37 protein-coding genes (1 of these 37 running past the window's edge) are annotated in these 57,671 nt (G+C 62.4%); 24 read left to right on the top strand and 13 right to left on the bottom strand.

The window, feature by feature from the left end:
- Positions 1 to 55 precede the first annotated feature (55 nt).
- Positions 56 to 1,129, top strand: coding sequence for a tartrate dehydrogenase (locus tag FH061_RS05495; RefSeq protein WP_151633760.1), 1,074 nt, complete (start codon positions 56 to 58; stop codon positions 1,127 to 1,129).
- Positions 1,130 to 1,184: 55 nt separating this feature from the next.
- Here the strand turns inward: FH061_RS05495 and FH061_RS05490 are convergent, their stop codons facing one another.
- A complete protein-coding gene (locus FH061_RS05490) occupies positions 1,185 to 2,606 on the bottom strand; it encodes a hypothetical protein (RefSeq protein ID WP_151633758.1) in 1,422 nt (473 codons plus the stop codon).
- An 809-nt stretch (positions 2,607 to 3,415) separates the two neighbouring features.
- On the opposite strand from FH061_RS05490, the gene glgX reads away from it, so the two are divergent.
- Positions 3,416 to 5,650 (top strand): glycogen debranching protein GlgX, encoded by a 2,235-nt coding sequence (glgX, locus tag FH061_RS05485; protein ID WP_151633756.1) that lies wholly within the window; start codon positions 3,416 to 3,418, stop codon positions 5,648 to 5,650.
- An 88-nt stretch (positions 5,651 to 5,738) separates the two neighbouring features.
- Here the strand turns inward: glgX and FH061_RS05480 are convergent, their stop codons facing one another.
- From FH061_RS05480 to FH061_RS05465, 4 genes are all read right to left on the bottom strand, one after another.
- Complete coding sequence (locus FH061_RS05480; protein ID WP_151633754.1) at positions 5,739 to 6,086, bottom strand: hypothetical protein; 348 nt, start codon at positions 6,084 to 6,086, stop codon at positions 5,739 to 5,741.
- A gap of 42 nt (positions 6,087 to 6,128) precedes the next feature.
- Positions 6,129 to 7,337, bottom strand: coding sequence for a tetratricopeptide repeat protein (locus tag FH061_RS05475; protein WP_192804925.1), 1,209 nt, complete (start codon positions 7,335 to 7,337; stop codon positions 6,129 to 6,131).
- A gap of 128 nt (positions 7,338 to 7,465) precedes the next feature.
- On the bottom strand, positions 7,466 to 10,315 hold the full coding sequence (locus FH061_RS05470; RefSeq protein WP_192804924.1) for a sensor domain-containing protein: 2,850 nt from the start codon (positions 10,313 to 10,315) through the stop codon (positions 7,466 to 7,468).
- A gap of 344 nt (positions 10,316 to 10,659) precedes the next feature.
- Complete coding sequence (locus tag FH061_RS05465; RefSeq protein ID WP_151633748.1) at positions 10,660 to 11,598, bottom strand: 2-hydroxyacid dehydrogenase; 939 nt, start codon at positions 11,596 to 11,598, stop codon at positions 10,660 to 10,662.
- Between the two features lie 272 nt (positions 11,599 to 11,870).
- Here FH061_RS05465 and FH061_RS05460 point away from each other — a divergent pair, with 272 nt between their 5' ends.
- The 7 genes from FH061_RS05460 to FH061_RS05430 all read left to right on the top strand — a co-directional run bounded on the left by FH061_RS05460 (position 11,871) and on the right by FH061_RS05430 (position 20,180).
- The gene (locus tag FH061_RS05460) at positions 11,871 to 12,389 is read left to right on the top strand and encodes an acyl-CoA thioesterase (RefSeq protein ID WP_151633746.1); all 519 of its coding nucleotides are present in this window, start codon (positions 11,871 to 11,873) and stop codon (positions 12,387 to 12,389) included.
- 7 nt (positions 12,390 to 12,396) lie between these two features.
- Positions 12,397 to 13,851, top strand: a complete 1,455-nt coding sequence (locus FH061_RS05455; protein ID WP_151633744.1) for a hypothetical protein — start codon at positions 12,397 to 12,399, stop codon at positions 13,849 to 13,851.
- A 1,065-nt stretch (positions 13,852 to 14,916) separates the two neighbouring features.
- Positions 14,917 to 15,561, top strand: coding sequence for a hypothetical protein (locus FH061_RS05450; protein ID WP_151633742.1), 645 nt, complete (start codon positions 14,917 to 14,919; stop codon positions 15,559 to 15,561).
- 124 nt (positions 15,562 to 15,685) lie between these two features.
- Positions 15,686 to 16,723 (top strand): ATP-binding protein, encoded by a 1,038-nt coding sequence (locus tag FH061_RS05445; RefSeq protein WP_225984494.1) that lies wholly within the window; start codon positions 15,686 to 15,688, stop codon positions 16,721 to 16,723.
- Entirely contained in the window at positions 16,720 to 17,226 is a 507-nt protein-coding gene (locus FH061_RS05440; RefSeq protein WP_151633740.1) for a siphovirus Gp157 family protein, read from the top strand. Before FH061_RS05445 ends, FH061_RS05440 begins: the two co-directional genes overlap by 4 nt.
- A gap of 62 nt (positions 17,227 to 17,288) precedes the next feature.
- Entirely contained in the window at positions 17,289 to 17,771 is a 483-nt protein-coding gene (gene ssb, locus FH061_RS05435) for a single-stranded DNA-binding protein (protein ID WP_318840956.1), read from the top strand.
- A 129-nt stretch (positions 17,772 to 17,900) separates the two neighbouring features.
- On the top strand, positions 17,901 to 20,180 hold the full coding sequence (locus tag FH061_RS05430; RefSeq protein ID WP_192804923.1) for an AAA family ATPase: 2,280 nt from the start codon (positions 17,901 to 17,903) through the stop codon (positions 20,178 to 20,180).
- Between the two features lie 165 nt (positions 20,181 to 20,345).
- Here FH061_RS05430 and FH061_RS05425 read toward each other — a convergent pair whose 3' ends face one another.
- Positions 20,346 to 24,074 (bottom strand): tetratricopeptide repeat protein, encoded by a 3,729-nt coding sequence (locus tag FH061_RS05425; protein WP_151633734.1) that lies wholly within the window; start codon positions 24,072 to 24,074, stop codon positions 20,346 to 20,348.
- A 431-nt stretch (positions 24,075 to 24,505) separates the two neighbouring features.
- Positions 24,506 to 26,881, bottom strand: coding sequence for a cytochrome P450/oxidoreductase (locus FH061_RS05420; protein ID WP_151633732.1), 2,376 nt, complete (start codon positions 26,879 to 26,881; stop codon positions 24,506 to 24,508).
- Between the two features lie 350 nt (positions 26,882 to 27,231).
- Here FH061_RS05420 and FH061_RS05415 point away from each other — a divergent pair, with 350 nt between their 5' ends.
- Positions 27,232 to 29,868, top strand: a complete 2,637-nt coding sequence (locus FH061_RS05415; RefSeq protein WP_192804922.1) for a sensor domain-containing protein — start codon at positions 27,232 to 27,234, stop codon at positions 29,866 to 29,868.
- Between the two features lie 129 nt (positions 29,869 to 29,997).
- On the opposite strand, the gene FH061_RS30310 is transcribed toward FH061_RS05415, so the two are convergent.
- From FH061_RS30310 to FH061_RS05395, 3 genes are all read right to left on the bottom strand, one after another.
- On the bottom strand, positions 29,998 to 30,618 hold the full coding sequence (locus FH061_RS30310) for a hypothetical protein (protein WP_225984493.1): 621 nt from the start codon (positions 30,616 to 30,618) through the stop codon (positions 29,998 to 30,000).
- 127 nt (positions 30,619 to 30,745) lie between these two features.
- Positions 30,746 to 31,924, bottom strand: a complete 1,179-nt coding sequence (locus FH061_RS05400) for a YsnF/AvaK domain-containing protein (protein ID WP_151633726.1) — start codon at positions 31,922 to 31,924, stop codon at positions 30,746 to 30,748.
- A gap of 234 nt (positions 31,925 to 32,158) precedes the next feature.
- Positions 32,159 to 32,989 carry an IclR family transcriptional regulator gene (locus FH061_RS05395; protein WP_151633724.1) on the bottom strand — a complete coding sequence of 277 codons (831 nt, stop codon included), beginning with the start codon at positions 32,987 to 32,989 and terminating at the stop codon, positions 32,159 to 32,161.
- A gap of 235 nt (positions 32,990 to 33,224) precedes the next feature.
- Between FH061_RS05395 and FH061_RS05390 the strand changes: the two genes are divergently transcribed.
- The 11 genes from FH061_RS05390 (at position 33,225) to FH061_RS05340 (ending at position 45,077) form a co-directional block, all read left to right on the top strand.
- Positions 33,225 to 34,196 carry a Bug family tripartite tricarboxylate transporter substrate binding protein gene (locus FH061_RS05390; RefSeq protein ID WP_151633722.1) on the top strand — a complete coding sequence of 324 codons (972 nt, stop codon included), beginning with the start codon at positions 33,225 to 33,227 and terminating at the stop codon, positions 34,194 to 34,196.
- A 261-nt stretch (positions 34,197 to 34,457) separates the two neighbouring features.
- The gene (locus FH061_RS05385) at positions 34,458 to 35,657 is read left to right on the top strand and encodes an NnrS family protein (RefSeq protein ID WP_151633720.1); all 1,200 of its coding nucleotides are present in this window, start codon (positions 34,458 to 34,460) and stop codon (positions 35,655 to 35,657) included.
- 179 nt (positions 35,658 to 35,836) lie between these two features.
- A complete protein-coding gene (locus FH061_RS05380; RefSeq protein ID WP_151633718.1) occupies positions 35,837 to 36,289 on the top strand; it encodes an RrF2 family transcriptional regulator in 453 nt (150 codons plus the stop codon).
- A gap of 293 nt (positions 36,290 to 36,582) precedes the next feature.
- A complete protein-coding gene (locus FH061_RS05375) occupies positions 36,583 to 38,199 on the top strand; it encodes an AMP-binding protein (RefSeq protein WP_151633716.1) in 1,617 nt (538 codons plus the stop codon).
- A 127-nt stretch (positions 38,200 to 38,326) separates the two neighbouring features.
- Positions 38,327 to 40,756: a bifunctional salicylyl-CoA 5-hydroxylase/oxidoreductase gene (locus FH061_RS05370; protein WP_151633714.1), complete on the top strand. Its 2,430-nt coding sequence runs from the start codon at positions 38,327 to 38,329 to the stop codon at positions 40,754 to 40,756.
- A complete protein-coding gene (locus tag FH061_RS05365; RefSeq protein ID WP_225984492.1) occupies positions 40,753 to 41,544 on the top strand; it encodes an SDR family NAD(P)-dependent oxidoreductase in 792 nt (263 codons plus the stop codon). The genes FH061_RS05370 and FH061_RS05365 overlap by 4 nt, the downstream gene beginning before the upstream one ends.
- Positions 41,545 to 41,554: 10 nt before the next feature.
- Positions 41,555 to 42,139: a MarR family winged helix-turn-helix transcriptional regulator gene (locus tag FH061_RS05360; protein ID WP_151633712.1), complete on the top strand. Its 585-nt coding sequence runs from the start codon at positions 41,555 to 41,557 to the stop codon at positions 42,137 to 42,139.
- Positions 42,140 to 42,151: 12 nt separating this feature from the next.
- Complete coding sequence (locus FH061_RS05355; protein WP_151633710.1) at positions 42,152 to 43,006, top strand: enoyl-CoA hydratase family protein; 855 nt, start codon at positions 42,152 to 42,154, stop codon at positions 43,004 to 43,006.
- 30 nt (positions 43,007 to 43,036) lie between these two features.
- Complete coding sequence (locus FH061_RS05350; RefSeq protein ID WP_151633708.1) at positions 43,037 to 44,218, top strand: acyl-CoA dehydrogenase family protein; 1,182 nt, start codon at positions 43,037 to 43,039, stop codon at positions 44,216 to 44,218.
- Positions 44,215 to 44,688 (top strand): acyl-CoA thioesterase, encoded by a 474-nt coding sequence (locus FH061_RS05345; protein ID WP_151633706.1) that lies wholly within the window; start codon positions 44,215 to 44,217, stop codon positions 44,686 to 44,688. The genes FH061_RS05350 and FH061_RS05345 overlap by 4 nt, the downstream gene beginning before the upstream one ends.
- The gene (locus FH061_RS05340) at positions 44,685 to 45,077 is read left to right on the top strand and encodes a RidA family protein (RefSeq protein WP_151633704.1); all 393 of its coding nucleotides are present in this window, start codon (positions 44,685 to 44,687) and stop codon (positions 45,075 to 45,077) included. Before FH061_RS05345 ends, FH061_RS05340 begins: the two co-directional genes overlap by 4 nt.
- 62 nt (positions 45,078 to 45,139) lie before the next feature.
- On the opposite strand, the gene FH061_RS05335 is transcribed toward FH061_RS05340, so the two are convergent.
- The 3 genes from FH061_RS05335 to FH061_RS05325 form a co-directional block, all read right to left on the bottom strand.
- Positions 45,140 to 46,261, bottom strand: a complete 1,122-nt coding sequence (locus tag FH061_RS05335; protein ID WP_151633702.1) for a saccharopine dehydrogenase family protein — start codon at positions 46,259 to 46,261, stop codon at positions 45,140 to 45,142.
- Between the two features lie 59 nt (positions 46,262 to 46,320).
- Entirely contained in the window at positions 46,321 to 47,382 is a 1,062-nt protein-coding gene (locus FH061_RS05330; RefSeq protein ID WP_151633700.1) for a zinc-binding dehydrogenase, read from the bottom strand.
- 417 nt (positions 47,383 to 47,799) lie between these two features.
- A complete protein-coding gene (locus FH061_RS05325; protein ID WP_151633698.1) occupies positions 47,800 to 55,074 on the bottom strand; it encodes a hypothetical protein in 7,275 nt (2,424 codons plus the stop codon).
- A gap of 534 nt (positions 55,075 to 55,608) precedes the next feature.
- Here FH061_RS05325 and FH061_RS05320 point away from each other — a divergent pair.
- The 3 genes in view from FH061_RS05320 to FH061_RS05310 are tightly spaced (at most 59 nt apart) and all read left to right on the top strand, a layout consistent with a single transcriptional unit that may run on beyond the window.
- Positions 55,609 to 56,922 carry a hypothetical protein gene (locus tag FH061_RS05320; protein WP_151633696.1) on the top strand — a complete coding sequence of 438 codons (1,314 nt, stop codon included), beginning with the start codon at positions 55,609 to 55,611 and terminating at the stop codon, positions 56,920 to 56,922.
- 59 nt (positions 56,923 to 56,981) lie between these two features.
- A complete protein-coding gene (locus FH061_RS05315) occupies positions 56,982 to 57,323 on the top strand; it encodes a hypothetical protein (protein ID WP_151633694.1) in 342 nt (113 codons plus the stop codon).
- On the top strand, positions 57,320 to 57,671 hold the 5' portion of the coding sequence (locus tag FH061_RS05310; RefSeq protein ID WP_151633692.1) for a hypothetical protein. The gene runs 95 nt beyond the window's last position; only the first 352 of its 447 coding nucleotides appear in the window; the start codon lies at positions 57,320 to 57,322; the stop codon falls past the right edge of the window. Before FH061_RS05315 ends, FH061_RS05310 begins: the two co-directional genes overlap by 4 nt.

The raw sequence follows: 57,671 nt of genomic DNA, 5'->3' as shown, positions 1-57,671 counted from the left end.
AGAGGCAGTTGCTTTCCAGCCATCGCCTATCTTCCCCAGTCCAAGGTGATCTTTCATGACAACACATCGCATCGCGGTCATTGCCGGCGACGGCATCGGCAAGGAAACCGTACCGGAAGGCCTGCGCGTACTCGACGCCGCGGCCCGCAAGTTCGGCATCGATTTCCAGTGGGACCATTTCGACTTCGCCTCCTGCGACTATTACCGGCAGCACGGGCAAATGATGCCCGACAACTGGAAGGACCAGATCGGCGGCCATGACGCCATCTTCTTCGGCGCCGTCGGCTGGCCCGACACCGTGCCCGACCATGTCTCGCTGTGGGGTTCGCTCCTGAAGTTGCGGCGCGAATTCGACCAGTACGTCAACCTGCGCCCGGTCCGGCTCATGCCCGGCATTCCCACTCCGCTGGCCAACCGCAAGCCCGGCGACATCGACTTCTATGTGGTGCGCGAAAACACCGAGGGGGAATACTCCTCGGTCGGCGGCAAGATGTATGAAGGCACCGAGCGCGAAGTGGTGTTCCAGGAAAGCGTGTTCTCCAGGAAGGGCGTGGACCGCATCCTCAAATTCGCCTTCGAGCTGGCGCAGAAGCGGCCGAAGAAGCACCTGACCTCGGCCACCAAGTCCAACGGCATTTCCATCACCATGCCGTACTGGGACGAGCGCGTCGTCGAGATGGCCAGGCAGTATCCGGAGATCCGCTGGGACAAGTACCACATCGATATCCTGACCGCGCATTTCGTGCAGAATCCGGACCGCTTCGACGTGGTGGTGGCGTCCAACCTGTTCGGCGACATCCTGTCCGATCTCGGTCCGGCCTGCACCGGCACGATCGCCATCGCGCCGTCGGCCAACATCAATCCCGAGCGCGCCTTTCCGTCCTTGTTCGAACCGGTGCACGGATCGGCGCCGGATATCGCGGGCAAGGGTCTTGCCAATCCGATCGGGCAGATCTGGTGCGGCGCGATGATGCTGGAGCACCTGGGCCATGCGCAAGCCGGCGCGGCGGTGCTGCGCGCGATTGAAAAGGTGCTGGAAGCCGGGCCGGCGAATGCGCCGTTCACGCGCGATATCGGCGGCAAGGCAGGCACGCAGGACCTGGGACGGGCGATTGCCGAAGCGATCTGATACCTTGCTGCCGGAATGAGCTTGCCCGCGATGCCTGCCGCGGACTCCTCTCACCTCAGGCGATCTGCAGAAAAACCGCGAGCAGGAAAAAGTACCCGAGCGCATACGGCGCGTTCCACGCGCACAGGCGGAAGGCGGAAACGCCCGAGATGGTCTGCGCCAGGCCCAGCGTGCCGCTGAACGGACCCAGCATGAAGGTCAGCACCGAGCCGCCGATCAGGGCGAGCGCCAGTTGCGCGGAGCTCAGGCCGAGAAGCTCCGGACGCAGCGAATCGGCCAGCAGCGCAATGGCGACCAGCGGATGCAGCCCGAGAAAGGACGCCGCCAGCGTCATCGCCGGGATCATCAATGCCAGCGCCTGCGCCCCGACGGCATCGCTCAATTGCATGAACAGCTGGTTTATGGTGGCATCCGCAGAAGACAGTCTGATGGCCGCAGCGAAGAAACCGGCGGCGAGGAATACCGCGAACTGGTCGGCCATGCGCGGAATGCGTCCCAGCGCAGCCTGCCCGCCCTCGATAATGAAGCGCCGGCCCTGCCCGATCGCCGCGCACCACAGGAAGGCGCCGGGCACGGCGACCAGCGTGACGACCGTGACCAGGCCGACGCGCAGCCTGGTTTCGATCAGCACGAAGGCGGCTACCAGAAGGCCGATCCCCAGCAGCATGGCGCCCAGCCCGCGCCAGGGCGAAGGGTCCTGGGGAGCATCGGAGGCGGGTGCCGATGCTTGTGTCCGGGGGACCGGCTTGCGTCCCTCCAGCAGGTGGAAGACCAGCCAGTTGATCAGCAGGCAGCCCATGCTCAGGGCGAACAGGCGGGGGAAGAGTGCTGCCCAGTCCAGGCGCAAGGTGTGCAGGACCACGCCGACCACGCCGGATACCGGCGTCCAGAACAGCGGCAGCACATAACCGGAAATCGAGGCGCCGGTCATGAAACGCATCCGGTTGCCGAGCGGATAGCGCTCCACCACCGGCTGCAGGCAGGCCATCATGATGGGAACGGCGGCAAGGCTCACCACCGACCCGCACAGGTAGGCCATCAGGGTGGTCAGGCAATTGAGCCCGACCAGTCCGCTTACTCGCCGCTGCAGCAGCGCCTGTATCGCCTGGCTGTAGCCGCCGAGGCGGATCGGTTCGGCCAGGACGGGCAGGGCGGCGAACAGGGCCAGCAGATAAGCCATGTCGCCGAAGGCGCGCAGCCAGTCGCCCAGGTCCAGCCCAGCCTGCCACAGCAGCAGACTGCCGCCGCCGACGAAACCGAGCGCGATGCCGCGCGCAAGCCTCGCCGCATGCGGCAGGGAGAGAGCGATGGCGATGAGGGAAAGCAGAGACAGCGGCGGGCGAAAGGCCGCATTGCCGGTGACATTGAGCAGCAGCACGCAGGCAATGACACCGAGATAGACGACGGTATGCAGGACATGGCTGCCTCGGCCGGTCGTATGGATAGCGGATGATGACGCCGGAGGCGGAGAGTTCATGGACAGGGCAGCATGGAGTGCGATCTGAAGACAGCGCACAGTATAGGCCCGATCCGGAAGACGAAAAAAAGCCCGAAAAAAAGCCCGCAGACCTGTCGGCTTGCGGGCTGAATCCAATTCAAGGAGAGTTGGAGGAGACGGAAAGCATGTTACCTGCACGGCGGTACGGCGTCCGCTTTTGATTCATGATATTGAGATATAGGCATGCCGCATATCAGCCAGCCGATGGTCGAACGGGGGCCGGCCTGTTGCGGAAGTGACTCGTCAAATGTTGAAGTGTTGAGGCGCTGCGGGAAGCGAAGCGTTTATAGCCGGCCTTCGCGTACAGTAATCCCGGCCGTCCTTGCAGCGCTTCAGACAAGCAATGGAGGCCGGCGACGGTGGGAAACTGTTTCCTCAACAGATCGACTCCTGATCATGTGCAAGCACCGGAACGATTCAAACCTTGCAACATCTATGCTGTAGTTTGCTTTCGACATATCGCATAGTTCAATGAACGTCTTTCCATCGAGAACACCTTATTCCCGCTTTCATGCTACCCGGCATTGCGTTGCCTGCCAGAATCCGTTTTTTTCGTCCCCTTCCAAGGCTCGTCTGGCCTCCCCGGCGGCATTGACTTATTCCATCCATATTGGAGCGGATTGCGGATGGATGGCCGGTCGCCTCGGCTTGTCTCGTGCGCATGGCAGCGTTCTTCGTCGCTGGTGTAGCCCGCCACACGGCGCTTCTCCCGCCTTGCCCTGCATCCCAAGACAAGCCGATTCTTCCCTACGCTCACCTGCAATCCACTCTAATAACAAGGAGGAGCAATGACGTTCGTCAGCTCCGGCACTACCCCCGAGATCATGAAGCCTTCCGTCATCCGCGAAGGCAGGCCGTTTCCGCTTGGCGCCACCTGGGATGGCCTGGGTGTGAACTTTGCGATCTTTTCCGCCCATGCCACCAAGGTCGAGCTGTGCCTGTTCGATATCGATGGCCGGCAGGAAATCGAGCGCATCGAGCTGCCCGAGTACACCGATGAAGTCTGGCATGGTTACCTGCCGAACGCCCGGCCCGGCACGGTCTACGGCTACCGGGTGCATGGCCCGTATGAACCCGACGCGGGCCATCGCTTCAATCCGCACAAGCTGCTCATCGATCCCTATGCCAGGCAGCTGGTCGGCGAGCTGCGCTGGGGACCGGAAGTGTTCGGCTACCAGCTCGACTCGCCCGACAAGGACTTGTCCTTCAATGACAGCAACAGCGCGCACCTGGTGCCGAAATGCCGCGTGATCGATCCGGCCTTCACCTGGGGACCGGAACGCCGCCCGCAGGTGCCCTGGGAAAACACCGTCTTCTACGAGATGCACGTGAAGGGCTTCACCGCGCTCAACGAAAGGATTCCGCCGGAGGAGCGCGGCACGTTCGCCGGCCTCGCCAACGCCGAGGTGGCCGCCTATCTGCGAGCCCTCGGCGTTACCGCCGTCGAGCTGCTGCCCGTGCATGCCTTCCTGCATGACAGCTACCTGACCGAGAAGGGCCTGCGCAACTACTGGGGCTACAACTCGATTGCCTTCTTCGCGCCGCAGGCCGCCTATCTGCAGACGCCGTTCACCAACGAGTTCAAGGAAATGGTGAACCAGTTCCATGCGGCCGGCATCGAGGTGGTGCTCGACGTGGTCTACAACCATACGGCCGAGGGCAACGAGCTCGGCCCGACGCTGTCGCTCAAGGGCATCGACAATGCCAGCTACTATCGGCTGATGCCGGACAACAGGCGCTTCTACATCAACGACACCGGCACCGGCAATACCGTCAACCTGTCGCACCAGCGGGTGCTGCAGATGGTGACCGACTCGCTGCGCTACTGGGTGCAGGAAATGCGGGTGGACGGCTTCCGCTTCGACCTTGCCACCATTCTCGCGCGCGAGCCCTACGGCTTCGACGAGGGCGGCGGCTTCCTCGACGCCTGCCGCCAGGACCCGGTGCTCTCCAGCGTGAAGCTGATCGCCGAGCCCTGGGACATCGGCCCCGGCGGCTACCAGGTCGGCCAGTTCCCGCCGGGATGGGCGGAGTGGAACGACAAGTTCCGCGATACCGTGCGAGGCTTCTGGAAAGGCGACGAAGGCCAGTTGTCGGATTTCGCCTCGCGCATTTCCGGGTCCGGCGATCTGTTCAACAAGCGCGGACGCCGTTCATGGGCCAGCGTCAATTTCATCTGCGCGCATGACGGCTTTACGCTCAACGACCTGGTGTCGTACAACGACAAGCACAATGAAGCCAACGGCGAGGAAAACCGCGACGGCCATTCCAACAACCATTCCTGGAATCATGGCGTGGAAGGCCCGACCGACGATCCGGAAATCCGCGCGCTGCGCGAACGCCAGAAGCGCAACCTGATGGCCACGCTGATCCTGTCGCGCGGCACGCCGATGATCCTGGCCGGCGATGAATTCGGCAATTCCCAGCGCGGCAACAACAACGCCTATGCGCAGGACAATGAAATCACCTGGCTGGAATGGGCGAAGATCGGCGCCGAAGACCGCACCATGCTGTCCTTCACCCGCAAGCTGCTGGAAATCCGCAAGAGCTTCCCCATCCTCAATCGCGGCCGTTTCCTGACCGGCAATTACAACGAGGAGCTCAATGTCAAGGATGTGGCATGGCTCACGCCCGACGGCAGCGAAATGGCGGAACAGCACTGGCAGGACCCGAACGCGAAATGCTTCGGCATGCTGCTCGACGGCCGCGCCCAGGCCACCGGCATCAAGAAGCAGGGCTCGGATGCGACGCTGCTGATCGTCTTCAATGCCCACCATGACGTGGTGAACTTCACGCTGCCCGCCGTTCCCGAGGGCAGGGATTGGGTGAACCTGATCGATACCAACGAACCGGATCGCATCGAGCATCCCTCCTTCGACTTCGGCCATGTGTACGAGGTGACCGGGCGCTCGCTGCTGGTCTTCGCGCTGATCGGCGAGGACAAGCAATTGTGGCGGCTGCGGAATGCGGGTTCGATGCGGGATATCGATAACTGGGTGGGGCCGGCCGCGTCCGAGGCTTGAGGTTTTACCGGCAGTGCGGGTAGGAGTTGCCAGCGGCGAGGTAGAGGGAGCAGGGGTTTCGCAAGGCAAGCCTTGCGCCTGCGACCTGCTAATCCTCTTTCGCCCCATCTCGCGGTCCCGGATCCGCCAGCTTGCCAAGCAGGTCCGACAGTTGCCCGCTCATCGTCGTCAGCACGCCGGTCAGGTAGGCGAGCTGCATTTCAAGCTGCTCGACTCTCTGTTCGAGGCTGGGCGGGTTCTCGTGCGCCGCAAGGGAGTCGTCGGGCATGTCGGGAGTCGGAACGCCTTCCTTGCGCTGTTCCAGGATGCGCTCGAGAATCTTCAGCGCGGTTTCATAATCGCCCTTCGTCTGGTCCAGCAAATAGCTGCAGTGCGCCAGCGGCTCGCCGGTCATCTGATGCAGCCTCAGCGCCATCTGCGCGTTTCTTTCCTGCATGGCATTCCCCATGAATAAGTCGTTGAAAGACAGGAATGCAGCCTATGCGAGATAGACGTACAGCCCTTCCACCGGCCGCCCCTGGTCGTGGCGTATCGGCGCGCGCGCAATGTCGTCCACGCGAAAGCCCGATGCCTGCGCCAGCCGGCGAACGTACTGCTCCGAATGCGCATAGCGCAGGCTGGGCAGGAGCTGCAGTTCCTGCCCGGCCCCCGCACCCTCGGGCGCTTCCACGGTAAACAGGAAGCGGCCGGAAGGCGACAGCAGCCGGCGCACGTTCCTGAACACGTCGGCCAGATCGCCGACATAGATGAAGACATCCGCGGCCACCACCAGGTCGGCCGGCTCGGTCGCCGCCGCCAGATAGGCGGCGATGTCGGCATGCGCCAGTTCACGGTAGATGCCGAGCCTGCGCGCCTGTTCCAGCATGGCTTGGGAAATATCCACGCCATCGACCACTGCCGCCAGCGGCCGGAGAAGCGGCGCGCACAAACCGGTGCCGCAGCCCAGATCGAGTGCCCGCGAGAATTTTCCCTGCGCATTGGCGAGAGGGCGCAGCAGGCGTTCATAGCCCTGGTAGCGCAATTGCCCGACGACATGCCGCTGGAAATCCGCCGCATAGTCGTCGAACAATCCTTCGACATAGCGGCGCGGCGGCGCGGGCGGGACGGCCGGCGCCGCGTTTCCGCGCACCGAGGCCAGGTAATAGCCGTTGAGTTCGGCATCGCCGCCGAAGGCGAGCGCTTTCTCGAAGCAGGCGGCGGCTTCATCGAGCCGGTTGAGTTCGCGCAGCAGGCTGCCGCGCGCACTCCAGGCCTCCGCATATTCGGGGGCTGCCGCCAGGCATTGATCGAAGGCATGCAGGGCTTCCTGCACGCGCGCCTGGCGCAGCAGGCATTGGGCCCTGCGCAATTGCAGGGTGGCCTGGCCCGGCGCAAGGCGGATGGCCTGCTCCAGCACATCCGTCGCTTCCGGCCAGCGGCCGAGGGCTTCCAGTGACAGGCCGAGGCTGGCCCAGGCATCGGCATAGGCCGGATCGGCTCCGGTGGCCAGTTCCAGCAGCGGCACCGCCTCCGCATGGCGGCGCAAATGGAACAGCGTGATGCCGAGGTTGCCGGCCACCGAAGGGCGTCCCGGCGCGAAGGACAGGGATGCCTCGAATGCGGCGCGGGCCTGCTCCAGCCGGCCGGCTTCGAAGTGTTCGACACCCTGAAAGAACAGCGTGCGGGCCTGTTCCAGTGCGGAATCCATGGAATTGTTCTCCTGCCGGCAAGGCATGACGCGGCCGGTCTGGTGATGGGTTGATGACAATGACGACGACTATGCTCGACATCACCCGGCATTGTAGCCTGCCCCGCTCTCTACCTCGCCTGCTTCGCTTACCTCGCCTGCCTCGCCGCGGCGGGCAGGCGCGCCAGGTAGGCTTCGAAGGCTTCCAGCGTCAGCGGCCGTGCCAGGAAGTAACCCTGCGCTTCATCGCAGGAGGCATTGCGCAGGAACTGCAGGGTCTCGGCAGTCTCGACGCCTTCGGCCACCACCGCCATCTTCAGCGCATGCGCCATGTCGACGAAGGCCTTGATGAATTCGGGACTGTTTTCAACCTCGTCCTGATGCATCACGAAGGAGCGGTCGAGCTTGAGCACGTCCAGCGGAAAGCGCCGCAGATAGGCCAGGCCGGAATAGCCGGTGCCGAAGTCGTCGACCGCCAGCTGTATGCCCAGGGCCTTGAGCTGCTTGAGCATGCTGGCCGAATGCGCGATGTCGTCGATGAGCGCGCTTTCCGTCAGTTCCAGTTCCAGCAGCTGCGGCGGGATGCCGGTCCTGGCCAGAATGCCCCGCACCTGCTCGACGATGGTGGGCGACTTCAGCTGCCGCGCGGACAGGTTGACCGAAATGCGCAACTCCCGGCCGAACCTGGCGAGCAGGCGCTGCGTCTGGGTGCAGGCTTCTTCCAGCACCCAGCGGCCGATGGCTTCGATCAGGCCGTTTTCCTCGGCGATCGGAATGAACTGCATCGGCGGCACATCGCCCAGCTCGGGATGGCGCCAGCGCGCCAGCGCTTCCATGCCGACGATGGACATGGTCCTGAGATCGATGCGCGGCTGGTAGTGCAGCGACAGTTCCTTGCGCTCCAGCGCATGGCGCAGCGACAGCTCGAGCTTCATCCGGGTCTTGGCTTCGACGCTCATCTCCGGCTCGAAGAAGCGGTAGCCGTTGCGCCCGGCGCTCTTGGCCCGGTACATCGCGGTGTCGGCGCACTGGAACAGCAGCTCCTTGGTCTGTCCGTGTTCCGGAAACATGCTGATGCCGATCGATGCGCCGACAAACACGTCCTGCCCGGCGATGTGCACCGGAGCGCTCAGCGTCGACAGCAGTTTCTGTGTAATGACGACGGCGGAGTCGCGGCCGGCGGAGCAGGGGGCCACCACCACGAATTCGTCGCCGCCGAGGCGGGCAATGAAGTCGCCCGGCCGCAGGTCCTTCTGCAGCCGCCGTCCCACTTCGCACAGCAGCATGTCGCCCGGCTCGTGGCCGAAGGAGTCATTGACTTCCTTGAAGTGGTCGAGGTCGATGAAGAATACCGCCACGCCCTGATCGCGCTGGGCGCTGTCGATCATCTTCTGCACATGCGCATTGAGGAAGGCCCGGTTCGGCAGGCCGGTCAGCGTGTCATGCGTGGCAAGGTGTTCGAGCCGCCGCTCGGTCTGCTTGCGGGCGGTGATGTCGCGGGCCGTTACATAGAGGGCCGCCCTGTCTTCGGCCCAGCGCGCCGACAGCGACAGCTGCGCAATGCTGCCATCCTTGCGCAGCCAGCGGGTTTCATGGTCGTGTATCGTGTTCTTGCCGGTGCGCAGGCCCGCCTCCACCGCGCGCGTCTCGTGCAGTTCGTCGGGATGCAGAAAATCGGCGTAGGGGCGGCCCAGCCATTCCTCCGGCTGGTAGCCGAGGATATCCGTCAGCGCGCCATTGATGCGCACGAAGCGGCCTTCCGCATCCAGCAGCGCAATGATGTCCAGCGAATTTTCCACCAGCGCCTTGTTCTCGTTGGCCAGCTGCACCAGGCGCTCGGCGACTTCGATTTCCTGCGTCACGTTGCGGCCGATGCCGCGGTAGCCGCGGAAAACGCCGTCTTCAAACACCGGCTCCCCTGAAATGCTGACGTAGCGCAGCCTGCCGTCGCCCGGCGAGACGCCCGCATACCGGAGATCGCGGAACGGCTGCCTGTTCGCCCGTTTTTCGAGATACAGCCGCAAGCCGGGGTCTTCGGCATCGCGGGCAAGGTGGGCGCGGGTCTTGTGCAGGAAGTAGCCGGCCGGCGCATCGAATATTTTTTCCGCGCCCTCGGAAATGAAGGTGAAGCAGCCTGCCTCATCCGTCTCCCAGTACCAGTCGGATGACAGCGTGGTCAGGCTGCGGAAGCGTTCCTCGCGCTTCTTCAATTCCTCGGTCGCCTGGCGCTCGAAGGTCACGTCGCGGCACACCGAGATCACGCCGGTGCATTCCCTGGTGACCGGATCGGTCAGCGGCCGCATTTTCGTCGCCATCCAGACGTAATGGCCCCGCTTGTGCAGTTTGCGCAGTTCCACCAGCCGGCCCTCGTCGCCGCTGGCGAGCTGGCGGCGCACTTCCTCGACGATGAGATGCTTGTCGTCCGGGTGAATATGCTCGTAGGCGGATTTTCCAATCAGTTCGGCGGGGTCATAGCCGAGTATCGGCGTCACTGAGGTTGATATATGCAGTACGATGCCGTCGCCATCATGACGGGTGATCACGTCGGAACTGTTTTCGGTCAGCAGCCGGTGCGTGGCCTCGCTCTTGCTGATCTCTTCCAGCGCCGCATGGTGGTCGCTGACGTCGATTTCACTGCCGTTATACCCGAGGAATGTGCCCGTTCCGTCGAAGCGCGGCGAGCCGGTCCCAAGCATCCAGCGTATCGACCCGTCGCTGCGGATGATGCGGTAGCGAACCTGGTATTCGCGCCTGGCTTCCATGGCGGATTGCAGAACGGGAAGGACGCGCGGCATGTCGTCGGGATGCATGAATTCCAGCCAGGCTGAAATATCGATCGTCTCGCCGTTGTCGAACAAGGCTGCGGTGCTCGGATTGATATAGATGCAGACATTGTTCGCGTCCAGCATCCACATCACCATGGGCGCGGAATCGGCGACCCGGCGGACGGTGGACTTGGTGCTGGGCAGGCTCTGGCTTGGAGGAAAATACGGATTCATTTGGCGCTTGTGATGGCGGCCCGACGGGTGAAAGCATGCTGTCGGATGGATCAGGGCCTGATGGGAAACCGAAAGGAGGCCGAAAAATCGGCTACGCAAGCCTCGTCGTTTCCGACGGAGCAGACGCGCAGACATCAGCGGATCGTGCAACGATCCAAATGATGCCACAAGGAAATATTTTAAGGGCGCCGAAAGCGTCGAACCCTTGTCTTTCCTGCATCCTTTTCAGGGAATGTCGTCGCACCAGTACAACTCCGGCGCATCCTGCTTGCTTTTCCGTCAAGTCCAGGGGAGCTTGTCCGCGCCCCGCCTCACCCGATGCAGCGGGCGCGGCGGGACGGATATCAGATCGCCGATGCCTTCGGGGCGCCTTGCGCAAAGAAATGATCGAGATTCTCCAGGACCAGCGCGGCCATCGCCTCGCGGGTTTCATGCGTGGCGCTGGCGATGTGCGGCAGCAGGACCACATTCTCCAGCGCGAACAAGGCTTCCGGCACATGCGGCTCGTTCTCGAACACATCGAGCCCTGCGCCGGCGATGCGGCGTTGCGCCAGCGCTTCCACCAGCGCCGCCTCGTCGATGACGGTGCCGCGCGATATGTTGATCAGAAAGCCCTGCGGTCCCAGCGCGTCGATGATTTTCGCGGAGACCAGATGGCGGGCTTCCGGCCCGCCGGCGCTGGCAATGACCAGGAAGTCGGCCCAGCGGGCGAGATCTTCCAGCGAGGCCTCGTAGGCATAAGGCGCATCGTCGAGCCGGCGGCGGTTGTGATAGCGCACCTCCATGTCGAAACCCGCCGCGCGCCGGGCTATGACGCGGCCGATGCGGCCGAGGCCGAGAATGCCGAGCTTCTTGCCGCTCACCTGCACCGCCAGCGGAAAATTCTTCTTCGGCCATTCGCCGCGGCGCACGAACCGGTCGGCGGAGGACAGTCCGCGCGCCACATCGAGCAGCAGGCCGAAGGCGGTGTCGGCGACCGCATCGTTGAGCACGTCGGGCGTGTAGCCCACCGCGATGCCGCGCTGCCTGGCCGCATCGAGATCGATCTTGTCCAGGCCCACGCCGAAGCTGGAGATGATGCGCAGCGAAGGCAAGGCTCCGATGAGCGCGGCGTCGGCGCCGCTGGCCGCGCGCGTGACCAGCGCGACGAATTCATGGCCGCGCTGCGCGAGAAAAGCCGCGGGATCGGATTCCTGCCAGAGCGGATGCACGTCATAGCGCTCGGCCAGCGCAGCTTCCAGACTGGGCTGCAGGCGGTCAAACTGAAGAAGTCGGTGTTTCATGCGGTTTCCCATGATGGAGAGATGAAGAGGCCTTGTCCTCTCGAAGCCGAAGATTTTCCCATAATCGCGCAAACTTGATGCAAGCCTAGACAAAAGGCCAGGTGGACAGACCCGCAGACCCGCAGACCCGCAGTCCAGCCCCAGACGCCATCACGCCGTTTATTGCGCACAACTATTCCAGCAAGGCCCGATAGCCATTACACTGAACGGCATCCGGTCTTGCGAACCGCGCCGATGCGCGCCCGCCGGCCGCCGACCACAGGGAGAATTCAATGAGCACGAACGCAACCGCAGCCGCAACAGAAACCAGCCGTCCGCGCGAAATCACGCTGCGCTTCCTCGCCGAGCCGGGCGATGTCAATTTCGGAGGCAAGGTCCACGGCGGCGCCGTGATGAAGTGGATCGACCAGGCCGGCTATGCCTGCGCGGTCGGCTGGAGCGGCTATTACTGCGTGACGGTCTATGTCGGCGGCATCCGCTTCTACAAGCCCATCTTCATCGGCCAGGTCGTCGATGTGAAGGCCAGCGTGGTGCACACCGGCAGTTCCAGCATGCACATCGCGGTCGAAGTGTCGGCCACCGATCCGCGCACCGGCGCCCGCAAGCTGACCACGCGCTGCCTGATCGTCTTCGTCGCCGTCGACGGCGGCGGCGACACCGTCGGCGTTCCGGCCTGGGTCCCGCAAACGGAGGAAGACAAGCGGCTGGAGCAGTACGCGATGCACATGGCGCAGCTGCGCAAGGAAGAAGACAACGAACTGCTGTCCCTGCCGACTCCGGCAAACCGATAGGGGAAACATGCAGTCCGATAGCAATACCGGTGCCGGCACCATCGCCGGCATTGCCGCCGTCATGGTGCTTGCGGCAAGCTCGCTGACCCGCGCCTTCGGCGGACCGTCCTGGCTGTACCTGCCCATGCTGGGCGCCATGCTGCTGCTGATCGCCGCGGGCTTCGGGCGCATCAACCAGAAGCTGCGCACGACGTCTTTCATCCTGCTCTCGGTCGGCTTGCTGGTGATACCGTTCGCCAGGGACCCGGTCGCAGCGGTGCAGCGCGGCGTGTTCGTTTCCGGCATGCTGGTCGCGCTCACGGCCAGCGTGCTGCTGATCGCGCGCTGCGCGGTGCAGAGTCCCCGCATCCAGCTGATCGGCGCCGCCCTGCGCGAACGCAAGGGAACGCCGCGCTATGCGGCGTTCACGCTGGCCAGCCAGTTCTTTTCCGGGATTCTGGGCCTGGCCGGCGCCAACCTGATGTACGTAATGGCCGCGCCGTCGACGGAAAAGCAGAGCGAGACGAGAACGGCAACCGTGGTCTCGGTCGGGCGCGGCTTTTCGGCGGCGAGCTGCTGGAGTCCGGTGTTCGGCAACATGGCGATCCTGCTGGCGCTGTATCCCACCCTGCACTGGGCGGAAGTGTTCCCGATCGGCCTCGCGCTTGGACAGCTGACCATGGTGGTCAGCGTGATCATGCAGCATGTTGCGGGCAGGCGCATGGCCCCCGGTGTGAACGCCGATATGAATACCGAAGTGAATGCCGGAGCCGATGCGGGCATCAATGCCGATGCATCCCGCGCCGCGCCGGCGACCCCGCTGTCGACGCTGCTGTGGATCGCCGCCCCGGTCGTGCTGGTGCTGCTCGGCTTCCTGGTGCTGATCATGACCCTGAGCAAGATGCTGCAGATCATGATCTCCGCCGCCATCATCATCATGGGGCCGCTGGTATCGCTCGCCTTCAACGCGGGCATGGGCGAACCCGGCCGCAGGTTCTCCGCCGGCGTGCAGGGACTGCTGGCCAGCATGCGCCTGTTCCCCGCGCTTGCCAGCGAAGCCATCCTGTTCCTGTCTGCCGGTTGCGCGGGCAGCATCATGGCCGATGCCTTTCCCGACGCATGGGTTTCCTTCATCGGCGCCCATCTGAGCGGTCATCCATTCTGGGGCGTGGCATTTCTTGTCTTCGGCATCATGGCTGCCGCGCTGGCCGGCATTCACCCGGTGCTGTCGGCGGTCTTCCTCGCATCGACGCTCACCCCGCCGGTATTGGGCATCCCGCCGATTTCGCATATGGCTGCGATTCTGGCCGGCTGGGGACTTTCCGCAAGCGTCACGCCGTTTTCAGTGCTGTCCCTGACCGCAAGCCGCTATGCCGGCGTCAGCCTCTACCAGATCAGTCTCGGCATGAACTCGGCGTATGCCATTGGCAACGGCGTCATCGTGTGCTGCCTGCTGACCGCGTACATCGCCTTTTCGACGTAAAGCGCCTGAGGGCACATGCGCGCATTCCTTCGATCCGACGCGACTTCCGAATTCCAGCGCCACAGTGATAGAGCGACAAGACGACCGGGCGAAATTCCGAAGTCGCAAGTACCCCTTGCATATCATTAATTAATTAATCGCAATGTTTAAATTTAATTAATAGTGCTGGATGATAAAGCATTAATATTGCAGGCGATTAATATTCCCAAGCTTAATTGTTGCAAGCATTAAATTAAATTAATGCAACTTTCCAATAGCTGCGCCTGCTGAAAAAATATGCAGCCGGCTACTTGAAAAAGACCGCTCGAAACACATATGAAAAGAGCGCCGGCACACTCTCCTCTTGCCTTTCCTGCAAGGAAAAAGTGAGGAAATTCAATGTGTTGCGTCCATGCTTCCGAGTTGTCACGCCTTTGTTCTTTTTGCTCCAAATATCGAAATTCTTGTTGTAGTCACTCCTCAGTTTGATTAAAATACTGTATATGCATACAGTTCTGAAAGGAACGGTATGGACAGGGCCTGGCGTGTGCCGCAGGCAAGAATTTACCGGCATGCCTGCCGGGTTTTTGGCTTAGAGGATGAAGCCTCAAGACGTTGGTGCGACATGGTCAGCTTTAATCCATTCGCCTCCGCTTGCTGTCCTCGAAACAGGTTCGGTACCGTTTCGATCATCAGCTTTTCGTTCTCGCCGACCGGTGGATTTAACCGGTCATGTTTCCGATCCCTTCAACCACCGGACAGCATGCGTCCTTCATGTGGCCGGGGTATCGGTCCGATAAATCAAGTGCGTCAAGGTCGTTCGACCTGAGGTTCATTCGCACATCTTCGCAGACGATTCGCGGCTCCTTTTCCTGCCATTCAAGGCCGGGAGGGACGGTAATCGTCGAGACATCGACATTCCTCCTCGCAAAGGGAAGGAAGACGCAGACAAGCGGCGGTTGTGTCGCAGGCCTGATGCGGTGAACGGTAACTTGATGTTGTGTGGGTTTGCGCGACCAGCCCGGTGCTGCAAGCGGGACGGGCGCGTCATACATGGACAAATTTCGAGAACGGTAAACAGGATTTATGAGCAAGACGAAAATTCATTATCCGCAGTGGAAGGACCGCGGTGCATCGAGCAACCCGCGCCGTGACATCGGCTATCGCGAACTGGTCGAGGCCATCACGCTGACAGCCGAGGTGTGCGGCCAGGCGCTGTCGCGCGCCGCCGCCGAGATGCTGGCGGACGATCTGGCGGATTTCAGCGAAGACGACGTGATGACCGCGCTGGCGCGCTGCAGGCTGGAACTGCAGGGTCCGTTGCGGGTCAAGGAAATCCTGCTGCGCCTGGAAGACGGCCGGCCGGGCGTGGACGAGGCATGGGCGCTGCTCCCGCGCGATGAACGCACCTCCGTCGTCTGGACCGAGGAAATGGCCCATGCATGGGGTGCGGTGCTGCCGATGCTCGAATGCGGCGACGTCGGCGCAGCGCAGGCGGTATTTCGCGAACTCTATGCAAAGAGCGTCCTCGAAGCGAGGCTGCGCCACGAGCCCGCACGCTGGACGCCTTCGCTCGGCAGCGACGTGAAGGCACGCGAGCAGGTGCTGCGCGAAGCGGTCGAAACGGGGCGCATGACCGCGGCGCATGCCGAACAGCTGCTGCAGGGAAGCAGCAAGGACGCGGAAGAAGTGGCATTGCTGGATCAGGCCGATATCAAGAATCTGCATTGATGCGGGCACGGCCGCAAGACTGGAAGACTGGAAGGCGTAGAAAGCGTAGCGAAGGGAGAAGCCGGGGGAATAAGCGCTGCCGAAGCAGCAGCGCGGAACGGATCTCAATGATTGGAATCGCTTGATGGATGGCCAGGCTGGAATGGATGATGGCGGCATGCAGTGGTTTGAGCAGATCGGCCGTCAGGAGCAGTTCGAGCAGTTTGAAGACGAGCAACTTGAAAGGACACGACTTACCATGGCTACATTTGAAATTCACCGCGCGACCAAGCGCCGCGCAAAACTCCGTCTCGGCATGTCGGGTCCGGCCGGCAGCGGCAAGACCTATTCCGCTCTCCAGATTGCAAGCGGCCTGGGCGGCCGCATCGGCATGATCGACACCGAGCACGGCAGCGGCGACCTGTACGCCGACCTGCTCCCGGAAGGCTACGACGTGCTGTCGCTGTCGCCGCCGTATACGCCTGCACGCTACATCGAGGCGATTCATGCGCTGGAAGACATTGGCGTGTCGACCATCATCATCGACAGCCTGACCCATGCCTGGAGCGGCGAGGGCGGTTCTCTCGACCGCCAGGGCAAGATCGCCGACAAGTCCGGCAACAGCTGGCAGGCATGGCGGCAGGTCACGCCCGAGCACAATGCGCTGGTGGAAGCGCTGCTGCAGAGCCGCTGCCACATCATCGCGACCATGCGCGCCAAGACCGAGTACGTGCAGGAGAAGGACGAGCGCACCGGCAAGCAGGTGGTGCGCAAGATCGGTCTCGCGCCGATCATGCGTGACGGCATCGAGTACGAGTTCACGACCTTCTTCGAGCTCGACGTGCAGCACATGGCCTATGCCGGCAAGGACCGTACCCGCCTGTTCGACGCCGAGATCTTCCGGCCCGACGTCGACACCGGCCGCAAGCTGCTGGGCTGGCTCAACAGCGGCGTCGACAGCGCGCAGCCGGCCAACGTGATGTCGCCCGACCAGAAGACCGCGATGATGGATGCGATCAACCGCGCCGGCAATCTCGACGACCTGTACCGCGCCTTCTCGGTTGCCTACCGTGTCGCCAATTCGCTGCCGGACGCCAACGCGCTGGCGGAGCTCACCGCGCTGAAGGACCAGCGCAAGGCCTTGCTGGAAGTGCATGACGAGGCCTACGGGATGGCTGCATGAATCCGATCTTCGAGGCGTTCGAAGTCGCCGCGCAATACCGCCAGCTGGCCGAGCTGCTGGCGGAGCGGCATGACGACGAACAGGTGATCGCGGACACGCTGGAAAGCATGTCCGAGCCGCTCGATGCGCGCCTGGAAAATCTGGCGAAGATGGTCAGGAACATCGAGTCCGCCACCCGCGGCGTCGAACAGACCATCGCGCACCTCGAAGCCCGGCATGAGGCGCTGCAGCGAGCCGCCCAGCGCGGCCGCCAGCTGATTCTCGACCTGATGCGCACTTCGGGACGCGACAGGGTGACCACGGCGCTGTTTTCCATGGCGGTGAAAAGAAACCCGCTGACCGTGGTGATCGACGACGAGCAAAAGCTGCAGCCGGAATACTTCACGCACCATGAAGCACCGGCGCCGACGCCGAACAAGCGCGCCATCGCCGCCGCCCTCAAGGCAGGCATACCGGTGGCGGGGGTACATACCGAACAAGGCGTGCGCCTTGATATCCAGTAACGGCAATTGGCATCAACCGAGCGTAACCCAGAGTCATTAGAGTAAACCCAGAGGAGATTGCAATGGCAACACTGAACAAAGTCACACTGATCGGCCACCTCGGCCGCGACCCGGAGCGTCGCGTTACTGCGAACGGTGATGCCGTCACGCAGTTTACGCTGGCCACCTCCGAAACCTGGAAGGACAAGTCCTCCGGCGAACGCCGGCAGACCACCGAATGGCATCGCGTGGTGCTGTACCGCAAGCTGGCCGAGATCGCCGGCGAGTACCTGAAGAAGGGTTCGCTCGTCTACGTCGAAGGCCGCCTGCAGACACGCAAGTGGGTCGGCAAGGACGAGGTCGAGCGCATCGCGGTGGAAATCATTGCCGAAGACATGCGCATGCTGGGCGGCCGCCCGCATGAGCATGAGGCTGACGGCGAGCATGCCGAAACCGAACAGCAGGCCGATGCCGAACAGGGCCAGGCCCAGCAGCGCGAGTCCGGCGCGGCGGCGCGGTCGAGCGCATCGCGCTACGACTTCGTGGACGATGCGATTCCGTTCTAGATTCGAAGCATTGCGTACCGAGCGAAGCAGGCGCATTCCCGCAGCACGGGGAATGCGCTTTTGTAAAGCCGGCAATTCCAGCGCACTGGGATTGCCGGCTTCTTTTTGTTAATAACAGGCATGACAGCGGTGACACAACAGATTACCGGCACGCTCACCTCCTGCCAGGTGTACAACGAGCGCTGGGGCAGGGGTATCGTCAAGCTCGAAGACGGCGATTACCTCGTGGTCACCGGCGAATCCCTGGTCGGCCTGACCGAGGGAAACCGCTACCGGATGGACGGGCGCGTCGTGGTGCATCCGCGTTTCGGCAAGCAGTTCGAATGCGAGATCGCCGCCATCGACATTCCCATCGATGACGAAGCGCTGGTGCGGCACCTGCGCAAGAACTTCAAGGGCTGCGGCGCGGCCACCGCGAGGAAGATCGTCGACCTCTATCAGGGCGACCTGACGAAGCTGCGCGACCAGCTCGTCAGCAATCCGTATGCGCTCGATTTCTCCCGGGTGACGAAACGCAAGGTATCGGTGGCCGGCGCGGAAGATCTGAAGGGCCTGGTCTATCGCGACCTGTCCACCCGCATCGGCATCATCGGCGTCAAAGACAGCATCCTGCGCAAGCTCGCGGAATGGCTGGCCGGCCGCGTCGAGGAAAAGCGCGAGCCCATCGTCGCCGCCTGGGCGCTGTATTCGAAAGACCCGTATGCGCCGATACAGGATATCGAAGGCTACGGCTTCGCCGCCGCCGACCTGATCGCGCTGCGCGGCATCGGCTTTCCCCGCTTCCATGAATTCCGCCTGGCCGCGCTCGCCACCCATGCGCTGCGCGACGGCTGCGAACGCAACGGCCATGTCTACCTCAGCCTGGAAAACCTGTCGGAGCGCATCGGCGCGATCGATCCCGACGTCAGTCCCGACACCGCGATGGCCGCCGCCAAGGCGCGCAAGGAACCGATCGTCATCGACGGCGACCGCCATTATCCGCGCCACCTGTGGAATGCGGAGCGGGCGCTGGCGCGGAACTTCGCCGTGCGTGCGCTGCAGATGGCGCCGCCCATCGTCGATGCGCCGCTGGCGGCGCTGGAGCGCGAGATCGCCGATGCCGAGGCGATGCTGTCGACCGACGGACATGCCTTCCGGCTGGACGCGTCGCAGCGCAAGGCCATCGTTGGCATTCTGACTTCCACCCATCTCGTGCATACCCTGACGGCCGGGCCGGGCTGCGGCAAGACCGCGCTGATGGAAATCCTGGTGCATGTGGCCAGGGAAAGAAAAATCCTGTTCTGCGCGCCGACCGGCAAGGCGGCCAAGGTGCTGTCGTCCCGCGTGCAGCGCTTCGATCTGTCCGCCACCACGATCCACGCGATGCTCGGCGTGACGGCGGAGGGCTTCGAATACAACGAGCACAATCCGCTCGATGCCGAAATCATCATCGCCGACGAAACTTCGATGGACGACCTGATGCTGACGCGGGCATTGATGGATGCCGTCGGACCGGAGACGCATGTGATCTTCCTGGGCGATGTCGACCAGCTGCAGTCGGTCGGTCCGGGACAGGTGCTCAAGGACCTGCTGCAGATGCCATTCGATCATCACCGGCTGGTGCATACCTATCGCAATGACGGCGGCATCCTCGACGTCGTGCAGCAGGCCGGGCGCGGCGAGGTCGATGGCGAGAACCGCGAAGACGTGAGCTTTTCGCACCGCCTGCCGGAGCCGGACGACATCGGCATCACCCGCGTCACCAATGCCTACCTGAAAGCCATCGAGCGCTATGGCATCGTGCGCGTGGGCCTCCTGATGCCGCGCCGCAAGGGCGACATCCACTTGCCCGGCTGGAACATCACCTATCTCAACGAGCTGCTGCGGCAAAGGCTCAATCCCGACGGCGCGCGCGTCGTCGGCACCACCCTGCATGCGGGCGACCGCATCATCATCCGCAAGAACATCCTGATCGAACACGGCGTCGATGCCGAGGGCAACAAGCTCGCCGAACAGGTGGTCAACGGCGACACCGGTTTCATCCGCGACTGCAGCCTCGACGACAGCGGGCGCAACGTGATCGAACTGCATCTCGAACTCGATGACGGCCGCGCCATCCGCTTTCCCGGCAAGGAAGTCGAGTCGATCGGACTGGCCTATGCGATGACGGTCCATGCCGCACAGGGTTCCGAATACGAAGTGGTGATTTTCGTCTGCACCAACGGTTCGCCCAACTTCGTGCATCGCGGCATCCTCTACACCGCGTTTTCGCGCGCACGCAGCAAGCTCTGGGTGCTGGGCGACGATCGCACCATACGCGCCATCGCCGAACGCGACATCCCGGCACGCAATTCCCAGCTTGCCAGCCGCATGCGCACCAGCATGCGCCATCTGCAGAAGATGGGCGGCGTGAAGCGGAGCGAGGAATGAATCGCCCGCCTTCCTGCTGTTTTCATGCTCCTTGAATTGGCTGCCGGCGCGCTGTTGTGGAATACCCTGCGCGCCGGTTTCAGGGAGGTAAGCGGGAATGCGCCTTGTGCGAGGCCATGGACACCGCCAGCGCCGGCTTCAGCCTATCCACCATCAGCCTATCCATCAGCCTAACACCTTGATACCGCTGCTGGATACCGCATCCGTCTTGCCGGCATACACGCCGAAGTACAGTCCCGCCGTCTCCTGGCCCAGCGTGGTGCGCTGCGTCCATAGCAAATGATTCGTCCAGGCGGCATCGCTGGCAAGCAGGGCTTCCAGTTTTTTCGAATACGCTGCCGCCCGGTCCTTGTCCCCCGACCTTTCGCACAGAGTCACTGCGGAACGCAGGGCGTTTGCGGCTTCCAATGCCTCGCCGGTAAGCTCAAAGCATTCGACGTACTGGGTATTCGCATCGCCGTTGTTCCGTGCTTCTTCGAGTTGCGCCCGCAATGCGGCGTAGGCCCTGTCGTAGGCTTCCTGGCGATAGGCATCGCCGGCATTGACCTTCTCTTTCTGGAACCGGTTCGCCACCGCGGCGGCCCAGCGGTCGAGCCTGGGCGCTACGCTGTCGATGAACGACTCCGCATCGCGATGCACGATCGCTCCGCGGCTTCCGGCACAGACTGCGTTATTTTCGATCAGCAGCGTGCGGCTGGCCGACTTGCCCCAGCGGCCGACTTCGGTCGAGGTAACGCACATCGCGTCGAGCAGGCCGCTCGCGGCCCGCTTCAGGCGGCCGGGCGAGGCAGGTTCGCCCGGCGGGCTCTTCATCGACGACGGCAGATGAAGCAACGCAGGGATCTGGCCCGTCATTGCCACGGTGTGTTGTACTCCCTGGCTGGATTTGCTGACGTTCAGCGCCGCCTTCGACTCTATCCATTCCCGCGTTTTCGCCTGCCTGGCTTCATAGCTGATTCCCATCGACGGGCCGACGGAAAACGGACCGGCGCTGGCCGCTGCGCCGCCCTCGGCGGACATGCCTTCGCGCGCAATGCTCTCGGTGTTCCTGACCATGCTCACGGCAAGCTGCGGGCAGGCCTGCAACAGGTTCTTGAGCGGCGAGTCACCGTCCTTGCCGGGCGCCCTGGCGGGGTCTTGCTTCAGGGCAGGCGAGTTGCGTTCAATGACATGCTTGCGGAACAGGTGTCCGAGCAGGGCATTGTTTGCCTGGTCGCCGGCCATCCCGCCGGTTCGGGGCAGGCGCAGCTGGACACCGCGCATCTCCGGGTTTTCGATGCCGGCGGAGGCATTGAGCGATGCGCCGGCCTTGATTCCGCCCACGCCCCTGATCTTGAAGCCCGGACCCACGCCGATGCCGCCGCCGCCCTGCAGCTTCAGCGAGCGCCGCGTGCCGACGAAGATCTGGTTGCCGCCGGCCGAGGTTTCCATTTCCAGCACCGCCTCCCGCTTGCGTATCACGCTCGCATCCACGTGCGGACGGAAAAGACCGAAGCTGGCGAAGCTGCTCAGGAAGCGGGTAGCCTCCTTCGCTCCGGCACCGATGAAGCCGCCGCTGGCGAACGACAGCTTCGAGCCCAGTTCCATGCGCGCCATCACATGTTCAATGCCTTCGCCTATCACGCCGAGCTTGTCCGGCGCGTTGCCGAGCTTTCCGAAATGCGGCGCGGATGCCGGCTCGCCGAGACCGGAGATTACCTGCCTGACTGCCTTTTCATAAGCCTCCCAGTCGGGAAGTGAGTACGCGGGAACTTCCGTGGCGGAAGCCGTCGGCTCGAAGGCCTCGTTGATCGTGGCGCGCAGGAAATCGAGGATCTCGCTTTCCGATGACGATGTGTCGTCGGACGCGTGATCCGGCTTGTTGTCCGGCCTAACGTCCAATGACGTCTTTTCATCACCGGCGGCAGGCTTTGCGGCATTGCTTGCTTGTATCGGCGCAAGCTCGGCCGGATCCTGGTTTGCCGCCGCCGCCAAAGCCGCCACCGCCGCTACCGCCGTCGCCGGATTCTCCCGCGCCGCGATGTCTTTCTTTCCCGGCCCGCCGGGCAGTGCTTCCGCCCATTCCTGCAAGCGATGCAGCGTCAACGGCCGGGTCGCTGCCGACAAGGCGCTTTCGACGGCATCGCGGGTTTCCGGGCGTTGTCCCGCTTCGCCTCCCGCAAGCCACGCATACACGCGGCGCCGGGCCTGCTCGACCGTATAGGCATCCGGAGCGGCGCCCAGCAGGAGCGTCGCGAATGGCGCCGCGCTGTTGGCGGTCTCCGTCAGCAAGGCAAGCCTGACGAGGTTGCGGATGGTTGCCGCCGACGGATCGCGAGCATTGCCTTCGGACTCGGTGCTCAAGGGGCTGCCGCCCTCGCCGCCGTATGCTTTCAGTCCCTTGACGATGTTGCCGAGTATGTGTTCCTTGAAGGCGCGGGCATCCTGGAGAATGCCCTGGCTGGCATTTTCCAGTCCCACCCCGCATTTCCTGAGTCCGCGGCCGGCCTCCAGCGCATTGTAGGCATTCAAGGGCGATTTCCGGTAGCCGGGCAGGAGATAGGGCGCCGCCTTGCGCCAAGCGGTCGATGCCGCACCATTGCCCGACGAGGCGCGCTCGCACCAGGTGGAGACCTTGCCGAGCCGGCCATCGATGCGCGCAAAGAGCGTCGGCTTGCCGTCGGCGGTTGTCTTCTCATCCGTGTACAAGCCGTTGCGGATGAATCCGATAGCCCATTCATGCTCGCCGGGCCGCACCACGTACTTGAACGGCGCCTGCGGGCTGTGCAGCACATGGTCGCGCGAGGCGACGAGATGCTTGCGGATCTGGGCAATGCCCTTGTCGAGGACCGTCGACGGCGTGCCGCCGCTCTGCGCCACCTGATATGGCGAAGGCGAAAGCGCGGATCCCTGGCCGGCGAGCATCGCGCATTTTTCGCGCGATGCCTGCAGGTAGGCATGCAGCATCATGTCGTCATGGCGCTCGATGTCGGGATGCGCATCGGCAGCGGTGGAATCATGCAGGCTCAGGCTCTTCAGTGCGGCAAAACCGGCCGGCGTCGTTTCCAGTTCCTGCGCTATTTTCCAGGCGAGGGCAAGATCCCGCTGCGTGAAGCCGGATTGCCGGCCTCCCGGCGCGTCGGCCGCCGGGCAGTTGATGCGGGGGCTTGCCACGCTCGCCGGCATGGGCTCGGGATTGCGAATACTGGCAAGCAGATCGATGTTGCGCAGGCAGCTCAGCGCGCGCGCCGCCGCTGCCGCATCGTTTCCGCAGGCCTGCATCGCCGCTTCCATCACGCAGATCATGCCGATACCCTGCATGGCTTCCATCTTCGTTCCCGCGATGCCCGGCACGCGGCTTATGTCCTCCAGCACCCGGAGTAAAACGTCGCGGCCATTGTCCTTGTCCGTTGAAGTCGCCGCGAGCCTGATGTTGAGGAAACCGAGATAGGCCTGCTTGTCGGCGAGTCGCTGCAATGCCGAGTTTTCCTTGAATTTTTCCGTCAGGCGCGCCCGGGTTGCCTGGCCATGATGCTCGGCGCTGGCCGAGGGCGGAGCAGCGACGCGTTCATCGTCGAGTTGCGCGCGCGGCGCATCGCTGTTGTGCAGCTGCGGAGCCGGCTGCAGTTTCGGCGATGTCGTACGCGTGGTGAAAGGGGTATGGGAACGTTTTCTCGCGCCGCCCGCGAAATCCGTGCCGGACTTCAGCTTGCGCGCGACCGTATTCAGGCTGTCGCGGAATGTCGCGCCGGGCTGTGAGCGGCTTGGCGTTCCGGTCATCGGCGGGGCCGGCAACCCGGAGTGCGCTGCCGGCGCACCCCGGGTTGCCGCTGCCGGCGCGGGCAGCAGGGAGCCGGCGGCGCTGTGCGCCGGATGCATGCTTGTGAAGAATGCTGGTATCGAAAACTTCGACACGGTCGTCTCTCCTCCGGTGCGCTGTCGCCACCGTGTGCGTTTGCTTCCGCAGACATGCTGCAGTGCGGGAAGCGTGAGCGTTTTTATCTTCGCTGCCTTGCGTAAAGATGAGTAGCAATAACTGGTGGATATATCCACCGGATCAGAAATTTTTATGTGCATGACAGGCTGCAGTCATGACAGGGCGCGGGACAATGGCGCTTCGGAAAAGCGGAGCGGTCGGATGCTGATAAATCTCAAGGCATCGGGCGAAAGCCTCGCCGGGGCGGATTGCGGATCCTTGCAAGGACCGCGGGCGCGAACTTGAAAAGTTTGCGCAGGGATGGCCGAACACCTGCCGGCGCGACCGCCGACAGGTGTTCATTCAGACAGGCAGACCGGCATACCGGCATACCGGCAGAGAAGCCGGCCTTCAGCCAGCGGACCGGGCTTCAGAGTTCGAGGGTCAGCTTGGTGCCGGCCGCGCGCGAGCAGCAGGCCATCATCTTGTTGTTCGCTTCCCGTTCGGAGCGCGTCAGGACCACGTCGCGGTGATCGACCTGTCCGGCGAGCACGCGCACTTCGCATGATCCGCACAGCCCTTCGCCGCAGTCGCTCTGCACATCGATGTTGGCGCCGCGCAAGGCCGCCAGCAGGGTCTGGTCGGCCGGCACCGTCAAGGTGATGCCGGAGTCCTTGAGTTCCACTTCGAACGCATGTTCCTTCGCCGGGTCCAGCGTGCCGCGGCTGGATTCGAAATGCTCGATGCGCAATGCGTCTTCCGGCCAGGAGGCGCAGCACTGTTCCAGCGCCTCCAGCATTCTCAGCGGACCGCAGGCATAGATATGCGTGCCGGCTTCGGGGGAAGCGAGCAGCGCGGAGAAATCATTGCGCCTTCCCTCATCCCTTGCATACACCTGGAGGCGGTCGCCATGCAGCTTCGCCAGTTCATCCAGATACGTCATCGTCGAGCGCGCGCGCCCGCTGTAATGCAGCACATAGTCGATGCCGAGCTCCCTGGCCCGCCGCGCCATCGCGATGATGGGGGTGATGCCGATGCCGCCGGCGATGAAGATGACTTTTTTCGCGGTCTCGTCGAAACGGAAATGATTGCGCGGTCCGCGAATCTTGAGTCGGTCTCCCGGCTTGAGCTCGCCATGAATCCAGCGCGAGCCGCCCCGGCTTTCCGGTTCGCGCAGCACGGCGATCTCCAGCGTGCGCGGATCGGAGGGATCGCCGCAGAGCGAATACTGGCGGGAAAGTTCCGGCGTTCCGCATTCGACATCGATATGCGAGCCCGGCAGCCAGCGCGGCATCGGCCTGCCGTCCGGCGCCGTCAGACGCAGGCGCATGATCTCGCTGGTGAGCGGGGTGACGCTGTCGACCACGACGGTGCGGCTGATCGCATGGCCGGACGGCTCGCCGATGCGCACCGGCGATACCGATTCCAGCAAGCCGGGATTGGCGCGTTCCGGATTCTGCGCCGGGTCCCATTCCACCCAGAGATGCTCCGGCCCCCGGAACGAGGTGTTCGGCACATAGGTGAAGCTCTGCTCGCACAGGCGCATGTGCGGCAGGCGCCTGGTGAGCTCCTCGAGGAAGATCTGCATTTCCATGCGCGCCAGGTTCTTGCCCATGCACTGGTGCGCGCCATAGCCGAAGGTGAGGTGGTCGCTCGAATTGGCGCGGCGGATGTCGAGCATGTCGGCGTCATCGAAGTGGCGCTGGTCATGGTTGGCCGATGCCATCACGATCAGCAGCCTGGAGCCTGCCGGAATGTCGATGCCCCCGATCCTGACGTCCCTGGTGGCCAGCCGCCGCCACGCCGGCACGGAGCCGTTGTGGCGCAGGCATTCCTCCACCGCATTCGGTATCAGGCTCGGGTCTTCGCAGATTTCGCGCCAGGCGGTCGGATGCTGGAGCAGCAGTTTCAGCGCGTTCGCCGTGGCGTTGGCGGTGGTCTCGTGCGCGGCGACGATACCGGCCATCATCATCGAGTGCAGGTAGGAATCGGTGACGACATCGGGATAGTCGGCCTGCTTGCGGATGCCGTATTTCATCCAGCCGGGGCCGGACGGGTCCTGCCGCATCTTGTCGAGTATCTTGCCGGCCAGCTGCCAGAAATTGCCGACCGCATGCGCCACCTTGAGCTGCTCTTCCGGTTTCGGGCGGCCCCAGGTGTTGACCGTATGGGCAATCGAATACTGGCGCAGCCTGTCCATGTCTTCCTCGGGCACGCCAAGGAAGTGCAGTGCTACCGTCAGCGGCACTTCCCACAGCATCTGATCGACCAGGTCGGCCTTGCCGTCATCGATGAAACGGTCCACGTAGGCGCGGGCCAGTTCGCGCACCATGGGTTCGTGGTGCTTGAGGGCTTCCGGCGTGAACGGTTCCATCAGCACCCGCCGGCGCGCCATGTGCGCCGGTTCGTCTTCATTGACCAGGGTGCGGTTCATCGCATAGTTGTAGGAAGCCAGCACGGCATTGGCTTCTTCGCTGGTGGGCGTGATCTTTTCCAGCGCGATCGAGGGGCTGAAGGTCAGGTTGTCCCTGAATACTGCCTTGATGTCGTCATAGCGGGTAATCACCCAGTAGCCGAGCTTGGGGCTGAAGAAAACCGGCTCTTCCTCGCGCGCCCAGCGCACGTATTCGGGCGGATCCTGCTGGTACGCGTCTTCAAACGGATCGAAGCCGGCGGCGCGCGGGCTGATCGGGCATCCGGTGGGTGCGCGCATTGCCGAGAGTGCCTGGTGGTCGATGGGGCAGGCGGGAGCGCCGGCGGAAGATGCAGAAGGTACGGAAGACGAAGAAGAATCGGAGGTATTCATGGGAAGTCCTTCCATTGGTATGACACCATTCGTTGCCTTTGGAAAAGCCTGTTCCTGCTCCGTAGAACATGGCCTTCATGGCATGCAACATCGAATCTACGCGCGCCAGCGATCGCCAACCATCTGCGCTTACGCGTTTTGCGTAATCATACTACGTTATGCGTAATTGAAAAGCACTCCATGAAAGAAACGGCCGGGAACCGTTGAGGTTGCAATTTCTCTATCGTGTAGCAGCCATCAGTTGTTTCAGGAGCCTGCTTGAAGAGGCGCCTCGGGCAGCTGCCGTGAGGACTCGCTTCAGGAGCTTGTTTTGAAAGTGGAATCTTTCCCATTCGCCAATGTTGAACAGCATGCGCCCCATACAGACCCATGAACTCGCAGTCGCTGCTGCCGCATTCGAACTTGCTCCCTATCCTCACGTACTGATTGCTCCCGACATGAGTGTGATCGGGGTGAACGAAGCTTATCTGCAGACGACGCACAAGCCGCGAAAGGAGATTCTCGGCGCCTATCTGCACACGGTGTTTCCCGGAGACGCAGCGGACTCCGGCCGCACGGATTTCGACTCCCTGATTGCCTCTGTGGAAAAAGTGTTCGCAAGCGGTGCGCCCGACACCATCATGTTCCTGCCCGGACGGGTGGCCGGTCCTGCAGCGGCCAACGGCATGGCGGAAGAAGAGCGCTGCTGGACAGTGACCAACACGCCCGTGCCCGGCGATGACGGCAAGGTGGCATTCGTGATCCAGACGCTGATCGACGTCAGCGAACTTTATGCGCTGCAAGGCGCAGTCCAGGCCGCCAATGCCGAACACGATTTCGGCCTGCTGACGGCGGACAACATCACCAGTCCCGGAACGGCCATCGCCGAACTGCACCAGGCCTTTGAACATGAGCGAACGCGGCTGCGCCGGATCTTCGAGCAGGCGCCGGGGTTCATTGCCGTATTGCGCGGGCCCGAGCATACCTATGACATCGTCAACGAGGCTTACTATGGCCTCGTCGGTCACCGTGAACTGATAGGAAAACCCGTGAAGGATGCCCTCCCCGAACTGTCCGGGCAAGGCTATCTGGAATTGCTCGACAGGGTGTATTCCTCGGGGAAGCCGTTCGTCGGAAAGAAGATGCTGGTGCAATTCAACAAGACCCCCGAAGGGCCGATGAGCGACATCTACGTCGACCTGCTGTTCCAGCCACTGTTCGGCGCCGACGGCCAGGTGTCCGGCATTTTTGTCCAGGGCCATGACATGACCGAGCAGAAGCTGGCCGAAGATGCGCTCAGGCTCAGCAACGACCGCTGGAAATTCGCCATCGAAGGAGCGCGCGACGGCGTCTGGGACTGGCATATTCCGACCAATGAAGTGATCTTGTCTTCTCGATGGAAGGAAATTCTCGGCTATGAGGATGGCGAGGTCGAGAACCGCTTCGAGGAATGGGAAAAGCGCGTTCATCCCGAGGATCTGCCGGTGGCGATTGCCGCCTTGCAGGCGAGTTTCACGGGAAAGCCGTACATCGTCGAACATCGGCTCAAGTGCAAGAACGGAGAATGGAAATGGGTTCTGGCACGGGCGGTGGTGGTGGAGAGGGACGAGCAGGGGCAGCCCATCCGGATTACCGGCACCATGATGGATATTTCGGAAAAGAAGGAATCCGAGGAATTGATCTGGCGGCATGCCAGTTTTGACTCGCTCACCGGCTTGCCCAACCGGCGCCTGTTCCGCGACCGCCTGGAACATGAAATCAAGAAGGCGCGCCGGCTGGATTCCGACATTGCCCTGTTCTTCATCGACCTCGACCGCTTCAAGGAAGTCAATGATCTGCTGGGGCATGACGCGGGGGACAAGCTGCTGAAGCAGGCTGCCATCCGCTTGAGGCAATGCGTGCGCGAATCGGATACCGTCGCCCGCCTTGGCGGCGATGAATTCACCATCATCCTGAGCGAGCTCAATGATGACGGGCACATCGAGCAGGTCGCGCAGAAACTGATATACGCCATCAACGAGCCGTTCAATCTGGATGGCGACATCGCCTATGTATCGGCCAGCATCGGCATCACCATCTATCCCGTGGATGGAAACGGCCCTGAAGAACTGATACGCAACGCCGACCAGGCCATGTACGCAGCCAAGAGCGCGGGCCGCAACCAGTATTGCTTCTTCACCAAGGCCATGCAGAAGGAGGCGCGGCGGCGACTCAAACTTGCCAGGGACCTGCGCGATGCGTTGAGCAACAACCAGCTGCATGTGCATTTCCAGCCCGTGGTCGACATGCAATCCCGGAAGGTGGTCAAGGCCGAAGCGCTGCTGCGCTGGGATCATCCGACGCTGGGCTGGGTGCCGCCGGCAAAGTTCATTCCGTTGGCGGAAGAGACCGGTCTGATCCATGAGATAGGCGACTGGGTCTTCAAGCAGGCGGTCGCGTTTTCGGTCCGCTGGGCGAAGGCGACCGGACATCCTTTCGAAATCAGCATCAACCGCTCGCCGGTACAGTTCGCCGCCGAGTCGAGCGACTCCGTATGGGTCGCCACGCTCAAGGACAGCGGCCTGCCGCCCAACAGCATATCGGTCGAAATCACCGAGGGGGTTCTGCTGAATGCCTCCGCGCAAGTGGCAGAGACGCTCCTGCAATACCGCGACGCCGGCATCCAGGTCGCGCTCGACGATTTCGGCACCGGATATTCCTCCATGTCCTACCTGCTGAAGCTGCATATCGATTATCTGAAAATCGATCAGTCCTTCGTGCGGGACATGGAGAAAAATCCGGGCAGCCGCACCATCGCGGAAACCATGATCGTCATGGCGCACAAGCTCGGGATGAAAGTGATTGCGGAAGGTATCGAGACGCTGGAACAGGAATTCCTGCTGCGGGAAGCGGGCTGCGACTACGGCCAGGGCTTCCTGTTTTCCAAGGCCATACCGGCGGAAGGATTCGAGCGGCTTCTCGTCCTTGGCTGGGGCAGGGAAGCGGATTCATCCGGCGTCTGGCACTGAGCCTCTTTTCAGGCCGCCATCAAGCCCTCATGTGGAAAAGCAGCCCCTTCCCCGCAAGCGGGAAAGGGGCAGGTAGCCAGAGAGCAATTGCGATGGCGATGGCGGGAGGTCCGCTACCGCCATTTTTCCTCAGCGGCCGCGCTGCGACATCTTGCCCAATGCAATGGCAAGGGCCGCGCCGCCCAGTGCCTTCACCAGGCCGGGGTTTTGCGCATAGAAGCGGCTCATCTGGTCGATGACGCCGGGGTTTTCACGTTCGGCATGCCGGGCCAGTTCCTCGAATTCCTCGGGACGCATGCGTTCCATGTCTTCCGGACGCACGCGCATCTGCTGCTGGCCGCCGCCCATCGCGCCGTTGAGCAGGCTGCCGAGGATGCCGCCGCCCATGCCACCGCCGAGTGCGCCGCCCAGGCCTCCGCCAAGGCCACCACCCAAGCCGCCACCCAAGCCGCCACCCATGCCCCGGTTGAGCATGGCGCCGACGACCGCAGGTCCAAGCGTGGCCAGCAACTGGTTCATCATGCCCGCGCGCTGGTTGGGATCGGCCTGCCCGAACATCTGGCCGACCATGTTGGGGAAGGGCGGCGTCTGATCCGAGCGAAATGCTTCGTTCAGGCCGTCAGCCAGGTCGTCGTGCGGCGAATTCTGTGCTACCTGGTCGAAGTGGTCTTCGATGTCGTTCGGCGGCTGGTTCGGATTGACGCCGCCGTACTGCTGCAAGATGTTTCCGATGTCAAAACCTAGTCCCATGATGCTCTCCTTCGAATTGGGTAAATCGGCGAGACAGGCGGGCCGTGCCGCAGCCCCGCAAGTGACTTGAATGGCTTGACACTGGCTGATGCTGTCATCAGCCAGTGTCAGTCCTGGACTGCGTTCTTCAGTGACGGCGATTGCCTGTCACCCGTTCCGCGCCGTAACGCACGGCGTCCTTTACCTTGTCCCAGGTGCTTCCCGGATGGTTCGATTCCCAGTCGCTGCGCAGCTGCGGTTCGACGTCCGACCACTGGTAATTCTTGTAGCGGTCGCTGCCGGCCATGGTGGTGCCATAACGATAGGCCGCGTCGTAATCCTCATAGCGTCCGCCGGACGAACCGTAGGTGGTCTGCCAGTGGCGGCGGAACTCGTCATCGCCGCCGGCCAGGCTGCTGCCCGCTCCAAGCTGCTCGACCTCGACATCGGTGCGGCGCAGGGTATCGTTGATGTCCTCGGTACGTTGCGTGACTTCCTTGCCGACCACGACTTCCTCGACGACGCGCGCGGTCTTGGCCACCACGGCTTCCTCGTCCGTCTCCCGCAGTTCGACCGAACCTTCCTTGAATGCCGCCAGGTCGGCCTGCGTGGCCGGCTTGTCGACGGCATGACGTTCCACCTTGATTTCCTCGTCGCGCAGCTGGACGGTTTCCCGCACCGGAATATCGCGCACCCGCTTGATGACCCTCACGCCGCCGCGCTGCACTTCGCGCTTGCCGACCTGCAGCTGCTCTTCGATAACCGGAATGCGTGTTTCGCCCGTGGTTGCAGTGGTCGCGGTAGTTGCGGTGCCTGCCGTTGTCCCCGACGAACGCAGGCTGGCGTAGCTGGCCCGTTCCTTCGTAATCTCATCCCTGGAATAGCGCGGCGCGGATGCGTCGTGGCTGGTCCATCCCTGAGTCTTCCAATGGCTTACGCGCTCGTCGATGTCGACCGGATTGAAGCGATTCATGATGTCGGTCGCACGATCGATCTCGGTCTGGCTATTGACGTTTACCGTCAATACATAGCTGCCGCGGCGTACCGACTCGGCATAGGTATCATGATGGCCGGTGTTCTCGTCACCGCCGAACAGGGAGTAGAAGAATCCGCGAATGCCGCTGTGCGCATCGCTGGTGGAAGAGCTGGTGCCCGAAGACGTCGTTCCATCGTCATCCCTCTCGGGATTGAGCTGAACGTCCGAACGGCTGAAGCCCGAGGAGAGAAGTGCCTGCACCGCGGATTCCGCTTCCGAGAAATTGTCGTACACGCCTACTACGGTATCGTCAGAGGTATTGTTGCCGGTATCACTGGTTGTCAATGCCATGATCGTTCTCCTTGCTGCTGCGAAAATTGGCTGGTGGCGCAGCTAACGGTTGAAGAAATGCCAATAAGCGAATATGAGGCCATTCAAGGACAGAGGTTCATTTTCGAGACATGACAAGACAAGACCACTTTCAGTCTTGTTCAAATTCAATGATTGCAGACAATTTAGGCATGTGCAGACCCGTCCCTGCATGCTGCTGAGGGGAACGGGTCTGCGCCGGCCATTCACTCCAGGCTATGGTTGAGTAGCCGCCGCGCCGGAAGGTCTGGCCTCAAAGCCGAGCGCCATGCTGATATTGCTTGCCTCGCCGTTGACGAGGGACACGATGCGGCCGTCATGGGCGGTGTCGAATCCACCGCTGGCACCCAGTGCGGTCAACACCGCCGTCACCCGCCCGGTGTGATCGAAGATGGGCGAGGCCACGGCGCTGATGCCCGGGAGCAGAGTGTCATTGATGACGGCGTAGCCTTGGGTCCGGATGGACTTGCGCAGGTTTTCCACCGGATTTCTGCCGTGCAGGGAGGCACGCTGCTCGCGGGTCGCCTGGGCGAATTCCTCGCTTGCCAGCGCCTGGATGCGGGCGTCGTCCATGTAACTGAGGAAGACCTGTCCTGTGGCCGACCACAGCATCGGCAGCACCGAACCGGCGCGGACATTGATCGTCACCGGCAAGCCCGGCTCTTCGAAGCGCAGGATGGTAGGCCCCTTGTTGCCCATGACGGCAATGAAGCAGGTCACCTGCAGCTCTTCGCGCAGGCGCTTGAGCGCAGGCTCGCCCAGCCTGATCGGGTCGCATTGCCGCAGCGCCGCCAACCCGATCCGGATCGCTTCCTGTCCAAGGCAATAGTGCTGTGTGGACGGGTCCTGAAACACCAGCCCTTCCTGGCTCAGGCTTGCCATGTAACGATGGACCTTGGCCGTGCTTTCGCCGACTTCGGCCGACACGGCGGTGAGGCTGGCGGCACCGCCGAGGCGGCCGAGGGCCTTGAGTATGCCCATTCCCATTTCGGCCGACTGCACCCTCTGGCGCCTTTCCGGCAGACGTTGTGGCACCTGCTTTGTCATTGTTGATTCTTTCCTGTGCGTTCCGGTCAATGACCATGATTATGCCGTGCAATAACGGACGGGCCCGGACATCCTGCCTTGCATCCCGCTTTGCCGCCGTGCATGACATCGAACAAGATAGGGCATCGTCAGGGCATGACAGTAGATTATTTTACGATTAGCGTAGTAGTATTACGCAAAAACGCGGCAACATAACAATCAACAATGGCGTCCCACCAATTTTCAGGAGAAGAATGTGAAGAAAATAATTGCTGCCTGCCTGCTTACGCTGCCGGCATTGATTGCGAGCACCACCGCGCATGCGCAGGCCTATCCCAGCAAGACGATCCGCTGGCTGGTGCCGTATCCGCCGGGCGGCGGTTCGGATTTCCTGGCGAGAACGGTCGGCCAGACGCTCTCCCAGCAGATCGGGCAACCCGTCGTCATTGAAAACAAGGCCGGCGGCAATACCGCCATTGCCGCTGCCGAAACGGCGCGTTCCGCGCCCGACGGCTATACCATCCTCAATGCCGACAACGGCACCATGGTATTCAACTCGGCGCTGTACTCCAAGCTGACATACAACCCGGAAAAGGACCTGGCGCCGGTAACGCTGATGGGCCGCTTCCCGATGATTCTCGTTGTCGGCCCGGCGTCGGATGCCAAGGATGCGAAGGATTTCATCGCCAAGGCCAAGGCCCGTCCGGGCAGCGTGAACTACGGCTCCGCCGGAGCCGGCAGTCCGCATCATCTGGCCATGGAATTGCTGAAGGTGAATGCCGGCCTGCACATGGTCCATATCGCTTATCGCGGCGCCGCGCCTTCGCTCAACGATGTCGTCGGCGGCCAGATCCCGGCCATGATGGTTGACCTCGCGGCCGGAGGCGGCTTCATCAAGAGCGGCAAGCTGCGCCCGCTCGCGGTGGCGAACCCGACCCGCCTGCCGCAGCTGCCGGACGTGCCGACCTTCGCCGAACTCGGCTACAAGAACGTGGAAGCGGCGGCGCTGGTCGGCGTGGTGGCGCCGGCCGGCCTTCCTGCCGACGTGCTCAATACCCTGAACAAGCAGATCGTCAGCGCGATCAATCAACCCGCCGTCAAGCAGCGCCTCATCGAATTCGGCGTCGAACCGGTGGGAAGCACGCCGCAGCAGTACACCGACCTGCTGCGCAGCGAAACCGTGCGCTGGCACAAGCTGATCAAGGATCAGAAGATCACGCTCGACTGAGCGCAGCAAGCAGCAATCCCGGTTTGCGGATGGAGTTCGCCTTCGTCCGCAAACCGCGCCGCGACCCTCCCGAGATTTTCCTTCCCGGGCATTCCGGTCAAGGCCGCCGGCGCATTGCCAGTGCATGGGGCGGCCTCGCGCGTGAATGATCCAGATCAAATTCCTGAAAATTATTGTGCCGCGTCCGGCGCTTATTTCAGTTGCCCGTCGCGCATGCCCTCATTTAAGATGCATAATTAATGCATCTTAAATGAGACTGACATGGCACTTATCACCATTGAAGGCGGCGTCCTCGACGGGCGCGAGCCGCAATCCCGGAACCGGCCGCTGTTTCGCCTCGGCTTTCGCCCCTTCTATCTGCTCGGCGCCGCCTTTGCCGCAGTCAGCGTACCGCTCTGGATCGCACATCTGTATGGCTGGCTGCGGCTGTCGGCCAACATCACGGCGAGCTGGCATGCGCATGAAATGGTGTTCGGATTCGCCGCCGCCATCATCATCGGTTTCATGTACACCGCCGGCCGCAACTGGACCGGCCTCTGGACGCCCCGCGGCAAAACGCTGGCCGCCATCTGCGCGGTATGGCTGGCGGGCAGGGCGGCGATGCTGTTTGCCGGTCCGGCGGCGGCGGCAGTTGCAGACATGGCATTCCTGCCGGTGGCCGCTTATCCCTTGTATCAGGTGCTCAAGCGGGCGGGCAACAAGCGCAACATGATGCTCATCGTCCTGCTTGGCCTGCTGACGGCCTGCAACGCCGGCTACCATGCTGCGGCCCTCGGCTGGACACAGGCATCGCCGACGACCTTCGTGGAAGCGGCGATCCTCGTCATCGTCATCATCGAAGCCATCATCGGCGGCCGGGTGATTCCCATGTTCACCAGAAACGGCGCGCCCGGTTCCGCGCCGGTCATCGATGACCGGCGCGATCGCATCGTGATGGGTGCAACGCTGGCCGCCGCGGCCGGCATCGTCGCCGGCGTTCCGGGGCCGCTGATGGGCGCGCTGGCCACCTGCGCCGCGGTTGCCCAGGCGACCCGCCTGTTCGGCTGGAGGCCGGCGGCATCGCTGCGCCATCCGCTGTTGTGGATACTGCATCTTTCCTATGGCTGGATTCCGATCGGGTTCGCGCTCATGGCATTGCATGCGTTCGGCATCGTTGCGCAAAGCGCGGCGCTGCATGCGCTCGCGGTGGGATCCATGGCCGGTCTCATCATCGGCATGATCACCCGCACCGCGCTCGGCCACACCGGGCGGCAACTGAAGGCGGGACGCATCGAAACCGCGATGTATGTGCTGATACAGGCCGGCGCGGTGGCGCGCGTCGCCGCCGCTCTCGGCATCGACCCGAGCGGCATGATCGCGCTGCTCGCGGCCGCCGTCTGCTGGAGCGCGGCCTTCGGACTGTATCTTGCGCTTTACGGCCCCTACCTGTTCGCCGCGCGCGTCGACGGCGGCGAAGGCTGAGCGTGCGGGCAAGAACGGCTGGTTCGGATGGCCGGCTTTCCTTGCGTCACGGACCGGCCTGCACAGCGGCGGGCAAGTGGCAGGCAGCGACAGGCAAGCGCAGGCAACAGCTCGGCGCCCGCATAAAGCTGTAAAATACATGCGTCTTATTGCACCAGCAGACCAACAGGCGGCCCCAAATGCGACTGACCAGCTATACCGACTACGCGCTTCGTACCCTCATGCACCTGGCCGCCAATCCCGATCGACTGGTCACGATCAGCGACATCGCCGACACACACGGCATAGCAAAAAATCATCTGACCAAGGTGGTGCACCAGCTGGGCGTGCAGGGCTTCATCGAAACCGTGCGCGGCAGAAGCGGCGGCCTGCGCCTCGGACGCAATCCGAAGGACATCCGGATCGGCGATGTGGTGCGGCAGACCGAGACCGACTTCTACATGGCCGCCTGTTTCGATGCCGAAGACCAGGGTTGCGCCTATTCATCAGGCTGCGGCCTGAAAGGCGTGCTCTCCCGCGCCACCGATGCCTTCCTCGGCGTGCTCGATGACGTCACGCTCGACAGCCTGATGCCGAAGAAGGGCCGCACGCTGAAGGGAATAGAAATCCGCGGGACGAAGCTGCCGGCCTGAGCCCGGTCCCCCGACGCACCGACCTCGAACGCAGGTACTCCGGAAAACACGCGGACATGTTCCGCGTGTTTTCATTTGAAGCACTCCCGAACCGCCCCCTCTCTCTATCTCTCCATGCAATTCCATTGACAGGCGTCAACATGAATATGCCATGCCAAAAAGCTTGAAGCCAAAATAGTTTAGAGTTAAAGTATATTGCGGTCTGCGGAATCGCAGCTTGCAGCAGCGTTTGTAACGGTGTTTGTAGCAGTGCAGCCTCGGTATCCCGACCATGCTGACCATGAGGAGCGGACATGAAGCACACGAAGCAGATGGACAGTTTTGCCATGGACAGCCTTCCGCCAAGGGAACAGTGGCCCGAGTTTCTGTTCGACCTGCCGGAACTGCATTACCCGGCACGGCTGAACTGCGCAAGCGAACTGCTCGACAAGGCCGTGGCGGCGGGACTCGGCGACAAGCCGGCATTGCGCAGCCGCTCGGAAACATGGACCTATGCCGAGCTGCTCGACAAGGTCAACCGCATCGCCGGCGTGCTGACCGAAGACATGCGGCTGATTCCGGGTAGCCGGGTGCTGCTGCGCGGCGCCAACCACCCCATGATGGCCGCCTCGGTTCTCGCGGTATGGAAGGCGGGATGCATTGCCGTTCCGACCATGCCGCTGCTGCGCGCGCCGGAACTGGCGGTCATCATCGACAAGGCGCAGGTCGGCGCGGCCTTGTGCGCCGACGGCTTGAAGGACGAACTGGAAAAGGCGCGCGAGCAGAGCGGCATGCTCGGGCAAGTCGTCTATTTCGGCGGCGAAACATCCGAAGGCCTGGAACAACTGATGAGCTCCAGGCCCGCACAATTCGAGGCGGCGGATACCTCCGCGGAAGACGTCTGCCTGATCGCATTCACGTCAGGCACGACCGGCAAGCCGAAGGGGACGATGCACTTCCATCGCGACATTCTCGCCGCCTGCGATTGCTTCCCGAAATCCGTGCTGCAGGTGCAGCAGGACGACATCATCATCGGCACGCCGCCGCTGGCGTTCACCTTCGGCCTCGGCGGCCTGCTGCTCTTTCCGCTGCGCGCCGGCGCCACGGCGGTGCTGCTGGAAAAACTGACGCCGGAGACGCTGATGCAGGCGGTACAGGAATTCCGCACCACCATCTGCTTCACCGCGCCCACCTTCTACCGGCAGATGATTGCCTTCGCCGATCGCTACGACATTTCCAGCCTGAAGAAATCGGTGTCCGCCGGCGAAGCCCTGCCCACCGCCACGCGCGATGCCTGGCAGCGCGCCACCGGCATCGCGATGATTGATGGCATCGGTTCCACCGAGATGCTGCATATCTTCATCTCGGCGTCGGGCGCCGACATCCGCCCGGGCGCGGTCGGCAAACCGGTGCCGGGCTACCAGGCCTGCGTGCTCGACGATGAAGGCCGACCGCTCGGTCCCGGCAAGACCGGCCGACTCGCGGTGCGGGGACCAACCGGCTGCCGCTACCTGTCCGATCCGCGCCAGGCCAATTACGTGCAGCATGGCTGGAACCTGACCGGCGACGCCTTCGAGATGGATGCCGACGGCTACTTCTGGTACCGGGCGCGCACCGACGACATGATTATTTCCGCCGGCTACAACATCGCCGGCCCCGAAGTGGAAGATGCGCTGCTCAAGCATCCCGCGGTTGCCGAATGCGCGGTCATCGGCGTGCCGGACGAGGAGCGCGGGCAGATCGTGAAAGCCTATGTCGTGCTCAAGCAGGGCGGCGCGCCGTCGGCGGAACTCACCAGGCAGCTGCAGGATCATGTGAAGCAAAGCATCGCACCGTACAAGTATCCGCGCGCCATCGAATACCGGGATGCCTTGCCGCGCACGGAAACCGGAAAGCTGCAGCGCTTCAGGCTGCGGCAGGAAGCAAGTTGAGAGCGGACGGACAATCGATGGTCAGCTGAAGACAGATGAAGGCAGCTGACCTAGCGCCAACCAGGAACTGATAGCCGGAACACGCAGCCGCGATCCCGGCAACCGGGCAGCAAAGGATGAAGACCCCATGAAAATCGTTTGTATCGGCGGCGGACCCGCCGGGCTGTATTTCAGCCTGCTGATGAAAAAGCAGAACCCGCGCCATGACATCACGGTGATCGAGCGCAACCGTCCTTACGACACCTTCGGCTGGGGCGTGGTGTTTTCCGACCAGACGCTGGGCAACCTGACGGCTGCCGACGAGGACACGGCGCGCACGATCCTGCGCTCCTTCAATCACTGGGACGACATCGAAGTCAATTTCAAGGGCAAGACCATACGCTCGAGCGGCCACGGTTTCTGCGGCATCGGCCGCAAGCGCCTGCTCAACATCCTGCAGGAACGCTGCGAACAGCTCGGCGTGAAGCTGGTGTTCGAAACCGATGTCGGCGACGACCGGGAAATCGCCGCTACCTACGATGCCGACCTGGTGATCGCCAGCGACGGCCTCAACAGCCGCATCCGCAACCGCTATGCCGACACCTTCCGACCCGAGGTCGAAACGCGCAACTGCCGCTTCGTCTGGCTGGGCACGAAGAAACTGTTCGATGCCTTCACCTTCGCCTTCGAGCAGACCGAACACGGCTGGTTCCAGGCGCACATCTACCAGTTCGACGGCGACACATCGACCTTCATCGTCGAGACGCCGGAAGACACCTGGAAGAAGGCCGGGCTCGACGCCATGAGCCAGGAAGAGGGCATCGCCTTCTGCGAGCGATTGTTCGCGCGCTATCTCGACGGCCATGCCCTGCTGAGCAATGCGAAGCATCTGCGCGGTTCGGCCATCTGGATCAATTTCCCGCGCGTGGTCTGCAATACCTGGGTGCAGTGGAACGAGATCCAGGGCAGGCGCGTTCCGGTGGTGCTGATGGGCGACGCCGCGCATACCGCGCATTTCTCCATCGGCTCCGGCACCAAGCTGGCGCTGGAGGATGCGATCGAACTGGCGAACTGTTTCAGCCGGCACGGCGGCCATGCCGAGGATGGAAAGGAGACGCGGCATGCGCTCGAGCAGGTGCTGGAAGACTACCAGTCGCTGCGTTCGGTCGAAGTGCTGAAGATACAGAACGCCGCGCGCAATTCCATGGAATGGTTCGAGAACGTGGACCGCTATTCCCGCCTCGACGCAGAGCAGTTCGCCTACTCCATGCTCACCCGCAGCCAGCGCATCTCGCATGAGAACCTGCGCCTGCGCGATCCGGAATATGTGCGGCGCTATGAAGACTGGATCGCCGGGCGCGCCTTCGCCCAGGCCGGGCTGGAGTATGTTCCGCCCGCCGGCGGCAAGAGCATCCCGCCGATGCTCACGCCTTACCGCCTGCGCAACACGGTGCTGAAGAACCGAATCGTGGTGTCGCCGATGGCACAGTATTCCGCCGTCGACGGCGTCGCGGGCGATTATCACCTGGTGCATCTCGGCAGCCGCGCCATGGGCGGCGCCGGCATGGTGTTCGCCGAGATGACCTGCGTCGCCGCCGATGCGCGCATCACGCCCGGATGCCCGGGGCTGTATGCGCCCGAGCATACGGCCGCCTGGAAGCGCATCGTCGATTTCATTCACCAGAGCACCGATGCCAGGATCGCGGTACAGCTCGGCCATGCCGGACCCAAGGGATCGACCCGGCGCGCCTGGGACGGCATCGACCTGCCGCTCGACGACGGCAACTGGCCGCTGGTGGCCGCATCGGAACAGCAATACATCGAGGGCGTATCGCAGGCCGCGCGCGCCGCCACGCCGCAGGACATGGAGCGCATCCTCGCGGAATTCGTCAGCGCCACGCGGGCCGCTGCCGAAGCCGGCTTCGACTGGCTGGAACTGCATTGCGCCCACGGCTATCTGCTGTCGAGCTTCATCTCGCCGCTGACCAACAAGCGCAGCGATGAATACGGCGGCACCCTGGAGAACCGCTGCCGTTTCCCGCTGCAGGTGTTCGCCGCCATCCGCGCAGCCTGGCCGCAGGACAAGCCGATCAGCGTGCGCATCTCGGCGCATGACTGGGTCGAGGGCGGCATCACGCCGGCCGACGCGGTGCACATCGCCAGGCTGTTCAAGGACGCCGGCGCCGACATGATCGACTGCTCTTCCGGCCAGGTCAGCAAGAAGGAGCAGCCGGTCTACGGGCGCATGTTCCAGACGCCGTTCTCCGACCGCATCCGCAACGAAGTCGGCATTCCCACGATCGCCGTCGGCGCCATCTATGAAGCCGATCATGCCAACAGCATCATCGCCGCCGGCCGCGCCGACCTGTGCGCGATCGCCCGGCCGCACCTGGCCAATCCCGCCTGGACGCTGAATGAAGCGGCGAAGATCGGCTACACCGGCATCGAATGGCCGAAGCAGTACCGGCCGGCGAAGATACAGCTGGAACGCAATCTCGAACGCGAGCGGCAGATGGCCGCCGCCAGCAGCGGCCTGACGCCGCAGCAGATCGCGGCCCGCCTGATGGAGGGCACATGATGCCCGGGGAACACAAGCCAGGCCCATTGAGCGGCAAGCATGCGCTGGTGACCGGCGGCGGACGCGGCATCGGCGCGGCGATCGCCCGCGCCTTGCTGGAGCAGGGCGCCGCCGTCAGCCTGCTGGGCCGCAACCGGCAGACGCTCGATGCGGCGGCGCGGGAATTGGCGGCCGTGGGTGAGGTGGCATGCTTTGCCGCCGATGTCGCCGATAGCGATGCGGTTGCCGCCGCATTTGCCGCCGCCGCCCGGCGCGGCACGGTCGACATTTTGGTCAACAATGCGGGGCAGGCGCACTCCGCGCCCTTCCTCAAGACCGATGCGCAGCTCTGGCGCGAAATGCTGTCGGTCAATCTCGAAGGCACCTTCCACTGCACCCGGGCCGCGTTGCCGGGCATGCTGGAAAAGGGCTGGGGACGCGTGGTCAACATCGCCAGCACCGCCGGCCTCACCGGTTATGCCTATGTGTCGGCCTACTGCGCCGCCAAGCATGGCGTGATCGGCCTGACCCGCGCGCTGGCGCTGGAACTGGCGACCAAGGGCGTGACGGTGAATGCCGTCTGCCCGGGCTATACCGACACCGACATGGTCAGGGAAACGGTGGCCAACATCGTGCAGAAGACCGCGCGCAATCCCGAGCAGGCCCGCGCCGAACTCACCGCCGGCAATCCGCAGAAGCGCCTGATCGCGCCCGAGGAAGTCGCCGGCGCCGTGGTCTGGCTGTGCCTGCCGCAGTCGTCGGCGATGAACGGCCAGGCCATCGCCGTGGCCGGCGGCGAAATCATGTAAGGAAGCATTCATGCCACGCAAGACAATCACGACGGCGGTACAGGACACCGGGCAGAGGACGGTGCAGAAGACCGAGCAGCGGACTGAGCCCGACTCCGCGCGGATCTTCGATCTCGAAAGCCGGCTCGACAAGAATCATCACCAGTCGCTGCGGCTGTGGCTGCGCATGCTGTCCTGCACGGTGCTGGTCGAAGACCGCATACGCTCCCGGCTGCGCGGCGAATTCGGCATCACGCTGCCGCGCTTCGACCTGATGGCGCAGCTGGAACGCCATCCGGAAGGCTTGCGCATGGGCGAGCTGTCGAAACGGATGATGGTCACCGGCGGCAACATCACCGGCATCACCGACCAGCTGGAACAGGAAAAGCTGGTGGTGCGCGTGCCCGACCCGAACGACAGGCGCGCCTACAGCGTCAAGCTCACGCCCGCCGGGCGCCGCGCCTTCAGCCGCATGGCGGCGGTGCATGAAAGCTGGATCGAGGAAATGCTGGGCGGCCTGACCGCCGGCGAAAAAGCCGCGCTCATCGAGCTGCTGTCCAAGATCAAGCATCACCTCAACGGCCCCGAGGCCGGCGACAAAGATAACCAGGAATAACGAGGAATCCACATGCGCTACCTGCCAGGAGAACCACAACAATTGCCGGGCAACCGGACATCGCTTGCCGGCTACGAGGCGCGGCACTTCCGCTTCGAAGTCAAGGAGCGCGTCGCCACGCTCACGCTGGACCGCCCGGAACGCAAGAATCCGCTGACCTTCGATTCCTATGCCGAACTGCGCGACCTGTTCCGCGAGCTGTCCTATGCCGACGACATCAAGGCCATCGTCATCGCCGGCGCCGGCGAAAACTTTTGCTCGGGCGGCGACGTGCACGACATCATCGGTCCGCTCACCCGACTCGACATGCCGGGCCTGCTCGCCTTCACCCGCATGACCGGCGACCTGGTGAAGGCGATGCGCGCCTGCCCGCAGCCGATCGTCGCCGCCATCGACGGCATCTGCGCCGGCGCCGGCGCCATCCTCGCGCTGGCGTCCGACATCCGCATGGGCACCGCGCGCAGCAAGACCGCCTTCCTGTTCACCCGGGTCGGACTGGCCGGCTGCGACATGGGCGCCTGCGCCATCCTTCCGCGCATCATCGGGCAGGGCCGCGCCTCGGAACTGCTGTACAGCGGCCGCGCCATGGGCGGGGAAGAGGCGGAGCGCTGGGGCTTCTTCAACCGTCTCGTCGCGCCGGAGAGCCTGCTTGCGGAAGCGCAGCAGTTTGCCGGCCAGCTTGCGCACGGCCCGACCTTCGCGCACGGCATGACCAAGAAAATGCTGCACCAGGAATGGAACATGGGCGTGGACGAGGCGATCGAAGCCGAAGCCCAGGCACAGGCGATCTGCATGGCGACCAATGATTTCCATCGCGCCTATCATGCCTTCGTCGCCAAGCAGAAGCCGGAATTCGAAGGCGATTGAAAAAACAAAGAACAGGAAACGGGAAACGACATGTCCGACAAAACCTACCTGAACTGGCCCTTCCTCGACGGCCGCCACCGCGAACTCGAACAATCGCTGGATGACTGGGCGAGCGGGCACATCAGCCAGCAGCATGAAGCCGATGTCGATGCCGCCTGCCGTGCGCTGGTGCGCGAGCTCGGCGCGGCCGGCTGGCTGCGGCATGCGGTCGGCGGCACGGCATTCGGCGGCGTCGGCGAGGCCATCGATACGCGGGCCATCTGCCTGATCCGCGAAACCCTGGCCCGCCATTCCGGCCTGGCGGATTTCGCCTTCGCCATGCAAGGCCTCGGCTCGGGCGCGATCACGCTGTACGGCAGCGAGGCCCAGAAGCGCAGCTACCTGCCGCGCGTGGCCGCCGGCGAAGCGATTGCCGCGTTCGCCCTGTCGGAGCCGAATGCCGGCTCCGATGTCGCCTCCATGCAATGCGCCGCCGTGCAGGAAGGCGACAGCTATGTCCTGAATGGAGAAAAAACCTGGATCTCCAACGGCGGCATCGCCGATTTCTATGTCGTCTTCGCCCGCACCGGCGAAGCGCCGGGAGCGCGCGGCATCTCCGCCTTCGTGGTCGATGCCGATGCGCCGGGCCTGGAAATCGCCGAGCGCATCGAGGTGATCGCGCCGCATCCGCTGGCGCGGCTGCGCTTTGCCGACTGCCGCGTGCCGGCATCGAGCCGGCTCGGCGCCGCGGGCGAGGGCTTCAAGGTGGCGATGGCCACGCTCGATATCTTCCGCACCTCGGTGGCCGCCGCCGCGCTCGGTTTCGCCCGGCGCGCGCTCGACGAAGCGCTGCGGCGCGCCGGCACGCGTTCGATGTTCGGCCAGGTGCTGGCCGATTTCCAGCTCACCCAGGCCAAGCTCGCGCAGATGGCAACCGGCATCGATGCCTCCGCATTGCTGACCTACCGCGCCGCCTGGCAGCGCGACCAGGGCCAGCGCGTCACGAGGGAAGCGGCCATGGCGAAGATGACCGCCACCGAAACCGCGCAGCAGGTGATCGATGCGGCGGTGCAGATGTTCGGCGGGCTTGGCGTGGTCAGCGAACAGCCGGTCGAACGGCTCTACCGGGAAATCCGCGCATTGCGTATCTACGAAGGCGCCACCGAAGTGCAGCAGCTCATCATCGCGCGCGAGATGCTGCGCGATCCGGGGGCTGCAAGGGCGGCGGCATGACGATCGACGCGCATGACGGCGAGGTGTTCCGCCGTCATATCCCGGTGCGCTTCGGCGACTGCGATCCGGCCGGCATCGTGTTCTATCCGCGCTATTTCGAAATGTTCAACGGCGTGGTCGAGGACTGGTGCGCGCAGGAACTCGGCATCAGCTTCCGCGACATGCACCTGCGCCAGCACTGGGGCCTGCCCACCGTGCACCTGGAGACCGACTTCATCGCGCCCAGCGAACTCGGCGAAGTCCTGCAGGCCTGCCTGCAGGTGCGGAAACTGGGCCGCTGCTCGCTGCATGTGGCGATGCGGCTGCTCGGCCCCGACGGCGGCGAGCGCGTGCGGGCGAAGCTGGTGCTGGCCGCAATGGACCTGCGCGAGCGCCGCGCGATGCCGCTGCCGACGGAAGTTGCGCGGCAGGCCGCCCGCTTCCGCGCTGCGGACGCAAACGACAACAAAGACGAGAAAGGACCAGCATGAACATCCTGCAACCGCCTGACTGGGCGCGCCCGAAAGGCTATGCCAACGGCATTGCCGCCAAGGGCAAGATGGTATTCGTGAGCGGCATGATCGGATGGGACAAGGACTGCCGCTTCCAGGCGACGGATTTCGCCGGGCAGGTGCGGCAGGCGCTGCAGAACGTGGTCGAGGTCCTGAGGGAAGCCGATGCCAAGCCGGAGCATATCGTGCGCATGACCTGGTATGTGGTGAACAAGAAGGAATACGTCGGCGCCTACAGGGAAATCGGCGAAGCCTACCGCGACATCATCGGCCGCCATTACCCGGCGATGACGGCGGTGCAGGTCACCGCGCTGGTCGAGGACCAGGCAAGGGTCGAGATCGAGGTGACAGCGGTCGTTCCGGACTAGTCCGATAAGTTGCATCGCGGTCCCGATTCGCGCCCGCGCTTGCCCCTACCATCCGCGTGCGCTCATGCGCCGTCGCCGCTTCTCTCGTGCACGATATGGGTCGTCATGCCCCAGCGCTCGAATTCCGGGGTGAAGTCCGGCAATGACAGCCAGCCCATCGCCGCGTGCGCGCCGGGTGCGGACAGCGTGCCGCCGGCGATGCGTTCGGCCAGGAGGATCGCCGGCATGCAGGGCAGCTCCGCACCATGATTGTCGCCGACGGTGATATGCCAGGCGTGCCGCGCCAGCCTGCCGGCGGCATTGACGCCTTCCACCCGCACCACCATGCCTCCCAGCGCCGTGCCGAAGCGGTCGAGGCATTTGCCCGCCCGGTGGAGCAGGCCGGCAAGACGCGCCGGTGACTTGAGCAGGCCGGCGCGGCGCAGGCCTGACATCGCGGCAAGCATCCATTGGGCAGCGCCGATCTCCAACGCGGCCCGGAACATGACCGAGCGAACGCCCGGATAGCGTTGCGGCAGCAGTTCCAGATCGGATATGTCGCAGAGTGCGCCGAGCCGGGGCGGCAACCGATGGAAGTCGACGCGTTCCGGTTCGGCCCAGCCATGGCGCGTTCGCCACTGCCCCTGTTCCCATACCTGTATCGGCGCGCCGCAGTCATCCAGCACCGCGGCCAGCGTCGCCGCGCCGCGCGGCGCGGTCTGGCCCGGTGCGATGCACAAGTCGATGGACCGGACCTGCTGCCAGCCGGCGCTCAATGCATCGATGACGGCGGATGACAGTGCGGGTACGGCGCCGGCGCCGGTGATGGCCATGGTGTTCGCCTGCCTGAATGCCGCACCGGTGGATGCCGCGAAATCGCAGACGAACCGCCGCCCGTGCGCGAGGTCGATATAGTGCGCTCCCGCAGCGGCTGCGGCCAGCGCGGCGCCATATCCCTGTGGCTGGAACGGGCCCGCGGCATGAATGACGAGTTGCGCTCCCAGCGCCTTCAGACGCTGCCCCAGATCCGGATCGCCGGCATCGAGATGGGCATGGCTTGCGCCCACGGGAAGTTCGCCTGCCAGCCGGGCGGCGCGCTGCGCATCGCGGCCGGCGACCACGAGTTCAAACACCGGCCGCTGCGCAAGGGCGCGGCTGATGCGCGCGCCGACATTGCCGTAGCCGCCGAGTACGATAGTCTTCAATCCTGTTGCTGCCTTCAAGTAGGTAATGACGTCAGATCCGGCCGGGCCGCCTCGTGCAATCAAGCCCCGGTGTCGGCGGCATCAGCGGCATCAGCGATCGCCACCGCCACCTTGCCGAACTGCCTGCCCGCTTCGAGATGATCGAGCGCCGCATGAATCTGGTCGAGCCGGTAGCGCGCCGACACGATGGGCCGCAGGCCGGTGCGCTCGACGAAGCCCAGCAGATCGGCGAATTCGCCGAGGCTGCCCAGCGTCGAACCGAAAATCTGCAGCTGGCGGATGAACACCCGGCGCAGGTCCGCCGGCGGCTGGTCGCCCGAGGTCGCGCCGCAGGTCACGAGGCGTCCGCCGCGCACCAGCGACTTGAGGGCGCTCGACCAGACGGCCTGTCCCACGTTTTCAATCACCACATCCACGCCGCGCCCGCCGGTCAGGGCGAGTACGGTTTTGGCGATGTCCTGCGTTCCGCCATTGATGGTGTGATCGGCTCCGGCGGCGGCGGCAAGCCTGAGCTTGTCATCCTCGCGCGAGGTCACGATGGCGCGCGCGCCGGCCATTTTCGCCAACTGCAGCGCCGCCAGCGAAACGCCGCCGCCGACGCCGAAAATCAGGACTGTCTCCCAGGGCTTGAGCTGCGCCCTGGAAAACAGCATGCGCCAGGCGGTGAGGTAAGTCACGCCCAGCGCGGCCGCCTGCGCATGCTCCAGATGCGCAGGCATGGGAAATACGTTCGATGCCGGCAGCGCGACATATTCCGACAGCGTGCCGTCGCGGTGCTCGCCGAGGTAGCTGACGGCAGTGCAGAGCACGGTGTCGCCGCGCAGGCAGAACTCGCAGCGGCCGCAGCCGATGGCCGGATGCACGACCACCTTCTGCCCGGGCGCAAGCATCGTCTCGCCGGCATCCACCTCCTCCACGATGCCCATGCCGTCGAGCCCGAGTATCTGCGGCAGCCGGTGCGTGATGCCGGCACCGCTGTCGCGCATGTACAGATCGACGCGGTTGAGCGTGGCCCATCGCATGCGCACCAGAACTTCTCCGGAGCGGCGAACCGGATCGGGCCGGTCGGCCACCCGGACCACTTCGTTGCCGCCGTGGCCGGTCAGGAATGCTGCTTTCATATTGTGTCCTCAAGTTGATGGCACTATGTCCTGCTATTCAGAAGACGTCCGCAGGGGTGCTGCGTCGTCTCAAGGCAACCCGCTCCAGGCTGTGTTTGCTAAGCGGCTGCTCGCTCAGACTGCGGCCCCGCGCCTGCGGTGCTCGGCGTACGTCGGTACGCGTGCGCTTCCGTACCTCAAAGCAACGCAATGCGACTCCGAAACGTTCGCGACGCTGATCAAACATAGCCAAGAGCAGCATGCGATCGAGGGGGCATCCCATTCATGCAGGGCGTGAATGGGATGCCCCTTGGCAGGAATATTACTCCCTGCACAATCTGTGTAACCACAGTTCAGTCCTCAAATATGAAGTGTTCAGATGAGCCTGTCACTTCCGAGGCGCGAGCAACGGTTATCCTTCAAACAGCAGCCTCAAGGTCAGCCCTCTCTTCCCTCACTATTTTCCTCCTCAAGCAATTGCAACGCAGCCGATACATCAGCGGGGTCAAGTCCAGCGTCATAAGATTCTGCAGATCTTAGTGTACGCGTACTCGGAGTCCGTGAGGATTGGCGCGCACTCCGTGAACCCGCTTCAAGATCAACCTCAAACGCGGAGCCAAGATTAGGCATTCCTATCCTATCGACTCCAGTATCAACCTCGAAATCGGAGCCAAAGTCTGGCGTTTGTAATTCAAGATCTGGCGTTCTTATCCTTTGGACGCCAGTCGTTGGAGATGCGGAACGCGTTGATGAAGCAACACCTTCACTCCGTGAACCAACACTCAGACTCCGTGAAGATTGGTCTGCACTCCGTGATCCAGCGCCTGAAGTCCGGGAGGATTGGACCGCACGCCGTGAAGCCGGGCTCGGACTCCGTGAAGGAGCCCGGTCAACCGATCGATCGTCGGCCTCGTCAGTTTCAAAGGATCGGTATTGGCTAGACACGTCGTCTCTCAGTGTGCGAACACTCGGGCTCCCTTGAGGTTGGTCTGCACTCCGTGAACCAGCGCCCGAAGTCCGGGAAGGTTGGGCCGCATGCCGTGAAGCCGGGCTCGGACTCCGTGAAGGAGTCCGGTCAACCGATTGATCGTCGGCCTCATCAGTTTCAAAGGATCGGTATTGGCTAGACACGTCGTCTCTTGAAACTGCAACATACCGATTATCCTGGATTGCGAGCCGAATTACATTAGGGCTGAAGTCTATAGTCGCACCGCCCGCTGTTCGATGGTGACCAATACCAAATTTTTGAATGTTCCCTGCTGTGTCCTGTAACTCAATAGTGGTTTGTGTCGCGATCCCAATCGCCATCAATAAAGTACCTGCTAGATTAAGGTCATCTGAAGCACTCGGGTCTAGAAGATCGTCGCTCGAAATTGACGCCGGATTGTTAACGGCTGCCACTAACCGGTCAATATTTTGACGAACATCTTCTGGCTTCATACTTTCTAAACGGGTAGCACTGAAGAGATCACTTGCCCAACCGGTGACCAACTGCGGCTGCCGACGTAGATATTCCAGCATATGCCGCCGCAGGCCTTCTCCATCCCAGTCTCGTTCGCTTAATGCAGCCGCGACAAGCCCGTAAAGCAGATCATCTTCAAGTGGAGTATCGGCGTTTATGGCGTTCAATCTCTCTGTAGCATAGGAGTTGTAATCCCGTCTTTGCTCCCTTTTGACAACTTGGGTAACTTCAACTTCATTTATCCTAACTCCAGCTGAGTCAAGGAATTGGCGATCATTAGTTATCGCTACAAGCTGCTCCAGTTCCGTTCTTTCATTCTCTTCAAGAATTTCATGTGCAAGGATTCGTCGGATTTCGTTCCTAAGATCTGCTGCAATTTCTTCGAAGCTTTCGAACTTCTTATCCTTGGTTTGCCACGTTTTGACTCTTGATTTTGTGACCTTAAAATGGTGGAGGTCGTCCATCTCGCCGATTGGCACCACGTCTGCGCCCAGCGGTCGACCCGCCCTATCGGGTTGGCGTTCAGGTTGGACGGATGCCATGGACGTTGTCCTTCTGGAAATTCTGCTGGGTGGATATTTGGTTGAACCACCATCCGCGCTCCTACCGCTCCTACTACTGGCCGGATAAACGAGATGTGCTTCCGGAGCTGTAATCACCGATGTACCCATCTGGCCAAGTCCAGGCAGACCACCTCCCACTTGAGCAACCGCAACTCGAGAGGCCCCCAAAGACGAACCCGTGCCGGGAGTACCACTCCGTCCACTGTGATCGTAACTTCCATCCGTGTCACCTTCGTCACTGCTGGCTGCGGACTCGTCTCGCGCTGCGCCCGATGGTTTCTGGCTGCGTCCAAGAAGACGGCTGATTACGGACCTTGAGTGGCCGAGCCTTCCTGTAGATGGCGAAGCTGCCTCAGGCGTATCGGTTGCCGATGCGTCACCCGCCGCCCGGTATTGCGACTCATCCGGCAGCGGTGCCCCGGTGTATCTGCAGACGGATGACATGAAAATCGTCAGCTTCTCGGGATCATCCAGTACTTGCAGAAGCCTTACTCGATCCAGTTGACCGTCGCGTGCAGTGAAGAACGCACGGAGGACGGCACTGTCTGCCCCTGCCGTGTTTCCAGTCAATTCATCCCAATGCCTTCCCATCAGAGCGATCTTTTTATCGATTTCCTGGTTGATTCGATCGATCAGTCCTTTCTTCGCTGTCTCATACTTCCTACGATTCTTCGCAATATCACTACTCTGCAGAGTTTCGATGGCTGTCTCTATTTCTTCAAGAGAGTTATCGTATGTCTGGTCATCAATAATCGGGGTGCGGTCGTGTCGCAGCCTCATCAATACGTCATTGATTCGCGCGGCATGTCGCGCGGTATCACGGCTGTTGGCCATGGGGTTCTGCAGGAATTCCCACAATTCGGATCCGCCTTCGCGATGGATGCGCTCAATCTGCTCAATGCCCGCATTTTCGTGACTTTCCACCAGGCTGCCGCCCAGGGTGAAGTACGAAGTCCCTCCATTGGCGTCATCCATATAATGCATGGTGATCGACGCGGCAGGCGTGGTCAGGCTGATGGTTCCCTTGCCGTTAAAACGGCCAGCGGAGAGGCCGGAGCTGTTGCCAGTTTCGTACCTGCGCGATTCACTGACGGAAAAGCTCTTGATGCGGATCGCTCCCGGCAAAGCCATGAAATTCGCGGTGAGTTCATCAAGCGTGAAAGCAATGCCTTGTTCTTCTAAATCTCTAATTGTTTGGTTCAGTTTTGCAAGTATTCCAGGTTTGAGCTCGAAGCTGATATTGACCGGATTTGTGGAAGCCTTCAATTTTTCCAGATGTGCCCTCATTCCAGGGTGTTGCCTAAGAAGCTCTTTCAACGTGGGAATCATTTCTTCCGTAATATCTTCGTTGGTATCCAGATACTGTTCGCGCAGCGCCTTGATACCTTTTGATTGTCCAAGCTTCGGCGGCGTTGCGGTCAGAGTGAAGCCGGCGGCCAACATCTCTTTGCTTTCGGCGTTGAGGGTCATGCTGAAACCATCCTGCTCCACCGCTTTTCCAAGCAGCTTTTTCTGAAGATGGATGATGCCAAAGAAGGGGAGCCAGAATTTCTGCTGAGGATCGAATTCCCTGACAGGTCCGTCGGAGCCATCGGGATCCTGCTGGCCTGCATTGGTTTGAAATTCATGTACGCCAATGTAGGTGGCGAATATTTCATGGTCGGTCGCGTCATGGTACGTAAGGGTTATTCCGCCGTTGCCAACCGTGGCCGTCAGCCCCGTGACTTTTTTCGTGGCGAAGTTAACCTGAAGAACCGCTGGAGCGAAGATGTATTTAAAGAGGAAGTTCTTCTTGTCGTCGATTTTGTCGACGACGACCACACCGCTGGCGAGAAGGGGTTCAAAATCGAGATTGAAGGTGATCGTATGTGTCACCGAATGCTTGCTGATGATGCCGCTGACGTTTGAATTCAACATGTCTGGCAGACTGAGCTTTCCTGACATGACTTTCTCAACCGTCGCTTCGGCTCCTCCGACATCGTCCTTTGGAATGGTGAGACGCAATTCAGTGGTGACGTTGTGCGCATAACCAAATAGTTTGAGTTTCGTATTCCAGCCGGCGTAGGCAAAGGCGATCAAAGTCAGCCCCGAAGGCATGCCGGTCTTTGCGGAAATTCCGATACCCATCTGGATTTTTGCGGCAACGATATTTTCGATGAACTGCTTGGAGCTTCCCACTGCGATGGTGTAATCGTCAGCGGTAGAGACGATCTGGAGCTTATGCGTCCAGATTCTGGCGAGTGCGCTGATCGGTTCAATCGCAAACGTCTGTATGGAGGCGGCCTTGGTCACCTCGTGCGCTCCTGTCTTGAAGAACAAGCTCGAACCCTCGAGGTCGATGCCGAAGACCTTGGACAGTTCCAGATCCAGGGTCGCACCGGGCGGCATGAAGCTGCATAACTGCCTGTAAGCCGCAGCGCTGTCTTTCACGCCGTATGTGCCAGCCAGCCCTTTCTGGCTTGGCTCCACGCCAAGCAGGTACTGGCCGGTCAGCAGTCGTCGCATCCTGTAAGACTCGTTCTCCTTCTCGAGTGCGCCTCTCATGAAATCCCAAGACTCGGTATGCGTTATCAAACGCTTGAGATCCAAGATCCCTTCATTGACAAATTGATGAAGCAAAAATGCGGTGTCCGCCATCGTGTCCGTTGCGTTACGCGCCAGGACGATATCGCCTGAGGCGACCTCTTCGGACGTTTTCTTGACCAGCTTGTATGCGGGCGCATTTTCAGTTCCGGTATCAACCGAATCGGGAACCAGTACAAGAGCGCTTTGATTGCCGTCATTGCTGTTTTCTCCGGCGGGATGCTCCCTATTTGCCTGGAACGCATGCAATAAAAGCAGTTCAGCCGTTAAGGCGGCAAACTTGTTCCTCCGAGATTTCAAAGAGAGTGAAAGGAGGTCGTCCGTTTTCTCGACCGCCGTATGACGGATGCCGTCAAAAGCCAGGAATTTATTATTTCCCAACATTCCGTCGAGCTGATTAAGAATCGGATCCTGCTCCGCGGTCATGCCCATGGCGCGGCGTGCCTCACGCAGTACATACAGTACGTTCTCGTTGGAGTTCACTTTTTCGGGAGGTGCATGATATTCAGCGGCAAGTTTCTGTGCATTGGAATCTGTCTTTTTGAGGGCATTCACATAGTGTTTCCTTATGGCCCCCTGTGATAGCGGTATGGACACCGCATTCGCGTCTGACGGTGCCTCTGAACCTTCTGCTTTTGCTATCGCTTTGGCAGGCGCATCCGCATCCTCTGCATTTGGGAAATGTTTCTCGAGGATAGGCTTGAGTTGCGCTTCGATTTCCTCTTCAGTTCGCGGCGGCTTCAGCGTGCCGGTGTAGTGGTCTAGCTGGCCTAGCAACTGTAGTGTTCGCGCATTGATCCAGGCCTTTGCCGGATCGGGTTGTTCAGCTAGAACAGACGTAGCGAGAGTGGGCCGGGCAATTTGATTGAGCAACGCGGCGCGCGCCAGAGCCGTATCTTTCTTGATGTCCACCGTGGAAAGTTTTTTTACATGTTCAAAACTTCCCTTGAACCAGTTTTTCCACCGCTCCGTCCTGTCTTCTGCGGCAAAACGTTTCGTTGCCCATACCGGAATGAGCCATTCCTTCTTCGATCGGTTGAGTACTATCCAATTCTGTGCGCCGTGGACGAGGCCAAGTCCGTTGACGGCGACGTCGCCCGCCGGCGCTCGCTTGAACTTCTTAAAGAATTTGAATAGCGCATTTGGTGCTTTATATTCCGCGTACGACCATCTGCCATTGAGCTCCAAGACCAGCGGGCGGTTGCTGGCATCGAGTCCGCCTACCTGCCCATCGGCGCGAAGGTGCAGGCTTACCGGTTGCGGTGCGGGAGGAACGACCGGCAGCTGTGGGTTTGCTTTGGCAATGACATGCTTGAGCGTGTGTGTCAGTTTCCCGGGGGCGTCGGGACGCGGACGTGTCGTCGACACCTCCGGCTGCAGGGCTTCCCATTTAAGCTGGACGTTGCCTTGCCCGGATTCGTGAACAGACGCCAGATTGCTTCTCCATCTTCTGCCGGCCGTATCGTGCAGCAGCAGCATTCCGTTCTTGTCAAAGGACATGAATCCGATATTTCTGCCGTCGGATCGACGGTGAACCTCGGGCAGATTGACAATGACGGTGCGGCCCGCCTTTTCTCCTTCAGCGGGCATGGTGTACAGCAGGGAGTCCGGCACGTCGGTGGACACAACTGCCTGGGCGCCCTGCGCCGAGACAGCGAAGTCGTAGGCTGTTTCTGGTAGCAAAGCCCCTGAGTGCCAGCCTACCGCAGCGTTCGGCTCTGGCGGAGTGCTCTTCCACGTATTGCCGTTTGCGGTGCGTATATCGATACCGCCATTGAAGCTGAAATTGATGTCCCGGATATTATGGTTTCGGGATGGATCGGTGGCGCCTTCCGGCAAGTCGATCCAGTTGATATATTCGGTAGGCTGTGCTTCATTCCGGTATTGATGGTGCAGGAATCCGATTTGGTTGCGATGTTCTGGACGGTCGGAGACGATTGCAAGGGAGCCGTCCAATGACCGTGCGAAGTTGTATGTTCCTGCTGGCGCGGTTATGGGCTGAAAACTGACCGCCTGGCCATCTTTCCTTCGCTCTATCAGCTGCCCGTTGCTGAGTATGGTTTCCTTCTTGAGTTCCACCAATGCCTGTTTCGGATGGGGTTTCTTGAGCTTCTTGCTGAGAACCGGCGGCATTGAATGCATCTCCAGGCCGCGTGATTCCTGCCATTGCATTGCAATGGACCCGTTGTTCGATGTGCGATGGCCCTCCCAGAGGGAGTTGCGCTGATCCAGCACCAGGAGTTTTCCATCCGAAGTAAAGGTCATCGAACGAATATCTTGATTTCCATCCGTGCCTTGCTGTGCTGGTCGCGGGATCCAGACGATGTTGTCGGCATTGCCGTTCAGCCGGTCCTTGTAATCGAGATAACCGATGTGGCCCGGATTTGCGCGGGAGGTGAATGCAACTGATCCCTTGAAAGACACCGCAAAGCTGGAAGTGTCCTGCGGTAGCTGGATAGACGGGAATGCATCCGATGCCTGTCCGTTCGCGTGAAGTTCAAATAGCTCGCCACCTCTTGTGAGTGCGGCAAGCTTGCGGTTTGCGCCCATGGCCAGCGAGGCTATGGGAACATCCGGCCCGGGGCTCCATACGTCGACATACGTCTTTTTTCGGGCGATATTAAGCGGACCGCTGACCTTGACTTTTTGGGCAATATAAAGACGACCGTTGACCGTACAGTAACTGCCGGCTGGCGTATGCGTAATATTCTGTAGTTCAACGCGCGGTCCGTTTGCATGTTGCGTGCCGCCGTTAGCGATATTGGCCACGGAAATGCTCGCTCCCTTGAGGGCCGAGTACCACGGCCTGCGAATACTGTCGCGTTCGGGCGTTACATTCCCATCTGGAGCGTCGCGTGAGCTTGTCGTCAGGTTCTTCAGCTTAATCTTCGCGTCGGTCGCTCTTTCCCTGAAAGACCTGCTCTTTGCAGCGATCTCAGGTTCTGCGGTTTGTTCCGGCGCTGGTGCGCGAGCATCCGTATTCCTTGAATCGCCTGTTTTTTTCCATCCAGGCAAAAGCGACGCAAAACCCTTGGCTCCCTGGGCAACCTTACCGGCTTCCTGCCGGGATCGACTTGTCTCTACTTCGGACTTGCCTCTTCTCATGCTCTTTGGGATTAGCTTGTCCGAAACCGCTCGGAATACGACGTGCCTTGAGTTCCGCGTATCGGTCACGGGACCGGCGGTATTTCCCTTCGGCGCCGGACTCGGATCGGTCGTGCCCGCTTGAAGCGCTGATTGGGGCGCACGGTTTTCGGATGGCGGATTTGTAGTAGGCCCGGGTTGACCAGAGCCAGAATTGAATATTTTTCCAGCGAGACGCATGCTTGTATCCTTCTTTGACTTAGTTTTAAGTGTGATCTACATAAACCGGCGGCTGGCCGATAGTTGAAAGGACGCTTGCACGGAAACGTCCTTTGCTCCTCCAAATACATGGCCTTAACCCCAGGGGCTCCGTGGGTGGCAGAACTTTTTCGAAAGTTCCATCTGTTGCACCATGTCGGAACATAGATAAGCTGCCAGGCAATATCCTGGAACAACTCCGCGCGAAGCCCTCCTGTCCAAATTCCCGGGCATACGACTTTTGCAGTTGCTGTACGGAACTATCTCGCTGGGACTGCCCACCCATTGAACATGAACATGTCGCTGAAACCATCGATTCCGGCGCCTTCCGCCCATCTCGGTACGCCGCTGGCGAAAGACGCCCAGCATGCGCTGAACGCGTCCGCGTTGAACGCGGCGGCCAAAGGCGCGGAAGCGCTCGGCGCGATGCAGCTGACCTCGCTCGCCGCTTTTCATGAACTCGCCGGCATGCCGCATGGGCGCGACCCGGCCGCGCGCACGGCCCGGCAGCCGCAGCAGCAGATGAACACTCCCGCGCCAAGCCAGCGCGGCGGCACGCCGTCACGCGGCGCCAGCCGCCCGCGCGGCTCCGCCGAACCACAGCAAGCGTCCGCCGCCAAGGCGGAACAGGATGAGGGCGGTATTCTGGGGAGGGAAGCCGGAAACATCCTGAAGCGCATCCGCAACGGCGACCAGTCCGATCTCGAACAGAACCTGCGCGATCAGTACGATCCGCTGGAGCGTTATCGGTTACTTCAGGAAGCGCTGAAGCAGCTTGACGACGAGGCCCGGTCCGACGAAGACAAGACGCCGCCGCGCCGGCAGATCCAGCGCCTGCTGGACGATCTGGACAAGAGGCACGGCCGCGAGATCCGGGAAGGACTGGAAGCGACCGGCGACATGCACGCGCTGCTGCAGTCGCTGGGCGATGCGTCCGTCAATACGGTAAGAGGCTGGTTCGGCACGCCTGCGCAGGGCAAGGTCCACGCACCGCTCACCCCGATCGATCTCGCCGTCCGCCTTAAGGACGCCTTCGGCGCCGGACAATGTTCGGATGCGCTGACGCGGCTTGGCCAGATAGTGGCAAAGCCATTGTCCGCGCGGAACCACCGCGCCGCCGGCGAGCCGCCCCTGATGGCGTTGTCGGACACAAGGGCATTCACCACGGTAAGAAGCTGCCACGCCAAGGCGCTGGAGTTGAAGAGGCAACTGGCCGAAATCAATGTCACCGTGCGCAACCGGCAGGAGCCGATGGAGCTGGCGGTGACCCTGATGATAATGGCCGCCAGCGGCAAGGACCAGGTTGCGAACCTGGCCGGATCGATCATCGATTTCGGCGGCTTGTCGACGCGGCAGAACAGCCGTGCCTGGGGATGCCTGCGCAGGGTGCTGTCGGACCTGCCCTTGTCCCTGTGGCCGCAGGATGCCGGCGTGAAAGCGGGGGTCATGGCCAGCATCGACGACAGGCTCAGGGAACAGGATGCGATGTCGCCAAGGAAGGCCGTGCCGGAGGCCGAGAAGAGGGAGGCCGAACTGCGCGCGCAGAGCGAACAAGCCGAACAAGCCAAACAAAACGCGAAGCCGGTGACGGCCACCCGCACCAGGTCCTGAGGGCTGCGGCGGGACGGTAACGCAAAAGCCGGTCGGAAGAAGCAAACAGGGAGCGATACATGGAAAACCTACTCGTGCAATTGATCAGGGCTGCGTTTCGGGAAAACGCCGTCGCCGCGCAGGCGCTGGCCAATGGCAGGCAACTGCTTGTCTACCCGATGGGCAGCGAAGCGCTGGTCGGCCTCGGCAGAAGCCGCGAGGAAGGCGGCGAGGCCGGCTGGCTGGAGGAGATGCTGCGCCGCCGTACCGCCAATCTGGCCCGCATGGGCGACTGGCTGCCCGCCATGCTTGCGGACGGCAGCGTATATGTGGTGCGCCGGATCGCCGCCGTCGATCCGGCCGGCGAGGCGTCGCCGCTCTCGCCGAGCGAACTGCAAGCGGCGGAGGAGCTGTTGTCATGAGCGCCGTTTCGAATAACGGCATTGGCCGCGGCGCGTCGTCTGTTCCCGTCGATGGCAGCGGCATTTACAGTTTTCCCGAACGCAACGAGGCGGAGCCCGTCGGGCTGCTTCAGCTCCGCCCCGCCGAAGCGAAGGTGTCGATGCCGTCGGAGGAGATGGTCCGGGGCGGCAATCCGCTCGGCGCGCTGACGCGCTTCATCGGCGCGGGGCTGACCGTGGCCAGCCCCGCATGGGGCGCCGACCCGGTGCCCGTGATGCGGGGCCTGCAGAAAAAGCTGGTGGAATGCTCGCTTTCCCTGAGTGAACCGGAACGCGCTCCCTGCCTGGCCGCCATATCGGTCGTCGAGG

The sequence above is a fragment of the Noviherbaspirillum aerium genome (assembly GCF_008929045.1).
In the GTDB taxonomy this organism is placed as follows: Bacteria; Pseudomonadota; Gammaproteobacteria; order Burkholderiales; family Burkholderiaceae_D; genus Noviherbaspirillum; species Noviherbaspirillum aerium.
Note: the sequence above shows the minus strand (reverse complement) of the source record. Positions and strands in the feature narration are given on the sequence as shown.

Excerpts from the sequence above, each read along its gene's own strand:
- FH061_RS05475 (WP_192804925.1), bottom strand. The coding sequence starts at position 7,337 with ATGGATTCCGCACTGGAACAGGCCCGCACGCTGTTCTTTCAGGGTGTC.
- FH061_RS05450 (WP_151633742.1), top strand. The coding sequence starts at position 14,917 with ATGAGCAAGACGAAAATTCATTATCCGCAGTGGAAGGACCGCGGTGCA.
- FH061_RS05455 (WP_151633744.1), top strand. The coding sequence starts at position 12,397 with ATGCAGTCCGATAGCAATACCGGTGCCGGCACCATCGCCGGCATTGCC.
- FH061_RS05465 (WP_151633748.1), bottom strand. The coding sequence starts at position 11,598 with ATGAAACACCGACTTCTTCAGTTTGACCGCCTGCAGCCCAGTCTGGAA.
- FH061_RS05320 (WP_151633696.1), top strand. The coding sequence starts at position 55,609 with ATGTCGCTGAAACCATCGATTCCGGCGCCTTCCGCCCATCTCGGTACG.
- FH061_RS05420 (WP_151633732.1), bottom strand. The coding sequence starts at position 26,881 with ATGAATACCTCCGATTCTTCTTCGTCTTCCGTACCTTCTGCATCTTCC.
- FH061_RS05355 (WP_151633710.1), top strand. The coding sequence starts at position 42,152 with ATGCGCTACCTGCCAGGAGAACCACAACAATTGCCGGGCAACCGGACA.
- FH061_RS05370 (WP_151633714.1), top strand. The coding sequence starts at position 38,327 with ATGAAAATCGTTTGTATCGGCGGCGGACCCGCCGGGCTGTATTTCAGC.
- FH061_RS05395 (WP_151633724.1), bottom strand. The coding sequence starts at position 32,989 with ATGACAAAGCAGGTGCCACAACGTCTGCCGGAAAGGCGCCAGAGGGTG.
- FH061_RS30310 (WP_225984493.1), bottom strand. The coding sequence starts at position 30,618 with ATGGGACTAGGTTTTGACATCGGAAACATCTTGCAGCAGTACGGCGGC.
- FH061_RS05325 (WP_151633698.1), bottom strand. The coding sequence starts at position 55,074 with ATGAGAAGAGGCAAGTCCGAAGTAGAGACAAGTCGATCCCGGCAGGAA.
- FH061_RS05400 (WP_151633726.1), bottom strand. The coding sequence starts at position 31,924 with ATGGCATTGACAACCAGTGATACCGGCAACAATACCTCTGACGATACC.
- FH061_RS05495 (WP_151633760.1), top strand. The coding sequence starts at position 56 with ATGACAACACATCGCATCGCGGTCATTGCCGGCGACGGCATCGGCAAG.
- FH061_RS05460 (WP_151633746.1), top strand. The coding sequence starts at position 11,871 with ATGAGCACGAACGCAACCGCAGCCGCAACAGAAACCAGCCGTCCGCGC.
- FH061_RS05415 (WP_192804922.1), top strand. The coding sequence starts at position 27,232 with ATGCGCCCCATACAGACCCATGAACTCGCAGTCGCTGCTGCCGCATTC.
- FH061_RS05350 (WP_151633708.1), top strand. The coding sequence starts at position 43,037 with ATGTCCGACAAAACCTACCTGAACTGGCCCTTCCTCGACGGCCGCCAC.
- FH061_RS05365 (WP_225984492.1), top strand. The coding sequence starts at position 40,753 with ATGATGCCCGGGGAACACAAGCCAGGCCCATTGAGCGGCAAGCATGCG.
- FH061_RS05360 (WP_151633712.1), top strand. The coding sequence starts at position 41,555 with ATGCCACGCAAGACAATCACGACGGCGGTACAGGACACCGGGCAGAGG.
- FH061_RS05385 (WP_151633720.1), top strand. The coding sequence starts at position 34,458 with ATGGCACTTATCACCATTGAAGGCGGCGTCCTCGACGGGCGCGAGCCG.
- FH061_RS05480 (WP_151633754.1), bottom strand. The coding sequence starts at position 6,086 with ATGCAGGAAAGAAACGCGCAGATGGCGCTGAGGCTGCATCAGATGACC.
- FH061_RS05345 (WP_151633706.1), top strand. The coding sequence starts at position 44,215 with ATGACGATCGACGCGCATGACGGCGAGGTGTTCCGCCGTCATATCCCG.
- glgX (WP_151633756.1), top strand. The coding sequence starts at position 3,416 with ATGACGTTCGTCAGCTCCGGCACTACCCCCGAGATCATGAAGCCTTCC.
- FH061_RS05330 (WP_151633700.1), bottom strand. The coding sequence starts at position 47,382 with ATGAAAGCAGCATTCCTGACCGGCCACGGCGGCAACGAAGTGGTCCGG.
- FH061_RS05375 (WP_151633716.1), top strand. The coding sequence starts at position 36,583 with ATGAAGCACACGAAGCAGATGGACAGTTTTGCCATGGACAGCCTTCCG.
- FH061_RS05470 (WP_192804924.1), bottom strand. The coding sequence starts at position 10,315 with ATGAATCCGTATTTTCCTCCAAGCCAGAGCCTGCCCAGCACCAAGTCC.
- FH061_RS05440 (WP_151633740.1), top strand. The coding sequence starts at position 16,720 with ATGAATCCGATCTTCGAGGCGTTCGAAGTCGCCGCGCAATACCGCCAG.
- ssb (WP_318840956.1), top strand. The coding sequence starts at position 17,289 with ATGGCAACACTGAACAAAGTCACACTGATCGGCCACCTCGGCCGCGAC.
- FH061_RS05380 (WP_151633718.1), top strand. The coding sequence starts at position 35,837 with ATGCGACTGACCAGCTATACCGACTACGCGCTTCGTACCCTCATGCAC.
- FH061_RS05445 (WP_225984494.1), top strand. The coding sequence starts at position 15,686 with ATGGATGGCCAGGCTGGAATGGATGATGGCGGCATGCAGTGGTTTGAG.
- FH061_RS05490 (WP_151633758.1), bottom strand. The coding sequence starts at position 2,606 with ATGAACTCTCCGCCTCCGGCGTCATCATCCGCTATCCATACGACCGGC.
- FH061_RS05315 (WP_151633694.1), top strand. The coding sequence starts at position 56,982 with ATGGAAAACCTACTCGTGCAATTGATCAGGGCTGCGTTTCGGGAAAAC.
- FH061_RS05340 (WP_151633704.1), top strand. The coding sequence starts at position 44,685 with ATGAACATCCTGCAACCGCCTGACTGGGCGCGCCCGAAAGGCTATGCC.